The sequence below is a fragment of the Lelliottia jeotgali genome, assembly GCF_016771845.1.
In the GTDB taxonomy this organism is placed as follows: domain Bacteria; phylum Pseudomonadota; class Gammaproteobacteria; order Enterobacterales; family Enterobacteriaceae; genus Enterobacter; species Enterobacter jeotgali.
In genome coordinates this window covers 345,742-403,412 of the sequence record NZ_JAENMQ010000002.1, presented here as the reverse complement: position 1 = coordinate 403,412, position 57,671 = coordinate 345,742, and the positions used below count along the sequence as shown (strand labels likewise).

Here is a 57,671-nt window from a genome sequence, read left to right as displayed (position 1 = left end):
CATATTTAATGGGCGAATGAAAGCGATTACAAACTTGTGATTAACGTTTTATTCACTTTTCCGAAGTGTGATGTAACGCAATCCGTTACATATTCCATTGGCTATAGTTTTTTCGCAGAACATCTTTTGACCAACAATAACCTGGGCTACGAGGGCATCATTATGTGGAAGCGCTTACTTCTTGTCACAGCAGTTTCGGCAGCCATGTCGTCTATGGCGATGGCCGCACCATTAACCGTCGGTTTTTCACAGGTCGGATCGGAATCTGGCTGGCGAGCGGCTGAAACCAACGTCGCGAAAAGCGAGGCCCAAAAGCGCGGCATCACGCTGAAAATCGCCGATGGCCAGCAAAAACAGGAAAACCAAATCAAAGCGGTGCGTTCGTTTATCGCCCAGGGCGTTGACGCCATTTTCATCGCGCCGGTGGTGGCGACAGGCTGGGAACCGGTGCTGAAAGAAGCCAAAGACGCTGAAATTCCGGTGTTCCTGCTCGACCGTTCCATTGATGTGAAAGACAAATCTCTCTATATGACCACCGTCACCGCAAACAACGTGCTCGAAGGGCAGCTGATCGGTGACTGGCTGATTAAGCAGGTCGATGGCAAGCCGTGTAACGTTGTGGAGCTGCAGGGCACCGTCGGCGCGAGCGTGGCAATCGACCGTAAGAAAGGCTTTGCGGAAGCCATCGCCAAAGCGCCAAACATCAAAATCATCCGTTCTCAGTCCGGTGACTTTACCCGCAGCAAAGGTAAAGAGGTTATGGAGAGCTTCATCAAGGCTGAAAACAACGGCAAAAATATCTGCATGGTTTATGCCCATAACGACGACATGGTGATCGGTGCGATTCAGGCGATCAAAGAAGCGGGCCTGAAACCGGGCAAAGATATCCTCACCGGCTCTATCGACGGCGTGCCGGATATCTATAAAGCGATGATCGACGGCGAAGCGAACGCCAGTGTCGAGCTAACGCCAAACATGGCCGGTCCGGCGTTTGATGCTCTTGAGAAATTCAAGAAAGACGGCACCAAACCTGAACAGCTGACTATCACTAAATCCACCCTCTACCTGCCAGACACGGCGAAAGAAGAGTTAGAGAAGAAGAAAAACATGGGCTACTAAGGCCTCTCAGCCAGGAAAAATGCCGGGTGGCGCTGCGCTTACCCGGCCTACAGTACGCATTTTTGTAGGCCGGATAAGCGTAGCGCCATCCGGCGTGATGCAGGGGGAATCATGACTCAAGAACAACACCAGGAAATCCTCCGAACCGAAGGATTAAGCAAATTCTTCCCCGGCGTGAAAGCGCTGGATAACGTCGATTTCAGCTTGCGTCGCGGTGAAATTATGGCGCTGCTCGGTGAAAATGGCGCCGGGAAATCGACGCTGATCAAAGCGTTAACCGGCGTGTACCACGCCGATCGCGGCACCATTTTTCTTGAAGGCAACGCCATCTCCCCGAAAAATACCGCCCACGCCCAACAGTTGGGCATCGGGACGGTTTACCAGGAAGTAAACCTGCTGCCAAACATGTCGGTGGCGGATAATCTGTTTATTGGTCGTGAGCCGCGTCGCTTCGGCCTGCTGCGCCGAAAAGAGATGGAGGTGCGCGCCACCAAACTGATGGAATCCTACGGTTTTTCCCTCGACGTGCGCGAGCCGCTGAACCGCTTTTCGGTGGCGATGCAGCAGATTGTCGCCATTTGCCGGGCGATCGATCTCTCTGCCAAAGTACTGATCCTCGACGAACCCACCGCCAGCCTCGATACCCAGGAAGTGGAAATGCTGTTCACTCTGATGCGCCAGTTGCGCGATCAGGGCGTTAGTCTGATTTTCGTCACCCACTTCCTCGATCAGGTTTATCAGGTCAGCGATCGCATTACGGTTCTGCGCAACGGCAGTTTTGTCGGCTGTCGCGAAACCCGCGAGCTGCCGCAGATCGAGCTGGTCAAAATGATGCTGGGCCGCGAGCTGGACACCCATGCGCTCCAGCGGGCGGGCCGGACGCTGTTGAGCGACAAACCCGTCGCCGCGTTCAAAGATTTTGGCAAAAAAGGCATCATCACCCCGTTCAACCTGGAGGTGCGCCCAGGCGAAATCGTCGGTCTGGCGGGTCTGTTAGGATCGGGACGTACTGAAACCGCCGAGGTGATTTTTGGCATCAAACCAGCCGACAGCGGCAGTGCGATGATCAAAGGTAAACCGCAAACGCTGAGTTCTCCCCATCGGGCCTCCTGTCTGGGAATTGGTTTTTGCCCGGAGGACAGGAAAACCGACGGCATCATTGCCGCCGCCTCGGTGCGCGAAAATATCGTGCTGGCGTTACAGGCCCAGCGCGGCTGGCTGCGGCCAATCCCTAAGCGCGAGCAAGTCGCCATCGCCGAGCGTTTTATTCGCCAGCTCGGCATTCGCACCCCAAGCACCGAGCAGCCGATTGAGTTCCTCTCCGGTGGCAACCAGCAAAAAGTGCTGCTCTCCCGCTGGCTGCTAACCAAACCGCAGTTTCTGATCCTCGATGAGCCGACACGCGGCATCGACGTTGGCGCGCACGCCGAAATTATTCGCCTGATCGAAACGCTGTGCGCTGACGGTCTGGCGCTACTGGTCATCTCCTCCGAGCTTGAAGAGCTGGTGGGATACGCCGATCGCGTGATCATCATGCGCGATCGTAAGCAGGTGGCAGAGATCCCGCTGGATGAACTCTCGGTTCCGGCGATCATGAATGCTATCGCGGCATAAGGAGTCAATCGTGATGCCCCGTTCTCTTCCCCAGCCAGGCGAATCCAGGCGCCGCGTTAACTGGCCCACCGGCACGCCGCAGATCGTGGCACTGCTGCTGGTGCTGGTGGTGGATAGCCTCGTTGCGCCGCATTTCTTCCAGATTATTTTGCAGGATGGCCGCCTGTTCGGTAGCCCTATCGATATTCTAAACCGCGCCGCACCGGTGGCGCTGTTGGCAATTGGCATGACGCTGGTGATTGCTACTGGCGGGATCGATTTGTCCGTCGGCGCGACGATGGCCATCGCGGGCGCGACAGCCGCCTCGATGACGGTTGCCGGACACAGTCTGCCGGTTGTGATTTTAGCGGCACTAGGGACCGGCGTACTGGCGGGCCTGTGGAATGGAATTCTGGTCTCGCTTCTGAAGATCCAGCCGTTCGTCGCCACCTTAATTCTGATGGTGGCCGGACGCGGCGTGGCGCAGTTGATTACCTCCGGGCAGATCGTCACCTTCGACTCTCCGCAGCTAGCGTGGTTCGGTAGCGGCAGGCTGCTGCTGTTTCCGACGCCGGTGATCATTGCCCTGGTGACGCTTGTCGTGTTCTGGCTGTTCACCCGTAAAACGGCGCTGGGGATGTTTATTGAAGCGGTGGGGATCAACATTCGCGCCGCGAAAAATGCGGGGGTCAGCACCCGGATGGTGGTGATGCTGACCTACGTCCTGAGCGGGGTCTGCGCGGCCATTGCCGGGATTATTGTCGCCGCTGATATTCGCGGTGCCGATGCCAATAATGCCGGATTGTGGCTAGAGCTGGACGCGATTCTGGCGGTGGTGATTGGCGGTGGATCGCTGATGGGCGGGCGCTTTAACCTGCTGCTGTCGGTGATTGGCGCGCTGATTATCCAGGGAATGAACACCGGTATTTTGCTCTCTGGCTTCCAGCCGGAGCTGAATCAGGTGGTCAAAGCGGTGGTTGTGCTCTGCGTACTGATTGTCCAGTCGTCGCGCTTTATTAGCATCATCAAGGGGATACGCGGCCATGATAAAACGTAACTTACCGCTCATGATCACCCTGGGCGTCTTTGTGCTGGGCTATCTCTACTGCCTGACGCAATTCCCCGGTTTCGCCTCGACGCGTGTGATTTGCAACATTCTGACTGATAACGCCTTTCTGGGGATTATCGCCGTCGGCATGACCTTCGTGATCCTTTCCGGCGGGATCGATCTCTCCGTCGGGTCGGTGATCGCCTTTACCGGCGTGTTCCTCGCCAAAGCGATTGGATTCTGGGGGATCTCGCCGCTGCTGGCTTTCCCGCTGGTGCTGGTGATGGGCTGCGCGTTTGGTGCGTTTATGGGCCTGCTGATTGATGCTCTGAAAATCCCGGCGTTTATCATTACCCTCGCCGGGATGTTTTTCCTGCGTGGGGTGAGTTATCTGGTATCGGAAGAGTCGATCCCAATCAACCATCCGATCTACGACACCCTCTCCAGCCTGGCGTGGAAAATCCCTGGCGGCGGTCGTCTGAGCGCGATGGGCCTGCTGATGCTCGGCGTGGTGGTGATCGGCATGTTCCTTGCGCACCGCTCCCGTTTTGGCAACCAGGTCTACGCTATCGGCGGCAGCGCGACATCGGCAAATCTGATGGGGATCTCCACCCGCAGCACCACGATCCGCATCTACATGCTATCAACAGGGCTGGCGACCCTGGCGGGAATTGTCTTCTCGATCTACACCCAAGCGGGCTATGCGCTGGCGGGCGTGGGCGTTGAACTGGACGCGATTGCCTCGGTGGTGATTGGCGGTACGCTCTTGAGCGGCGGCGTTGGAACGGTACTCGGCACGCTGTTTGGTGTGGCGATCCAGGGGCTGATTCAGACCTACATTAACTTCGACGGGACGCTCAGCTCCTGGTGGACCAAAATCGCGATTGGCGTTTTGCTGTTCATCTTTATCGCGCTCCAGCGTGGTCTGACGGTACTGTGGGAAAATCGCCTCAGCTCGCCGGTGACGCGGGTGAGCACCACAACGCTCAACAGATAACGTCCTGAATTTGCTTAAAGTGTAAACTTTTTCCGGTAGCGGTCGATAACCTTTATTTCTGTCCAGAAATATCTCGCTACCGGAAATAACATCATGCTGAAAACGCTATCGATTCGTACCGGCTTGCTTTCGTTACTGGCCGTTATGACCCTTCTGCTGCTGATTGTCAGCGGCATTGGCATTTATGCCCTCACACAGAGTTCCTCTTCTTTACAGCGCATTAATCACCTTCAGGGTGAGCAGATGGTGCAGCTCAACGCGGGTTACACCCTGATTTTGCGCGCCCGTAACGAAGCGGGTCAGGCCGTTCGACTCATGGAAATCGGTATGCTAGACGATGCCGCCAAATCCGTGCAGAACATCAATCGCGAAGTCGCTCAGGCGCAAAAAACGCTGAAAGGCGTGATCGACGGCGGCATTGAGAACCCGAAAGGGCAGCAACTGCTGGACAAAGTGGCGGCAAGTTTTGCCACCTATAACGCCGAAGGGATCACTCCGATGGTGGCCGCGCTGAACCAACAGAGCGCCGATACCTATTACGATCTGCTGGAGAATAAGCTGATCCCGGTCGCGCGTCAGTTTGATAACGACATGCAAGCGTTCCAGTCGTGGAGCGAAAAGCGCGGGAAATCGGAAGTGAAAGCGGTGCAGTCGAGCAAAAACCGGGTGATGATGCTGATCGTGATTGCCGCCCTGCTCACCGCCGGGATCATCGTTCTGGCCTGGCTTTCTCTGCGCAATATGCTGCTTAAACCGCTTCTGGCGTCGATTGCTCAGCTGGAACACGTGGCGGCAGGCGATCTGACACACAGCCTGAACGAACCGACCAGCCAGGAATTTAACCGCCTGAATGCGGCGATCGAAGAGATGCGCCAGTCGCTGATGGGCTCGGTCATGCGCGTGCGCGATGCCAGCTCGCAAATTGATACAGGCAGCCGCGAGTTGACCGCCGGAAACATGAATCTGGCCCAGCGCACGGAATCCACGGCGACCTCCCTTGAGCAGACGGCAGCGAGTATGGAAGAGATCACCGCCACCGTGAAGCAGAACGCCGATAACGCCGAACAGGCGCACCAGATGGCGAAAAGCGTCTCGGATACCGCCGATCACGGCAGCGAAATGGTGTGCTACGTAATTGAAAAAATGCGCGATATCTCAGGCAGCTCGGCGCGCATCGCAGACATCCTGAGCGTGATTGACGGCATTGCTTTCCAGACGAACATTCTGGCGCTCAATGCTTCGGTCGAAGCAGCGCGCGCGGGAGAGCAGGGGCGTGGGTTTGCGGTGGTCGCCGGAGAAGTGCGTAACCTCGCCAGTCGCAGCGCCGATGCGGCGAAAGAGATTCGTACGCTAATCAGTGATTCCCAGACTCACGTCAACGAAGGCAGCGAGCTGGCGCAGCAGGCTGGCGAAACGATGGATGAAATCGCCACCGAAGTGCTGCGCATGACCAAACTGATGCGTGAGATCGCCAACGCGTCTCTGGAGCAGAGCCGTGGTATTGAGCAGGTGAATATCGCGGTCAATCAGATGGACGAAACCGCGCAGCAAAATGCTGCGCTGGTACAACAATCTTCCGCCGCGACGCGCTCTCTGGAAGAGCAATCGCGCGAGCTGATTGAAGCCATGTCGTCGTTTAAATTATCGGCCCAAACGGCCTGACTAAAATAAGCCCTGACGCATAATGCGTCGGGGTTTATACTTCCGCAGTATTCACCGCACCAATATTTTGATGAATATCCGCCATTAAATTTTCCAGCGAATTTGTCAGCTGTAATGCTTTTTGCGTGGGCTCAAGATATAAACCTTTACGAATAAATAACGGCTCATCAAAAAGTTGATTAAAACGTTTTAACGCCAGGCTCACCGCCGGGCGCGACATGTCCAGACGCACGGAGGCTTTCGCCATGCTACCGCAGCGGACAATCTCAATAAAAACAGGAATAAGATTTAAATCGATACCGGTGTTTGCACGAGAATAATTTTGCATCGTGACGGTCACTCCTCTGAATAAAATTTAACTGTTCAGAATAATGCGTGAGTGGCCGGGAAGATTAAAGCGCCATTTTTATATTCATTTATACGGTAAAATATATAAATGAAAAGAGGGAGCGATGCTCCCTCAGAGTAAAAGCGTTACGCGTCCGGGTATTCGCGGATCAAACGTTCAACGTCTTCGACCATGTGATTGTTGCCAACAAAGAACGAACGGCGCTGGTGCAGGCTGTTCGGGATAATATCCAGAATACGTTCTTTACCATCGCTGGCCTTGCCGCCAGCCTGTTCAGCCAGGAACGCCATCGGGTTGCATTCATACAGCAGGCGCAGTTTCCCTTCCGGGTGGCTGGCGGTGCTTGGATAAAGATAAATGCCGCCTTTCAGCAGGTTACGGTGGAAATCCGCGACCAGAGAACCGATGTAGCGCGAGGTATAAGGGCGCTGGGTCAACTTATCTTCTTCCTGGCAGAATTTGATGTATTTCTTCACGCCGTTCGGGAATTTGATGTAGTTGCCTTCGTTGATGGAGTAAGTGGTGCCTTTTTCCGGGAAGCGCATGCGCTCCTGGCTCAGGCAGAATACGCCCAGCGAAGGATCGTAGGTAAAGGCATGAACGCCGCAGCCGGTGGTGTACACCAGCATGGTGGATGACCCGTAAACCACATATCCGGCAGCCACTTGCTTGCTGCCCGGCTGCAGGAAATCTTCTTCAGTGACCGGGGTACCGACGGGCGTAACGCGGCGATAAATGGAGAAAATCGTGCCGACAGAAACGTTCACGTCGATATTGGAGGAACCGTCCAGCGGGTCCATCAGAACGACGTATTTGGCGTGCTCGCAGCCTTCGAAAACAACGATTTCATCTTCTTCTTCGGACGCAATTCCCGCGACGATATCGCGTGCGCGCAGTGCGGCTTTCAATTTCTCATTGGCGAACAGATCGAGTTTTTGCTGCACCTCGCCCTGCACGTTTTCGGCACCGCTGGCACCCAGGATATCGACCAAACCGGCCTTGTTGATATCGCGGTGGATGATCTTCGCGCCGAGCTTTATTGCCGACAGCAAAGCAGTGAGCTCACCAGTAGCATGAGAGAACTCGTGCTGCTTTTCGACAATAAATTCACCTAACGTTTTCATAACACTTTCCCTGCATCGTATGTGAGTAAAGCGATCGTATGTTGCGTATAAAGCCTGAAGCCCAACAATCTTAACAAACATTCAAATATTAGCGCAGAGGTGAATCGCGCCAGCAAAATACGGATTTACCTGAAATGCGTTTCTCTGACGCTGACATGTGAGTAAAATGTGCGCCACACAGAAGAGGGATAGTGACGTATGCGCATTCATATATTGGGGATTTGTGGCACTTTCATGGGCGGACTGGCGATGCTGGCGCGCTCTTTAGGCCATGAGGTGACGGGTTCGGACGCCAATGTGTATCCGCCAATGAGCACATTGCTCGAGAAACAGGGCATCGATCTGATTTCGGGATATGACGCCAGCCAACTGGACGATGAGCCGGATTTAGTGATTATCGGCAACGCCATGACCCGTGGTAATCCGTGTGTGGAAGCGGTGCTGGAACGCAACATTCCGTTCATGTCTGGCCCACAGTGGCTGCATGATTTCGTGCTGCGCGATCGCTGGGTGCTGGCCGTGGCCGGTACGCACGGCAAAACCACCACCGCCGGAATGGCGACCTGGATTTTAGAGGCTTGCGGCTACAAGCCGGGCTTTGTGGTCGGCGGCGTACCGGGGAATTTTGATGTTTCCGCGCGTTTGGGCGACAGCCCGTTCTTCGTGATTGAAGCGGATGAATATGACTGCGCGTTCTTCGACAAGCGTTCCAAATTCGTGCATTACTGCCCGCGCACGCTGATCCTCAATAACCTTGAGTTTGATCACGCAGACATTTTTGACGATCTGAAAGCGATTCAGAAACAGTTCCACCACCTGGTGCGCATTGTGCCGGGCCAGGGGCGCATCATCTACCCGGAAAACGACATCAATCTGAAACAGACGATGGCGATGGGCTGCTGGAGCGAACAGGAACTGGTGGGCGAGCAGGGCCACTGGCAGGCGAAGAAACTGACCACCGACGCCTCCGAATGGGAAGTGTGGCTGGACGGTGAGAAAGTCGGCGAAGTGAAGTGGGCGCTGGTCGGCGAACACAACATGCATAACGGTCTGATGGCGATTGCTGCCGCGCGTCACGTGGGCGTCCTGCCTGCCGATGCGGCGAATGCGCTTAACACGTTCATCAACGCCCGTCGTCGTCTCGAACTGCGCGGTGAAGCCAACGGCGTGACCGTGTACGACGATTTCGCCCATCACCCAACGGCGATCCTCGCGACGCTGGCTGCCCTGCGTGGCAAAGTGGGCGGCACGGCGCGGATTCTGGCAGTGCTGGAACCGCGCTCGAATACCATGAAAATGGGGCTCAGTAAGGACGATCTCGCACCGTCGTTAGGCCGTGCGGATGAAGTCTTCCTCCTGCAACCGCAGCATATCCCGTGGCAGGTAGCGGAAGTGGCGGAAGCGTGCATTCAGCCTGCGCACTGGCATGCGGACGTAGACACATTAGCGGATATGATCGTCAAAACGGCGCAGCCGGGCGATCACATTCTGGTGATGAGTAACGGCGGTTTTGGTGGGATTCATCAGAAACTGCTGGACGGTCTGGCGAAGAAAGCACAAGCGGTAGAGTAGCTGTTGTGCCCGGTGGCGCTTTGCTTACCGGGCCTACAGAATCGTTGGGCGGATAACCATCCGGGCCGACAACATCGTAGGCCGGATAAGCGCAGCGCCATCCGGCAAAAATCTTAACCTTCGTTCTCAGCCAGCTCGCGCAGATACTGGAAAATCAGGCGCGCAGATTTCGGCGGCTTATTCCCTTCTTTCTCTTTCTTCGCGTTACGGATAAGCGAACGTAACTGCTGGCGGTCAGCGTCCGGCCACAGGTTCAATACTTCTGCGACGGCATCGTCACCGTTATCGACCAGACGGTCGCGGATCTGCTCAAGCTTATGGAACAGCGCAACCTGCTGGTTGTGACGATTCTTCAGCTTATCCAGCGCCTGGCGGATCGGTTCTACGTCACGCTGGCGCAGCATTTTACCAATCAGCTGAAGCTGACGGCGACGGCCTTCTTTTTTGATTCGTTGGGCCAGTTCAATGGCACCGCGCAGATCCGGGTCGAGCGGGAGTTTATCCAGCGCGTTTTTACCCAGTTCTACCATTTCCGCACCAAGTTGTTTTAACTCTTCGGCGTCGCGTTTAATTTCACTTTTACTGACCCAGATGATTTCATCATCTTCGTCTTCGATGTCATCACCGGGAACGTCGTCGAGCCAGTCTTCGGGCTGCTTAGTCATGTCAGGCTCCTTAAAAAAGAGGCTAATGTTACCAGTTAAGACGCGCACTGAAAAACGGTTCTCTGTTAGACTTCAGATAACTCCCTCTTACAGTATGGCATTTGCGATGAAAGTAACCTCACAAGTTGAAGCGCAGCGTAAGATTCTTGAAGAAGCGGTATCCACAGCACTGATGCTGGCCTCAGGCCAATCCGACGGCGCAGAAGTGGCGGTCAGCAAGACCACGGGCATTAGCGTCAGCACCCGCTTTGGCGAAGTGGAAAACGTTGAATTTAACAGTGACGGCGCGCTGGGGATTACGGTTTATCACCAGAATCGCAAAGGCAGCGCCTCTTCGACCGATCTCAGCCCGGATGCCATTGCCCGTACCGTGCAGGCCGCGCTGGATATTGCGCGCTACACCTCGCCAGACCCGTACGCGGGCGTGGCAGACAAAGAGCTGCTGGCGTTTGACGCCCCGGATCTGGACCTGTTCCACCCGGCTGAAGTCACACCGGACGAAGCCATCGAGCTGGCGGCGCGCGCAGAACAGGCGTCGCTTAAAGCCGATAAACGCATCACCAATACCGAGGGCGGCAGCTTCAACAGCCACTACGGAATCAAGGTATTCGGCAACAGCCACGGCATGTTGCAGGGCTATTGCTCAACACGTCACTCTCTCTCCAGCTGCGTTATCGCCGAAGAAAACGGCGATATGGAACGTGATTACGCCTACACCATTGGCCGCGCGATGGGCGATTTGCAGTCTCCTGAGTGGGTCGGTGAAGATTGTGCAAGACGCACTCTTTCGCGTCTGTCTCCGCGCAAACTGTCGACCATGAAAGCGCCAGTTATTTTTGCCAATGAAGTGGCAACCGGTCTGTTTGGCCATCTGGTCGGCGCGATTGCGGGTGGGGCGGTGTATCGTAAATCCACCTTCCTGCTCGACGCGCTGGGCACCCAAATTCTGCCAGAATGGCTGACCATCGAAGAACATCCGCACCTGCTGAAAGGGCTGGCGTCCACGCCGTTCGACAGCGAAGGCGTGCGCACCGAACGTCGTGACATTATCAAAGACGGCGTGCTGACCCAGTGGCTGCTGACTAACTATTCTGCGCGCAAACTGGGGCTGAAAAGTACCGGTCACGCGGGCGGCATTCACAACTGGCGCATCGAAGGCCAGGGCCTGAACTTTGAACAGATGCTCAAGCAGATGGGTACCGGCCTGGTGGTCACCGAGCTGATGGGCCAGGGCGTGAGCGGCATCACCGGCGATTACTCGCGCGGTGCGGCGGGCTTCTGGGTCGAAAACGGTGAAATTCAGTACCCGGTGAGCGAAATTACCATCGCCGGTAACTTAAAAGATATGTGGCGCAATATTGTTACGGTCGGTAACGATATTGAAACGCGCAGCAATATACAGTGTGGTTCAGTGCTGTTACCGGAGATGAAAATCGCCGGCCAGTAATACCCGTCATACTTCGAGCTGCAGGTGCGTTGGCTGCGCGTGCTCACCCCAGTCACTTACTTTAGTAAGCTCCTGAGGACTCGCGCACTTGCCGCGTGACTCGGCCAGTGGCCTCGCCCTTCGGGGCCAGCGCATGCGCTGTTCAAAACGCTGTGCGTTTTGTCCTGCAACTCGAATTATTTGGGTATTCTTTTCATAATAAAAAAGGAAGTGAGCAATGTATAAAAGCCTGTTAGCCGTCGTCGTCGCTTCAACCCTGGTCATGAGTTCGGCTGCGTTTTCCGCCGATCTTGAAGACAATATGGATACCCTCAGCGCCAATCTGAAAGTGGTGCAAAAAACCGATAATGCGACGGAAATGAAAGACGCATTAACCAAAATGCGTGCCGCCGCGCTCGATGCGCAAAAAGCGACGCCGCCGAAGCTGGAAAACGCGGCGCCAGACAGCGCGGAGATGAAAGATTTCCGTCACGGTTTTGACGTGCTGGTCGGGCAGATCGACGGTGCGCTGAAGCTCGCCAACGAAGGCAAGGTCAAAGAAGCGCAGGCCGCTGCTGACGGCTTCGTCACCACGCGCAACGAGTATCACAAAAAGTATCGTTAAATGGGTGCCTGAGCTGTACGCCTGGTCTCGTGATGCGGAGGCATACTCCCTGCCTCCGCGTGTTAGCTCCTTACTTCCCGGAGCGGCAGTCCATCCGCGCAACTAACTCCAGCGAACCCTGACGAAAACGGAGCTCGCAAAGCGTTTTGCGGTTTACCAGAGATAAGATGATTAGTGTCAAAGCAATAATCATCAGAGCCCTGATAATCGGTTTCTGCTGCTTCATGGATGCCTCCTTGGCAGCGGGTAAGGCATTACTTCACGTGTCTAGACGTGTTGTTTCAGCCCCGACCCTGATTTAAATTCAGGTAGGGGCTTTCCACTTTCCGTCCCATGCATGAGACAGTTAGTCTCAAGCACCCACGCGCACTCTATCGAATCCCCATAAGAAAACCTTATCCACGTCACATTTCTACGAGCCCACTCGTAAACTTTTTCGTTCTCGTTCCCGCCGTTTGACCCTCGAATAGCGTGATATTCATCACGTGAATCCAGCTGATAATTCATATTTACCGCAATTATGTGGCACAGATCACTGGTGCCGCTTTCCTTTCCACTTCGAAGTGGAAAACAACTCGCTACAAACATTTCACAGCCAGCGTTAGTTTGAACCCAGAGCCATTAACGGGGTAAGACGAGTGATTAACGGAGCGGTAATGAACGACGTTGGGGAACAGGCAGCGCAAACGCAAAAGCTCGCCGACACCATGCTGGAGCAGGTTTTCACCCTGCTTGCCCATAACAACATCATTCCCAATGACGTCCAGGTGCAAATGCTGACTTCACACGTTCGTGCGATGGCGCACCGGTCTGTGACCGGCGAGCCGCTGCCGGAGGTAGAAGCCGACCTGTTTGACGAAATTTCTGCAGATTCAATGCGACTTGCCCGCGAAGTGGTGGCGCAGTTCGGCAATCTTCCTGATGAAGAAGCCTGGCTGCTCTCCGTTCACTTCGAAGTCGCGAAAGACAACCTTTAAGGAGCAATACCATGGAACAAATTACTGTAGTCATCGGCGATCGTCTGGGCAAAGGCCAGAAAGTGGCCCTCGGCGTTGAAAAAGCGGGCGGTCGTGCGGTTGTCGTGCCGGGTGTCGCGGCGGATATGAAACTGGGCGACGTGATGAAAGCGGAAAACGCTACTTTCGGCATCTCTTTCTGCGGGAGCGGCGGCGCTGGCGCTATCACCGCGCAGACCAAATATGGCTACAAAGCCAAATACGGCATGCGTTCAGTGGAAGAGGGTGTTACCGCCATCAACGAAGGCTGCAACGTGCTGGGCTTTGGCTTTATGGATAAAGAAGAGCTGGGCGAACGTCTGGTGCAGGCGTGGCAGAAGAAGCACGGCGCATAAGCATGAAAGAACAATTCACCACCACGGTGAGAGTGAAAGGCAAAGGCGAGATGAAATCCCGCGCCTTTGCCGACGCACTAAACCATGTACAGGCGACGGTGATGAAAGCCTCGCCGCATATCTTACTGCGTATTGAGCCACAGGATGTGCAGGTTGTTCAGGCGCAAGAAGCGGTGCGTAAGGAAGCTTTTCTGTACTTCTTTTTGCGCCGGGAAAGACGCACTTACAGCGTGGAGCTGGATGTGACCGTCAACGTGACTGCCATCAATCTCGACAAGGTGGACTTTGTCACGCAACGCTGATTCTTACTAATAGGGCAGACTAATGTTCCTGATAATTTTAATAAAATCGCTCATCATCGGCGGCCTGGTTGGCGTCGGCGTGGGCGCCGGAGCGGCACGCATGTTTCATGCGCCTACCACACAAGGTATGGGCGCGTTTCGTACGTTGGGGGAACTGAACTCCTGTGAAGGGGACCCGGCGTCTCACTTCTCCTTTGGTCTGGGGTTCTTCTTTAACGCCTGGGCATCGTCAGTGGCTGCGGGGGCATTCACTCAGGACGTTGACCATCGCATCATCCCTAACTGGGGTGCGGCGGCGCTGATGCTGAAAAACCGCAACGTCGGTGAAACCCTGCACGACCCGCGCAAAATGGCGATTGCCTGCGGCATCATCGGCATGTTCGTGGTCACCTTCCTTAACCTCACCGCCTCGTCCGTTCCGGCAGCCCTTCAGGTTACTGCTGTGAAGGTGCTGGTTCCGGCAGCCAACCTGCTGGTCAATACCGTAATGCCGGTAATTTTCTGGCTGGCGGCCATTGATGCGGGCAAAAAATCGGGTTTCTGGGCAACCGTGTTTGGCGGCGCAGCGCAGCTGATCATGGGTAACGCCGTACCGGGTCTGGTGCTGGGTATTCTGATCGGTAAAGGCGTCGAAGAGAGCGGCTGGAACCACGTCACCAAAGTGATGATGGTGGCTATCGTTCTGCTGTTCGTCCTGAGCGGATTCTTCCGTGGCTTCGACATGAAGATGATCGAATCCTTCCATCTGACCGTGCCGAACTGGCTCGATCTGATCCACAGCTCGCTCAGCGGCAAATAACAGGAGCCTCTAAATGGAACAGAATAAAGGTTTTTGGTATGCCGACTGGTCGTTCCCGATCTTCGTTGGCCTGCTCTCCTCCGGCGTCTTCGCCGGGACGCACATGTACTACCTGTACGGCATCGGCGCGTTTAACGAAGTGGCCTTCGTGGCGATGTTGAAAGCAGGCATCGACACCGGCGTGTACGGCGCGGTGGCGGCGTTCGGCGCAAGCTTCCTGTTCGCCCGTATCATCGAAGGTTCCCTGGTGGGGATTCTGGATATCGGCGGCGCGATTCAGACCGGCGTCGGCCTCGGCGTTCCGGCGCTGCTGCTGGGCGCGGGGATCATGTTCCCGGTGACCAACTTCATCGCCTCGCTGGCGACCGGCCTGGTGATTGGTCTGGCGATTGGTTACGTCATCATTCTGGCGCGTAAATTCACCATCAATCAGAGCAACTCCACCTACGGGGCTGACGTGATGATGGGCGCGGGTAACGCCTCTGGCCGCTTCCTCGGGCCGTTGATTATCCTCAGCGCCATGACCGCCTCCATTCCGATTGGTATCGGCTCCCTGGTCGGCGCGCTGCTGTTCTACCTCTGGCAGAAGCCGATTACCGGCGGCGCGATCCTCGGCGCCATGATTTTAGGCTCGCTGTTCCCGGTAGCCCTTTAACACCCACGGGCGCTCAGGCGCCCGTCCTTTCAGGAGATACGCATGTTTGATTTACTCCTGCGCCGTGCGCGCCTCACCGACGATACCCTGACCGATATCGCCATCCAGGACGGTAAAATCGCAGCGCTGGGCGAGATTTCCACTCCCGCACACAAAACCATCGAGCTGAACGGCGAAGTGTTCGTCAGCGCCGGCTGGATTGATTCCCACGTTCATTGCTACCCGAATTCCCCGATCTACCACGATGAGCCCGACAGCGTCGGCATCGCCACGGGCGTGACCTCGGTGGTGGATGCAGGCAGCACCGGTGCGGATGACGTGGACGACTTCTACGACATCACCCGCAAAGCGTCTACGGACGTTTTTGCCCTGCTGAACATCTCCCGCGTCGGGCTGATCGCCCAGAACGAACTGGCGAACATGGCTAATATCGACGCTGATGCGGTGAAACAGGCCGTTGCACGCCACCCGGATTTCATCGTTGGCCTGAAAGCGCGCATGAGCAGCAGCGTGGTGGGCGAAAACGGCATCACGCCGCTGGAACGCGCGAAAGCGATTCAGAAAGAGAACGGCGATCTGCCGCTGATGGTCCACATCGGCAATAACCCGCCGAATCTCGATGAGATCGCTGATTTGCTCAGCTCCGGCGACATCATCACCCACTGCTACAACGGCAAACCGAACCGTATTCTGACGCCAGAAGGCGAGCTGCGCGCTTCCGTCACCCGTGCGCTGAAGCGCGGCGTGCGTCTGGACGTCGGCCACGGTACCGCGAGCTTTAGCTTTGAAGTGGCGAAACGCGCCATCGCGATGGGCATTCTGCCGCACACCATCAGCTCGGACATCTACTGCCGCAACCGCATCAACGGTCCGGTGGGCAGTCTGGCCAGCGTGATGTCGAAATTCCTCGCCATTGGCATGTCGCTCCCGCAGGTGATCGAGTGTGTCACCGCCAACGCCGCCGATGGCCTGCGTCTGGCCCATAAAGGCCGCCTTCAGCCGGGTCTGGACGCCGACCTGACGCTGTTCACCGTCAAACGCCAGCCAACGCTGCTGGTGGATGCGGAAAACGACAGCCTGCAGGCTGAACATATTCTGGTGCCGCTTGCCGCGATCCGCGCGGGCAAGGGCTATATGACCGAACAAGGGAGTACGGAAAATGCCTTCGATTTATGAGAAATACGGTTTAAAACAAGTGATCAACACGTCTGGCCGCATGACCGCGCTGGGCGTATCCACGCCGCGCCCGGAAGTGGTGCAGGCGGCGATGGACGGCATGAACCAGTACTTCGAGATGAAAGATCTGGTGAATAAAACCGGGGAATACATCGCGAAGCTGCTGGACGTGGAAGGGGCGACGGTCGTCTCCTGTGCGTCGGCGGGGATTGCCCAGTCCGTCGCGGCGGTGCTGGTGAAAGACAGCGACTGGCTGCTGGAAAACCTGCACGTCACGCCGATCGAGAACAACGAAATTGTGCTGCCGAAAGGCCACAACGTTAACTTTGGTGCACCGGTCGGTACGATGGTGGCGCTCGGCGGCGGTAAACTGGTGGAAGCCGGGTACGCCAACGAATGCTCTGCCGATCAGCTGGCAGCGGCGATCACCCCACGCACGGCGGCGATCCTCTACATCAAATCGCACCACTGCGTGCAGAAAAGTATGCTCAGCGTTGAGCAGGCGGCAGTGGTGGCGCGTAAACACGATCTGCCGCTGATCGTCGATGCGGCCGCCGAAGAAGATCTTCACACCTATTATCGCTCTGGCGCGGATCTGGTGATCTACAGCGGCGCGAAGGCGATTGAAGGGCCAACCAGCGGGCTGGTGATCGGCAAAACGCAGTACGTCGAGTGGGTGAAACGCCAGACGGCGGGCATTGGTCGCGCAATGAAAGTGGGCAAAGAGGGGATTCTCGGCCTGACCTGCGCCATCGAACATTATCTGACGGCAACCAAAGAGAGCGGGGCAGAGATGGTGGCGAAGATGACGCCATTTATTGATTCCCTGAATACGCTTAACGGCGTCTCTGCCCGCGTGGTGTGGGACAGTGCCGGTCGCGATATCGCGCGCACCGAAATTAAATTCGACGAAGCCACCACCGGCGTCGGCACCGGCGATCTGGTATCGCAGCTTAAACAGGGTGAATACGCGATCTATTTCCGTGGCTACAAGGCCAACGAAGGGATTATCGAAGCGGACGTGCGCAGCGTCAGCGCCGATCAGCTGAACATTGTTTATCGCCGCATCCGCGAAGTCTTAAGCCAGGAGAAACAAGCATGAAACTGACCCCCAATTTTTACCGTGACCGCGTGTGTCTGAACGTGCTGGCCGGTTCCAAAGCTAACGCCAGTGCGATCTATGAAGCCGCAGAAGGTCATGTCCTGGTGGGCGTGCTCTCCAAAAACTATCCAGATGTGGCGAGCGCCGTTGCGGATATGCGTGAATACGCTGCGCTTATCGACAACGCGCTCTCCGTTGGGCTGGGCGCGGGCGACCCGAACCAGTCGGCGATGGTGAGCGAGATTTCTCGCCAAGTGCAGCCGCAGCACATCAACCAGGTGTTTACTGGCGTGGCGACCAGCCGCGCGCTGCTCGGGCAGAACGAGTCCGTGGTCAACGGTCTGGTGTCACCAACGGGTACCGTTGGGATGGTCAAAATCTCCACCGGCCCGCTGAGCAGCAAAGCGCCGGACGGTATCGTCCCGGTGGAAACGGCGATTGCCCTGCTGAAAGATTTCGGCGGCAGCTCGATCAAATACTTCCCGATGGGCGGCCTTGAATGCCGTGAAGAATACAAAGCCGTCGCCGAAGCCTGCGCCCGTCACGATTTCTGGCTGGAGCCGACCGGCGGTATTGATCTGGGTAACTTCGAGGAGATCCTGCAGATCGCCCTCGATGCAGGCGTGAGCAAAATCATTCCGCATATCTACAGTTCAATCATCGACAAAGCCAGCGGTGACACCCGTCCTGACGACGTGCGCACGCTGCTGGAGATGACGAAGAAGTTGGTTAAGTAGTTTCAGCCTGACCCCTCACCCTAACCCTCTCCCAAAGGAAGAGGGGACTAAACCTCCTTCTCCCTGTGGGAAAGGGGACTAAAACATCCTTCTTCCTGTGGGAAAGGGAACGCTTATCCCCCTCTCCCTGTGGGAGAGGGCCGGGGTGAGGGCACCAAACCGCACAAAGCCAGGAGCCACCATGCACACCCATCACCTGCTCGTTGCTTCACTCTCTATGCTCGCCACCGCCGCCATCGCCCAGCCCCAGTACGCCTGGGTCGGCACCTACAACCCGAACGGCGAGGGGCTGTACCGTTTTACTCTCGATCCGCAAACCGGCGCGCTCGGTAATAAAAAATTGGTCAGCCAACTGCCCAACGCCGCGCAGCTCACCGTCTCGCACGATGGCAAAACCCTCTATCTGGCGAGCGAAGCCGAGAAAGGGGTGATTCAGGCGCTGCGCATCGGTGCAGAGGGTGAACTGACCGAGCTCAATCAGGTGGCGTCCGGTGGAGCGGGGCCAGTGTATGTTTCGCTTACGCCGGAAGGGCGACATCTGCTGGTGGCGAACTACGTCAGCGGTTCGATTGCGGTGCTGCCGGTGAAAGCAGACGGCAGTCTGGCTGAGGCAACGGACACACATCAGGATCAGGGCGAACCCGGCGCAGCGAAACCGGAAGCAGCAGTGGAAGGGAGTTTCGCCGCCAGCGATCATAACGGCCCACACGCCCATATGATCGCCGCCGATCCGAGCGGGAAATTTGTCTTTTCGACGGATCTCGGCCTGGATCGCATTTATCAGTACCGCTTTGACGGTCAAAGCGGAAAACTCACCCCGAACGATCCGCCATTTATCAGCGCTTCGTCGAAAGGCGCGGGGCCCCGGCATTTCGTCTTTACCCCGAAAGGTGACGGCCTGTGGCTGATCAACGAGGAGTCCTCAACCCTGACCTGGTATGCACTGGATAAGACTTCCGGCACTCTGAAAGCAGGCAAAACGATTTCGTCACTGCCGAAGGAGTACAAAGGCACCAGTTTTGCCGCCGGGCTGGCGTTGAGCGCCGACGGCCAGCAGCTTTACGTCGCGAACCGTTTGCATAACAGCATCGCGCACTTTAGGGTAACGGCGGACGGCACGCTGGTGCATCAGGATGATGTCTGGACGCGCGGGGATTATCCGCGCTCGCTGACCCTGGATCAGCAGGGTCGCTGGCTGTACGTTATGAATCAACGCAGCGATAACATCACCCGTTTTCGCGTAGCGCCCGATGGCACACTAAGCTTTGAACCGGACTACACGCCGGTCGGCAGTCCATCACAGATGGTCATTTCAACCGGGCCATGAGCCGTAAGAGGACAAAGACGTGCGATTTCCGAACCAACGTTTAGCGCAACTGTTTGATCTGTTGCAAAACGAGACGCTGCCGCAGGATGAACTGGCGCAGCGGTTGTCGGTATCCACGCGTACCGTACGGGCGGATATCACCGCCCTCAACGCGCTGCTGGCTGGCCACGGCGCGCAGTTTATTCTCAGCCGCGGCAACGGCTATCAGCTTAAAATTGACGATGCCTCGCGCTATCAGTCGTTGCAGGATTCCCGTCCGCGTGCGCTGCGTATTCCGCGCACCGGTCAGGAGCGTGTGCATTATCTGGTGGTGCGTTTTCTCACCTCCGCCTTTTCCTTAAAACTGGAAGATTTGGCTGATGAATGGTTTGTCAGCCGCGCCACGTTACAAAGTGACATGGCAGAAGTGCGAGAGTGGTTCCAGCGTTATTCTTTGACCCTGGAAACGCGCCCGCGCCACGGCATGAAACTGTTCGGCAGTGAGATGTCGATTCGCGCCTGCCTGACGGATTTGCTGTGGGAACTGGCGCAGCAGGACAGCCTCAATCCGCTGGTGACGGAAGTCGCCCTCAATGCGGGTGTGCCGGAGCAACTGGTGGTGGTGCTGCACGACACCCTTACGCGCCATCACATTCGTCTCACGGATGAAGGCGAGCTGTTTGTCCGTCTGTATTGCGCCGTGTCGGTGCGGCGTATCAGCGAAGGCTATCCGCTGCCGGAATTCCACGCCGAAGATGTGGAAGAGAATGTACGCAATGCCGCGCGTGATATCGCCGTCGCCATTGCGCACCTTGCCGACAAAGTACTCGCCCCGTCGGAGGAAAACTGGCTCTGCGTCCACATCGCCGCGCGTCAAATTCAGGAGATCGCCCCGAGTGCGATTAACGCCGACGACGACGAAGCGTTGGTGAATTACATTCTGCACTACATCAACAGCCACTATAACTACAACCTGCTGAACGACGCCCAGCTGCATGCGGATTTGCTGACGCATATCAAAACCATGATCACCCGCGTGCGCTACCAAATCATGATCCCCAACCCGCTGCTGGATAACATCAAGCAGCACTACCCGATGGCGTGGGACATGACCCTGGCGGCGGTCTCTGGCTGGGGGAAATACACCCCGTATGTGATCAGCGAAAACGAAATTGGTTTTCTGGTGCTGCACATCGGTGTCGGTCTGGAGCGGCACTACAACGTCGGGTATCAGCGCCAGCCGCGCGTCCTGCTGGTGTGCGACGCCGGAAACGCGATGGCACGTATGATTGAGGCGGTGCTGCAACGTAAATACCCGCAGGTGGAAGTGACGCGCACCGTCACGTTGCGTGAGTACGAACTGGCGGAAAGTATTAGCGAGGATTTCGTTATCTCCACTGCGCGTATCAGCGAAAAAGCCAAACCGGTGGTACAAATCGCCCCGTTCCCAACCGACTATCAGCTGGAGCAGATCGGCAAGCTGGTGCTGGTGGACCGCACCCGTCCGTGGATGCTGGAAAAATACTTCGACGCCGAGCATTTCCGGGTGATTGATTCAAGTATCGATCAGCAAACTTTGTTCCAGGAACTGTGCGGGCAATTGCGTCAGGAAGGGTTTGTCGACGCGGAGTTTCTTGATTCGGTGGTGGAACGTGAAGCCATCGTCAGCACCATGCTCGGTGACGGCATCGCGCTCCCGCACTCCCTCGGTCTGCTGGCGCAAAAAACCGTGGTCTACACTGTGCTGGCCCCCCAGGGCATCAAATGGGGCGACGAAACGGCGCACGTGATTTTCCTGCTGGCGATCAGCAAAAGCGAGTACGAAGAGGCGATGGCTATCTACGATATTTTCGTCACCTTCCTGCGTGAACGGGCCATGACGCGCCTGTGCGGCTGCCGCGATTTTGCGGAGTTCAAAACAGTGGCGATGGAGAGTTTGAGTCGATTTTAAGACGATGGGCGGAGAAGGTATCCGCCCATCGATTAACGTAAATGATGCACAACCTGGTTGCTGCTACCGCGCCAGATAAGCGCCGGGTCTTTCAAATCCTGCACAAACTTGCCGTCGACCAGGACGTTAATCAGGTCGACGATTTCCATTTGCGCATCGTTCAGCTCATCCAGCTTGTAGCCGGTCCACACCCAAATGTCTTTCCCCGCGCACTCTTTGTGAATGCGCTTCACCAGTTTCAGAATGTGCGGCACGTTCTGTGGGTGAAGCGGGTCGCCACCGGAGAGTGAAATCCCCTGGCGTGGAATGCGCGTGTCGTTCAGATCGCTGATGATCCGGTTTTCCATTTCGTCGTCAAACGGCAGGCCCGAGTTCAGCCGCCAGGTGCTTTTGTTGTAGCAGCCGGGGCATTCGTGAACGCACCCTGAAACAAACAGGGTGCAGCGGGTGCCGGGGCCATTGACGATGTCGACGGGGTAATATTGGTGGTAATTCATTTCTGTTTCCCAATGAGCACGCTGATGCCCTCACCCCGGCCCTCTCCCACAGGGAGAGGGAGTTCAAGTCCCCTCTCCCTTGAGGGAGAGGGCTAGGGTGAGGGGGAAAATTCCGCGACGAATTACCCGATCTGCCCATTCCCTAAATGCTTCACGCGGCGTTTCACTTCTTCCTGCTTGCCGGCGTTGAACGGACGCGCGTCCGGGCTGCCGAGATAACCGCACACGCGGCGGGTCACGGAGACACGGGCCGCGTCGTGGTTACCGCATTTCGGACAGGTAAAGCCCTTGCTGGTACATTCAAACTCACCGGTAAAGCCACACTCGTAGCATTCGTCGATCGGCGTGTTGGTCCCGTAATACGGCACGTGCTGATAGCTGTAATCCCACACGTCTTCCAGCGCTTTCAGGTTGTGCTGAATGTTCGGGTACTCGCCGTAACAGATGAAACCGCCGTTGGCGACTGGCGGATAGGCCGCTTCAAAGTCGATCTTGTCGTACGGATTGACCTTTTTCTCGACGTCGAGGTGGAAGCTGTTGGTGTAGTAGCCTTTGTCGGTCACGCCGTTCACCACGCCAAACTCGGCGGTGTCGAGGCGGCAGAAACGGTCGCAGAGGTTCTCGCTCGGTGTGCTGTAGAGGCTAAAGCCGTAGCCGGTTTCGTCTTTCCACAGATCCACCGCATCGCGCAGACGCTGGACGATAGCCACGCCTTTCTCACGCAGGGCCTCGCTGTCATACATATGCTGATTGCCGAACAGCGCGTTGATGGTTTCGTGAATGCCGATATAACCCAGAGAAATCGACGCGCGACCGTTCTTGAAGATTTCAGACACGTCGTCGTCTGCTTTCAGACGGACACCGCAGGCGCCTTCCATATACAGGATCGGTGCCACGCGGGCTTTAACCCCTTCCAGACGGGCGATGCGGGTCATCAGCGCTTTACGTGCCAGCTGCAGACGCTCGTCAAGCAGCGTCCAGAACGCGGCTTCATCCCCCTTCGCTTCCAGCGCGATGCGCGGCAGGTTGAGGCTGATCACGCCGATATTGTTACGGCCTTCATGGATCTGCTCGCCGTGTTCATTTTCATACACGCCGAGGAAGCTGCGGCAGCCCATCGGGGTTTTGAACGAACCGGTGACTTTCACCACCTGGTCGTAGTTCAGAATATCCGGGTACATGCGCTTGCTCGCGCATTCCAGCGCCAGCTGTTTGATGTCGTAGTTCGCATCGCCAAACTTATGGTTCAGGCCATCGCGAATGGCGAAGACCAGTTTCGGGAACACCGCGGTTTTGCGGTTTTTGCCGAGGCCAGAGATACGGTTGCGCAGAATCGACTGCTGAATCAGACGCGATTCCCAGCTGGTTCCCAGACCAAAACCGAAGGTAACAAACGGCGTCTGGCCGTTGGCGGTGTGCAGGGTGTTCACTTCATATTCGAGAGACTGGAACGCGTCGTAGCACTCTTTCTCGGTACGAGAATGCGCATAACCGTCGGCATCAGGAATATTCCACTCCTGCGCCACTTTACGATGCTTGTTGAAGCTCTCGGTGACGAACGGGGCCAGCACTTCGTCGATGCGGTTGATGGTGGTGCCGCCGTAGATGTGGCTGGCGACCTGGGCGATGATCTGCGCCGTCACCGCCGTGGCGGTAGAGATGGATTTTGGTGGCTCAATCTCGGCGTTACCCATTTTAAAGCCGTGGGTCAGCATGCCTTTCAGGTCGATCAGCATGCAGTTGAACATCGGGAAGAACGGCGAGTAGTCGAGATCGTGGTAGTGGATCTCACCGCGCTCATGCGCCTGCACCACGTCGCGCGGCAGCAGGTGCTGACGGGCATAGTGCTTGGCGACGATACCGGCCAGCAGGTCGCGCTGGGTCGGGATCACCTTGCTGTCTTTATTGGCGTTTTCATTGAGCAGCGCCGAGTTGGTCTGCTCGACCAGTCCGCGAATCTCCTGATTCAGGCGACCGCGCTTTTCACGCTGGATGTCACGGTCGTGACGATACTCAATGTAGGCGCGCGCCAGCTGCTTGTACGGACCGGACATCAGCTGGTTTTCTACCGCAGTCTGGATCTCATTGATATCCACCTGACTGCGTTCATTCATCTGGCTACAGACGATTTCTGCGACGGTGGCGCAGTAATCTGCGTCATCGACTCCCGCTGCTTTAGCTGCACGCAGAATGGCTTCTTTGATGCGCTCTGACTTAAACGGCACTTTACAGCCATCACGTTTCATCACATGCGGTGTCATGATCACTCCATTAAAAACAGGTTATCCACAGAGGTGGGGAAGTATGCTCTGGACGCAAGTCCCGATGTCTCAGTCACTTCCCTCGTTCCCGACGCTTGTTATCCACAATTCCGGCCAGCGTTGACGCCGTTGTCTTGTTGGAATAGTAGACGATAAATACAATATGTTGGGTCGGCGTGCATTTTAAGTTCTATATGTAGTGATTTGCATCAAACATGTTTGCGATTTTTTTGATTCAGAACAAAGTAAAAAGACGAGAGTACAAATGGCGGGCACTGTAGCGTTTGTAAAGGCCAGGCAGGAAAATTCTGATTAATTATTCAACAAAAACAGTAAGGTATTGCCGGGAAAACGTAGCGCTGCCCAGACAACTTTGCCCGGCGGCACTTCGTTTGCGCGGGCCTACAACACCATAAAGATTGTGGGTTTGTAGGCCGGGTAAGCGAAGCGCCACCCGGCAAACACGTTCATCTACTCCTGCATCCACCACACCGCTTCAAACGGGCGCAGCGTCATCGCCGTCGGTTTCGCGGCCACTTCGGCGTAGTTGCTGATGACCACGCGCCAGTCGCCACTCACAGCATCCGGCTGCCATTCCTGGCATTCGCGACTCAGGTTCGCGACCACCATCAACGTCTGCCCTTGCCACTGGCGACGATAGCACCACAGGGAAGGGTGCAACGGCAGCAGATCCTGATAGTCACCCCAGGTCAGCAGCGGAAGTGATTTACGCAGCGCAATCAGCGACTGGTAGGTATAAAACACCGAATCGGGATCGTTGAGCGCCGCGTCCACATTGATGGTTTCGACGTTATCGCACAGATCGATCCACGGCTCACCGGTGGTAAATCCGCCGTTCGGCGTGGCATCCCACTGCATCGGTGTGCGGCCGTTGTCGCGGGATTTACTCGCCAGAATTGCCAGAAGTTCGTCAGCATCGCGGCCTGTTGCCCGCAGTTCAGCGAACATGTTGTGGCTTTCCACATCGCGGTAATCGGTGATGCGCGCGAAATGCGGGTTGGTCATCCCGATCTCTTCGCCCTGATAGATGTACGGCGTGCCCTGCATCCCGTGCAGCACCATCGCCAGCATTTTGGCGGAGGTGGCGCGGTACTCGCCCTCGTCGCCAAAACGTGAAACGATGCGCGGCTGGTCGTGGTTACACCAGAACAGGGCGTTCCAGGCAACACCATGCATCCCCTGCTGCCAGTGGCTGAACAGCGTTTTCAGCGCCACGTAATCGGGCTTCGCGAGCGTCCATTTTTCGCCGTTCGGATAATCGACTTTCAGGTGGTGGAAGTTAAAGGTCATCGACAGTTCGCGCCCGTCGAGAGCGGCGTATTGCTGGCAGTTTTCCAGCGACGTCGAGGACATCTCGCCCACGGTCATCAGGTTGCGCGGGGTGAAGACGTCCCGGCTCATCTCCTGGAGATATTCATGGGCGCGCGGGCCGTCGGTGTAGAAACGGCGGCCATCGCCCAGCGGATCGTTCGGGAAATCCTGGTCCTTGGAGATCAGGTTAATTACGTCGAGACGCAGGCCGTCCAAGCCGCGATCGGCCCAGAACTCGCACACTTTTTTCAGCTCGCTGCGCACGTCCGGGTTTTCCCAGTTCAGATCCGCCTGCTCCGGGGCGAACAGGTGCAGATAATACTGCTCGCTCTCAGCATGCCAGCGCCAGGCGTTGCCGCCAAATTTGGAGCGCCAGTTGTTCGGAAGCTGGTCCGGCGTGCTATCGCGCCAGATATAGAACTCACGGTACGGACTTTCTTTATTCAGCGATTCGCGGAACCACGCGTGCTGCGTGGAGGTGTGGTTGAGCACCATGTCGAGCACCAGACGGATGCCGCGCGCGTGGGCCTGCGCCACCAGCTCATCAAAATCATCCAGCGTGCCGTAGGCCGGATCGATGGCGGTATAGTTCGCCACATCGTAGCCGTTGTCCACCTGCGGGGAAATGTAGAAAGGGGTCAGCCAGATGGCGTCCACGCCAAGGGTTTTTAGGTAGTCCAGACGCTGCGTTACACCGCGTAAATCACCGGTGCCACGACCGGTCGTGTCCTGAAAACTCTTTGGGTAAATCTGATAGATGACGCCGTTTTGCCACCAGTGCGGAAGGGTATTCATAATGCGTTCCTGCAAATGCGAAGGGGCGCAATTGCGCCCCGAAAGAAGAAGTTAAACAATCTGCAGCGTGCCCTGACGGAACTTGCGCTGATAGATAACGGTCGTCAGCGCCATCGGGACGATAATCGCCACCGCCATCGCCAGAGCAAACACCTGCCAGTAGGTCGGCTGAATCGAGAGGATGCCCGGCAGGCCACCCACGCCGATGCCGTTCGCCATCACGCCGTTCAGACCACACAGCAGCCCTGCCAGCCCCGAACCGATCATCGCGCACAGCATCGGGAAGCGGTATTTCAGGTTGATGCCGTACATCGCCGGTTCGGTGACGCCGAGGTAGGCGGAGATCGCCGCCGGAACGGAAATTTCACGCTCGTTGTGTTTGCGGCTGACCAAAATAATGCCGGTGACAGCAGAGGCCTGCGCAATGTTCGACAGGGCGATAATCGGCCAGACCGGCGTGCCGCCGAGGCTCTGAATCATCTGCATGTCGATAGCCAGCGTGGTCTGATGCACGCCGGTAATCACCAGCGGCGCATAGAGGAAGCCAAACAGCGCGGCGCCAATCGGAGCGAAGCTGCCGGTCATCAGGTGACGGACCGCGAAGGCCACGCCGTCGCCAATCATGCGGCCAAACGGGCCGATAAAGGCGTGGGCGAGGAACACAGCCAGAATCAACGAACAGACCGGAACCACCACCAGATAGAGGTAATCCGGCACGATGCGTTTCAGGCGCGTCTCAATAAAGCCCAGCGCCAGACCGGCCAGCAGAGCGGGGATAACCTGCGCCTGATAACCCACTTTAGCGATAGTAAACAGGCCGAAGTTCCACACTTCTGGCACCTGCTGCCCAAGTAAGTAAGCGTTCATTAACTGCGGAGAGACCAGCGTCACGCCGAGCACGATACCGAGGATCGGCGTTCCGCCCATTTTACGCACCGCCGACCAGCAGATCCCGACAGGCAGATAGAAGAAGATCGCCTCGCCAATCAGCCACAGGAAGTCATAGATGCTTTGCAGCGCCGGATACATCTGCGCCAGGGTTTTGCCGTCGCTCATCGGCACGTCGCCGATCACGTTGCGGAAGCCGAGGATTAAGCCTCCGCTTATCAGCGCCGGCAGCAGCGGGAAGAAGATCTCCGCGAAGTGGGAGATCAGCTGCTCGTGCCATTTCATATTCTGGCGCGCCGCTTTCTTGGCCTGCTCTTTGTCCGCCGTCGAATGCCCGGTTGTCGACAGCAGGGCCTGATAGTAATCGCCCACTTCGGTACCAATCACTACCTGGAACTGCCCGGCGTTGGTGAAGCAACCTTTGACCATCGACAGTTCCTCGATGGCCTTCGGATTGGCTTTGGCCGGATCGTTCAGCACAAAACGCAGACGGGTAATGCAGTGGCTGACGGTGGCGATATTTTCGCGGCCCCCAACCAGAACGATCAGCTGGTCGATATCAGTTTGTTTAACTTTGCTCATCATGAAGCCTCATGACAGATGTGGAGGGTAATGACCTGGACGCAAGCCTACTCTTTGAGCGACACGGTGAAAATGGGAACGTTCCCGAAATCGGGCGAGGATCACAATAATCCGTTTTAAAGGGTTAAGAGAGGTGGGCTGGAATGACGATCTGACGGGGTTCGCTGCGCCCGTTTATCTGCTCAATAAGCTGCACAGCCGCCTGGCGGCCCGCTTCAGCGTAGCCCGGATCGACGGTGACAATCTCAGGATGGAGGAACTTCATCAGCGGTGTGCTGCCCACGCTGGCGAGCTGGACGGTGTCGATGCGCTGCTCCTGCAAATATTTGCTGGCTCCCAGCGCGAGGGTATCGGTCGCGCAAATCAGCGCGGTGGTTTGCGGGGTCAACACGCTTGCCACCTGATCGTAGCCCTGTTTCATTGCCAGACCGGGCAGCGAGGCAACCGCCGGAAGATTGTGCTGTTTGCAAAATGCGAGATAGGCTTCGTGGCGACGCTTACCGGTGGTGACGTCACTGTGCGGCACGCCGAGGAAGCTAATATGGCGATGGCCCTGCTCGTACAGACGCTGCATCAGGGTGAGGATCGCGCCTTCGTCGTCGTAACAAACAGAGGCAAACCCGCTGGCGTCGCGCGCCAGCAGCACCAGCGAGGACTGCCAGGGTTTCAGCGTTTCATCCTTAATGCCGGTAAAACCAAACAGCACCACGCCGTCGATATTACGTCGTTGCAGCATCCCAAGATGCTCCTCCACCAGCAGAGGCGAGAACTGGCTCTCCATCATGATCGGATCGTAGCCTTGTTCGTAAAACGCAGGCAGCATGGTTTGCACCGCCAGATTTTCAGACAGGGAATCGAGACGCGAGACGATAATAGCGACCACTTTGTCGCTCTGCCCGCGCATGGCACGCGCGGAGCGGGAAGGGGAAAAACCGTGCTGATTCATGACCGCCTCGACGCGTTCGCGCGTGCGTTCGCTGACGCCACTTTCGTTGTTCAGTACGCGCGACACGGTGGATTTCCCTACGCCGCTTAAACGGGCGATGTCTTTAATGGTCAGGCGGTTCTGCATCCTTTATTCCCTGTAACGGCGGCAAGTCGTCAATTGAGACTAATGCTTACGATTTAATTAGCAATGAGCAAAGTCTGGTATATGTACGGTTTAAATCTGCGGGCGTATCATACCGCCCGAATCGCTACTAAAGGTATGGTTAAAACACGATACTGCGCCGCGATTAACCCTTTTTTTCACTTACCGGAGGCCGTATGGATCCCGATCCCACACCTCTCCAGCAATGGAGTTTAAGTACTTTCCGGTAAGCCAGTCGTCTTCTAACTGTCTCGCCGGTGATGTGAGGCAGTGACATCTCAATGTTCCTGCTATAAAAATTTAAGTGCCATTCAGGTACCGCATTGTTGCGCCTGAAGGTAACACTGCGTCCGCCTTTGCGGATGTGGGGGACTTTTTATGCTGAAAAATATCACCCAGCAGCTGCTCGCTCAGCTGAACCGCCACCTGCCGCGCCGTCTTGTCCAGCGCGATCCGCTGCCGAACGCCAAAAATCTGGCTGGGGCCGCTATTCCGCCCACGCTGACGGAACATTGCCTCAAAGCCGCCGCGATGGACGAAAACGAAGTCTGGCGCGCCTTCGGCGGTCACCCGGAAGGGTTGAACGCGGCGGAAGTGGAAAAAACACGCGCCGAGCACGGCGACAACCAAATCCCGGCGCAAAAACCGGCTCCGTGGTTTGTCCATCTCTGGCTTTGCTACCGCAACCCGTTCAACCTGCTGTTGACCGTTCTGGCGATTATTTCCTACGCCACCGAAGATCTGTTTGCCGCAGGCGTGATAGCCCTGATGGTAGCGATCTCCACCATGCTCAACTTCATTCAGGAAGCGCGTTCCACCCGTGCGGCGGACGCCCTGAAAGCGATGGTCAGCAATACTGCCACCGTCCAGCGCGTGATCAATGAGAAGGGCGAAAGCGCCTGGCTGGAACTGCCGATCGATCAGCTGGTGGTGGGCGACATCATTAAGCTGGCGGCGGGGGACATGATCCCGGCGGACCTGCGCGTGGTGCAGGCCCGCGATCTGTTCGTCGCCCAGGCGTCCCTGACCGGTGAATCCCTGCCGGTCGAGAAAGTGGCGCGTAGCCGCAACCCGCAGCAAACCAACCCGCTCGAAAGCGATACTCTGTGCTTCATGGGCACTACCGTGGTGAGCGGCACCGCGCAGGCGATCGTCATTGCCACCGGCGGCAACACCTGGTTTGGACAGCTGGCCGGGCGCGTCAGCGAGCAGGAAAGCGAGCCGAATGCGTTCCAGAAAGGCATCGGTCGCGTCAGCATGTTGCTGATCCGCTTCATGATGGTGATGACGCCTATCGTGCTGCTCATCAACGGCTACACCAAAGGCGACTGGTGGGAAGCGGCGCTGTTTGCCCTGTCCGTGGCGGTCGGTTTAACGCCGGAAATGCTGCCGATGATTGTCACCTCCACGCTGGCGCGCGGGGCGGTGAAGCTCTCTAAACAGAAAGTGATTGTGAAACACCTCGACGCCATTCAGAACTTTGGCGCGATGGATATTCTTTGCACCGATAAAACCGGCACCCTGACGCAGGATAAAATTGTGCTGGAGAATCATACGGATGTCTCTGGCAAAGTCAGCGAACGCGTGCTGCAAACCGCGTGGCTGAACAGCCACTACCAGACCGGGCTGAAAAACCTGCTGGACGTTGCGGTGCTGGAAGGGGTGGACGAAGATTCTGCGCGCACGCTCTCAACGCGCTGGCAAAAAGTGGATGAGATCCCATTCGACTTCGAGCGTCGCCGTATGTCGGTGGTGGTCAGCGAGCAAGCGGATGTCCATCAGCTGATCTGCAAAGGGGCGCTGCAGGAGATCCTCAATGTCTCTACCCAGGTGCGTCATAACGGTGAAATCGTGCCGCTCGACGACACCATGCTGCGTCGCATTAAACGCGTGACCGACAGCCTGAACCGTCAGGGGCTGCGCGTGGTGGCGGTCGCCAGCAAATTCTTGCCGGGCCGCGAAGGGGATTATCATCGTGTCGATGAGTCGGATCTGATCCTCGAAGGTTACATCGCCTTCCTCGATCCACCGAAAGAGACCACAGCACCGGCGCTGAAGGCGCTGAAAGCCTCCGGTATCACCGTAAAAATCCTTACCGGCGACAGCGAGCTGGTAGCAGCGAAAGTGTGTCACGAAGTGGGGCTGGATGCGGGCGAGGTGGTGACGGGGAGCGATATCGAAACGCTTTCCGATGACGAACTGGCTGCGCTTGCCAAAACTACTACCCTGTTCGCACGCCTGACGCCAATGCATAAAGAACGCATCGTCACCCTGCTGCGCCGCGAAGGGCACGTGGTCGGCTTTATGGGCGACGGCATCAACGATGCCCCGGCGCTGCGCGCGGCGGATATCGGGATTTCCGTTGACGGGGCGGTCGATATTGCCCGTGAAGCGGCCGATATCATCCTGCTGGAAAAGAGCCTGATGGTGCTGGAGCAGGGCGTGATCGAAGGACGTCGTACCTTCGCCAACATGCTGAAATACATCAAAATGACCGCCAGCTCTAACTTCGGTAACGTCTTCAGCGTACTGGTGGCGAGCGCCTTCCTGCCGTTCCTGCCGATGCTGCCGCTGCACCTGCTGATTCAGAACCTGATGTACGATGTCTCTCAGGTGGCGATCCCGTTTGATAACGTTGATGACGAGCAGATCCAAAAACCGCAGCGCTGGAACCCGTCGGATCTCGGTCGCTTCATGCTGTTCTTTGGCCCAATCAGCTCTATCTTCGACATTCTTACCTTCTGCCTGATGTGGTTCGTGTTCCACGCTAACACGCCAGAACATCAAACCCTGTTCCAGTCCGGCTGGTTCGTGGTCGGGCTGCTGTCGCAAACGCTGATTGTGCATATGATCCGTACGCGCCGCATTCCGTTCATCCAGAGCCGCGCCGCCTGGCCGCTGATTATTATGACCGGCGTCGTCATGGTACTGGGTATCGCGCTGCCGTTCTCACCGCTGGCGAGCTACCTGAACCTGCAGGCGCTGCCGCTGAGCTACTTCCCTTGGCTGGTGGCGATTCTGGCGGGCTACATGGTTCTGACCCAGATGGTGAAAGGGTTCTACAGCCGTCGGTACGGTTGGCAGTAAGTTTTTCCCCTCACCCTAACCCTCTCCCAAAGGGAGAGGGGACTTGGACTCCCTCTCCCTGTGGGAGAGGGCCGGGGTGAGGGGACTTTGACACCCTCTCCCGTGGGAGAGGGTCGGGGTGAGGGCATCAGGCCGCACAACCCTAAACCGCCACCCAACAAAATAGCCTTTCTCCCAAATTCCCCAACCTGTGATCCCCGTCATGCGCTGTGCTTGACGACAATTTGTACGCATGTTAACAAAATGTTTTGTCTGTTTTTGGCCCGTCAAATTCTGATAAGGAACATTATGTTACGTCTTAGCCTCATCACCGCCGGGCTGTTGCTCGGCACCTCTGCGCTGGCGGCTCCCGCAGGCGATCTGCCGTTAATGCCGTGGCCCGCGCACGTTGAACGTCCCGCAAAGCAGGGCGCACTGATCCTCAGCGATAACATCTCCGTCAGCGTTAGCGGTGACGATCTGGGTGATGCCGCAAACCGTTTGCGCCAGCGAATCGCGCAGCAAACCGGCTGGACGTTACAACCCCAGGCCGACAAACCCGAAAAGCCGACCATTACGATTTCTATCGCCAAAAAAGTGAAGCCGCAGCCATTGCCGGACAGCGATGAAAGCTACACACTCACCGTGGATGCCAACGGCGTGAACATCACCGCCAACACGCGCTTCGGTGCGCTGCGCGGGATGGAAACCCTGCTCCAGCTGATTCAAAACGGTGCTGAAAACACCTCGATTCCGTGGGTGTCGATTGACGACTCACCGCGCTTCCCGTGGCGCGGGCTACTGCTCGATTCGGCGCGCCATTTCGTCCCGCTGGAGGATATCAAACGCCAGATCGATGGCATGGCGGCGGCGAAGCTCAACGTCCTGCACTGGCATCTGACGGACGATCAGGGCTGGCGGTTTACCTCGAAGCGCTACCCTAAACTGACGCAGCTCGCCAGCGACGGGCTATTCTACACGCCAGAGCAGATGCGCGACGTGGTGCGCTACGCCACCGCGCGTGGTATTCGCGTGGTGCCGGAGATCGACATGCCGGGTCACGCGTCGGCGATTGCCGTGGCCTATCCGGAGCTGATGAGCGCGCCGGGACCCTATGAGATGGAGCGCCACTGGGGCGTGTTAAAACCGGTTCTTGATCCGACCAAAGACGCGACCTACACCTTCGCCGACGCGATGGTCAGCGAACTGGCGGCGATCTTCCCTGATCCTTACCTGCACATCGGCGGGGATGAAGTTGACGATACCCAGTGGAAAAGCAACTCCGCCATCCAGCAGTTTATGCGCGACAACAAACTCGCCGACAGCCATGCGCTGCAGGCGTATTTCAACCGCAAACTGGAAACCATTCTTGAGAAACACCACCGGCAGATGGTCGGCTGGGACGAGATCTATCATCCGGACCTGCCGAAAAGCATTCTGATTCAGTCCTGGCAAGGGCAGGACGCCCTCGGTGAAGTGGCGAAGCACGGTTACAAAGGCATTCTCTCCACCGGATTTTACCTCGACCAGCCGCAGTCCACGGCCTATCACTACCGCAACGAGATCGTGCCTCAGGGTTTAAACGGCTTGGACATCATTGCCGATTCCGACAGCGCCCAGAGCTGGACTTTCACCATGCCGCGCCTGAAAGGCAAACCGGTGGAGGGCAGTTTCACCCTGGTGAAAGGGGTTTCCGGCTGGCGTGGATTTATCGATTTCAGCGGCAAATCCCGTCGCGCGGTGGACAACATCGAATGGCGTGACGACAACCAGGTGAGCTTCACCGTCGACACCTGGATGGGCGAAACGCGCCCGGTGGTGAATGTGTCGGACGACAAACTCACCGGCTATTTCCTGGTGGGCAACGCCCGCTACCCGATTACTGGCGCGCGTCTCAATGAGGTGCCGGAAGGTATACCGCCGACGGTGCCGGATGCCGATCAGCAGGCTAATCTGCTCGGCGGCGAAGCGGCGCTGTGGGCGGAAAACGTGATTGCCCCGGTTCTGGATATCAAACTCTGGCCGCGTGCGTTTGCGGTGGCGGAGTGTCTGTGGTCGGCGCAGGATGTGAACGATATCGACAACATGTACACCCGTTTGCAGGCGATGGACAGCTGGACGACGGTGTCGGTCGGGCTTCAACAGCACAGCCAGCAGCAGGCGCAGTTCACCCGTCTGGCGAATAACGCCGATACGGTGCCGCTGCAGATCCTCGCTCAGGCCGTGGAGCCCGCGCAGTACTACACCCGTCAGCACCTGAAATTCCAGGCCGGGAATTATCATCAGTTTGAGCCGCTAAACCGCTACGCCGACGCACTGACCGCCGAGAGCGCCACGGTCCGTCAGATGGATAAGTGGGTCGAGCGGCTAATCAGCGACGCAGAAGATACGGAAAGCGCGGAAGCGCTGCGCCATGTCTTTACCCGCTGGCAGAACAACACCAGCGATGCGCTGGCGCTGAGTGAGAGCAACTATCAGCTGAAAGCCATCAAACCGGTGATCCAGGAGGTGGACAAACTGGCGTCGATTGGCCTGCGTCTGACGGATCTGGTGGCGCGTCAGGGGACGCTGGATGATAAGGAGATCGCCTCGATTCAGAGCGAGCTGGATAACGCGGCGAAGATTCAGGATGAGGTGGTGATTGCGGCGGTTTATCCGCTGGAGAAGTTGCTTAGGGCGACGCGGAATCAATAGGGAGCTGTGAGTGATTTGCCGGGTGGCGCTACGCTTACCAGGCCTACAAAGAATGAGTAATATCAATGGTTTTGTAGGCATGTGCAAACGAAGTGCCGCCAGGCGATTATCAAGGACAACATTTTCCCAGCGGTATGGGCTTGTCCTGTAGATGTACTTTGTGACAGGACTTGCACTGAGGGAGGTTCTTTATATCACTACCGATTTTTAAAAGGCTGTCGCATTTATGGACATATCCACATTCCCACCAAATCCTATGCGGTAAGTTTTTTTATCATTTTCTTTAAGAGTTATGCCGACTTCTTTTAGACCTGCGACACAAATGCTTGTCTGTTTTGCACTTAAAACATGTTCCCCGGGTCGAGCATAGAATATCACTTTCTCCCGTGTGTCTAATTCCGCTATCGCTTTACCGTCAAGATAAACAACAATGTTGCATCCGCTGCCAGTAAAGCCAGAGTCACGCTTCACGATCAGGGTTGCATCGCCTGGATTTTTAGTTTGTGCAAATTTTGAAATGATACGCTCAGCAGGTACATTTTTAGCATCATCAGTGCTGACCGCAGTTGTAGCACAGCCGTTTAACAGAAGGATGCTGACCAAAAGGTAGGCTTCCCAACTGAACATGTTAAAGCGCATACAATACCCCATTAATAATAGTTAAACGCAGAAGCTGTACTTCAAAAATATGTTTGAGAACAAGGTGCATATATTCCCGTCCATTACGTACGGCCAATCATACTCTTGTGGATAAAAAAACAGTGCTTTGAAGATGGGGTAAATTGGGGAAATGCGAAGGCGCTTCAGAGAAAAATGCAGGGGAATGAAAACGTTGCAGGGAAGGGGAAACACCAGAAACAGCCCCCTCCGCAGCGGAGAGGGCAAACAGATTAGCGACGAACCGCAATCGCCTCAATCTCAATCTTCACGTCTTTCGGCAGACGCGCTACTTCCACACAAGAACGCGCCGGGAAGGTCGCTTCGTGCTCGTTGAAGAACGCTTCGTAAGTGGCGTTAACGGTCGCGAAATCATTCAGATCTTTCACGAACACGGTCGTTTTCACGATATCGCCCACTTTCAGGCCCGCAGATTCAACGATCGCTTTCACGTTTTCCAGTGACTGACGCGCCTGCGCCGCCACATCGTCTGGCACTTCGCCGGTTTTCGGGTTCACCGGGATCTGGCCAGAAGTTATAATCATGCTGCCCAGGTCAACGCCCTGAACGTAAGGACCGATAGCCGCTGGTGCATTTTCCGTCGCAAGTACTTTGCTCATGTTTTCTCCAGGATAACAGCGTTAAAAAGTTCCCGGCCATTATACACATCATCCTTCACGCCGCCTCTTCGTTGGCTGCGTCCTCATACCCCGGTCACATAGTTTCCTATGCTCCCGGGGATATTCGGACTTGCCGCCTCGATGCGACGCGAATGATTTCGTGTAACCGGAGTCCAGGAATTCATTACCAACCTCAATTAGTTGGCCAGCACCACATAATGAGAAAACTCTTTTTCGCAGTATTTGCATTTGAGTGCGATGTCATTCGCCCGTTTTTTCACTGCAAAACTGGACGAAACCGGCTCAGCATGACTGATGCAGTTGCTGTTCGGGCAGACCAGTACGTGCTCAATGCGTTCCGGTAAGTTCGGGCGCGATTTGCCCACCACTTCGTAATCGTCGATGCGATTCACCGTCGCGTCCGGGGCGTACAGGGACAGCTGGTTAACCTGCTCGTCGGTCAGGAAGGTGTTCTCGATTTTGATCAGGTCTTTGCGGCCCATCTCGCCGGACGGCAGGTTCAGGCCGATGGTGATGCGCTGGTCGGTTTCGGTCAGCTTGAACAGCGTCAGCAGCTTAAAGCCCACCATCGCCGGGATATGGTCAATCACGGTGCCACGTTTGATGGCTTCAACCTGGAGTTTATTATCATGTGTCATTGTCATTTCCCCTTACAGAGCGAATTCGCGATTCAGAACCAGTGCCAGTAACGCCTGGCGAGCGAAGATGCCGTTCCCGGCCTGCTGGAAGTACCAGGCGTGCGGCGTTTTGTCGACGTCGGTGGCGATTTCGTCGATGCGCGGCAGCGGGTGCAGCACTTTCATGTTCGTACGCGCACCTTCAAGGTCACTGGCGCGCAGGATGAACTGGGCTTTGACGTTGGCGTACTCGGACGGGTCCAGACGCTCTTTCTGCACGCGGGTCATGTACAGAATATCCACTTCACCCATCACCTCTTCGATGCTGGCGTGCTGGCTCCACTGGATGCCTTTTTCGTCGAGCATATCGAGAATGTACTGCGGCATCGCCAGCGCGGCCGGGGCGATAAAGTAGAAGCGGTTGCCGTTAAATTTCGCCAGCGCCTGGGCCAGTGAGTGGACGGTGCGGCCATATTTCAGGTCCCCGACCATCGCGATGTGCAGGTTTTCCAGGCGGCCCTGAGTCTCCTGGATGGTGAACAGATCCAGCAGGGTTTGCGTCGGATGCTGGTTCGCACCATCACCGGCGTTCAGCACTGGAATGCCGCCGGAGAACTCGGTCGCCAGACGCGCGGCGCCTTCCTGCGGGTGGCGCATTACAATCGCGTCCACGTAGGTGCTGATGACGGAGATAGTGTCCGCCAGCGTCTCGCCTTTTTTGCCGAGCGATGTGTTGCTGCCGTCGGAGAAACCGACCACGCTCGCGCCGAGGCGGTGCATGGACGTCTCGAACGACAGACGGGTGCGGGTGGAGGCTTCAAAGAAGCAGCTCGCGATCACTTTGTGCTTGAGCAGCTCGGGCTGCGGGTTGGCCTTCAGTTTTGCCGCGGTATCGAGAACCAGTTCCAGCTCTTCGCGGCTGAGGTCATTGATGGAAATGATGTGTTTTTGATAAAGCGGATTCATGTTTATCTCCTGACGCCGGGCAAAAAAAAGCCCCTCAAATGAGGGGCTCTGGGAATAGGGTTATCAACGGGAAGAAAAAAGGCAGGCCAGCGTCTGTTTTCAGACGCGGTATGACTGTATGTCGTACACGCTTGACCATGACTTCCTCCCGGCAAATTGTCGGGCATTATACTCAGCTCGATGTTCTGATCAAGCGATTAATGCACACTTTACTCAGTGCAAACGGTTCTATTTGAATATTAATGCGTTCTGAGTAAATAATTAATTTGCTTGTGAACCAGCGCCGTGCGCTTCACCACGCGGGGCGCGACCCAGACAATACTGCTTCCGGCCACCACACCTAAAATCTCCGGTAACTGGTGATAATCCAGAATTCGCGCCACGGCGCGGCCATATCCGGCGACGGTATGGATAAGGATAAATTCGCTGTTGTGCTCCACGCTGACCACCATTTCGGAGATCGAACGGGCCGCGTCGGGGGCGGGGCGTAACTGCGGATTCATCGAATAAATCTTTTGTCCTTTGGCATTTCGAATTTTTATGACACCCAGCAATTTCAGCAGCCGGGAGACGCTTGACTGGCTGATGCTATCAAACCCGCGTTCCTGCAGGTCTCGGCGGATCTCTTCCTGGGAAAGGTAGCTGTTCTCGCTAATCAGGCTCTGGCATACCGCGAGCTGAAGTTGTTCTTTTGGGGAGTATTCTCCATATTCCATCATCTGGTTCCCATCTCTGTTGCCAACAAAAAATTCCCGGTGGCGCTGCGCTTACCGGGCCTACAAAAAGATTACCGTAGGCCGGATAAGCGCAGCGCCATCCGGCAAATCAGATAAGCGCACCCAGGCTTAACGTCGCCATAATCAGCACCGTCAAAATCCCCAGCAGCGGGGCGACCCACTTGAGATAACGCACGTACGGCACGCGCGCGATCGCCAGTCCCCCCATCACCACGGCGGACGTCGGGGTGACCAGATTGACAATTCCGGAAGCTGACTGGTACGCCGTCACGACCAGGTCGCGGTTGACGTTAGCGAAATCGGCGAGCGGTGCCATGATCGGCATCGTCAGAACGGCAAGCCCGGAGGAAGAAGGCACCAGAAATGACAGCACCACTTCGAGCCAGTACATCACGTTAATGAACGCCACCGTCGACAATCCTGTGACCATGTCTTCCGCACTGTGCAAAATCGTGTGCGTAATCATGCCCTTATCCATGATGACTACGATACCGCGCGCAATCCCAATAATCAGCGCGACGCCCAGCAAATCCCGCGCCCCGTTGATAAATGTTGAGGTCAGCTCTTCTTCGCTCATGCGGGCAATCAGCCCGACGATTATCGCGCTGGCGAGAAACACCGCAGAAATCTCCGCCATCCACCAGCCGAGCACTGCCACGCCGTAGATCATCACCGCGAAGGCGAGGGCGAAAATCACCAGAATCACTTTGCGCACCGGGGTAAATTCCAGCGACTGTTCGCCCTTATCACCGAGGAAATGCGCGCGGTTCTCTGCCTCTTTGTCGGCGACGATCGACAGAGACGGATCCTGGCGCACCTTGCGGGCGTAGCGCATGACCCACCACACGCAGATCACCCAGCCGATCGCCAGCAGCGCCACGCGGAGCATGATTCCGTTGGTGAACGGGATCCCGGCGGCGTTGGCGGCGATCACCGTGGCGAACGGGTTAATGGTCGATCCGAGCGTGCCGATCCCCGCCCCGAGCAGCACGGTAGACGCGGCGACCACCGGATCAAAACGGGCGGCGAGCATCACCGGGACGAGCAGCGTGTAGAACGGCAGCGACTCTTCGGCCATACCGTAGATGGTCCCGCCCGCGGCGAACAGTGCCATCAGGATCGGGATCATCCACTCTTCGCGGCCCCGCAGGCGGGTGGTGACGCGTTCGATCCCGGCGTCAATCGCCCCGGTTTTGGTGACGATCCCCAGAAAGCCACCGATGATCAGAATAAACAGCGCGACGTCGATCGCGCCCGCCTGCCCCGATTCCGGATCGTACAGTCCGGCAATAGGGGCCATCAGCACCGAGACGATCCCCTGCGGATGCGCGGCGACGTGTGCGTAAGTTCCGGCAATGGGCACTTCTTTGCCGAGCGTGGCGTTCATCGCCATCTGGTATTGCCCGGCTGGAACAATCCAGCTCAGGGCGGCGACCACGGCGATCAGGAAAAAGAGAATGGTGTAAGCGGAAGGAAATTTGAACTTGCCCATGATGTTCTCCATGCCCCGGCGCAGCCTGTGGCCGCGCCGGGCGGTGATTAGTCGCCGAGTGTCGCCACCATGACCGCTTTAATGGTGTGCATGCGGTTTTCTGCTTCGTCGAAGACGATAGAGTTCGGGGATTCGAAGACCTCTTCCGTCACTTCCAGCCCTTTCAGGCCGTATGCCATTTCGATTTCGCGGCCCACTTTGGTGTGTTCGTTGTGGAACGCCGGCAGGCAGTGCATGAATTTCACGTTCGGATTGCCGGTGGCTTTCATGACGTCGCAGTTGATTTGGTACGGTTTCATCAGGCTGACGCGCTCGGCCCAGGCTTCTTTCGGTTCGCCCATCGACACCCAGACGTCGGTGTAGAGGAAATCAGTGCCGTGGACGCCTTCATTCACGTCGTCAGTCAGAGTGATGCGCGCCCCGGTCTCTTTGGCGATGGCGCGGCACTGCTCGACCAGTCCGGCTTCTGGCCAGAAGGACTTCGGGGCCACCAGGCGGATATCCATGCCCATTTTCGCCGCGCCGACCATCAGCGAGTTGCCCATGTTGTTTCGCGCGTCGCCCAGATAGGCGAAGCTCAGCTCCGGCAGGGTTTTGCCCGGCGCGTGTTCGAGCATGGTCATCAGGTCGGCGAGGATTTGCGTTGGGTGGAATTCGTTGGTCAGGCCGTTCCAGACCGGCACGCCCGCGAACTCACCCAGCTCTTCGACGATCTCCTGGCCGTAGCCGCGATACTCGATGCCGTCGTACATGCGGCCCAGCACGCGGGCGGTGTCTTTCATTGACTCTTTATGGCCAATCTGCGATCCGCTTGGGCCGAGGTACGTCACCTGCGCGCCCTGGTCGAACGCGCCTACTTCAAAAGCGCAGCGCGTGCGGGTGGAGGTTTTTTCGAAGATCAGGGCGATGTTTTTGCCGACTAAAGTTTGTTTTTCGCGCCCGGCTTTTTTGGCGGCTTTCAGGTCGATGGCGAGATCGATCAGGTACTGGATTTCTGCCGGGGTGTAGTCCAGCAGTTTGAGGAAGTTGCGGTTTTTCAGGTTGATGGTCATGTGGTGATCCTTTTTAAATTTGAGCTGTCTGGTGCCCTCACCCCGGCCCTCTCCCACAGGGAGAGGGGGTATAAGTTCCCTCTCCCCTTGGGAGAGGGTTAGGGTGAGGGGAAAAATACGAATCAATTGCGAATCAACGTCCCTTTATCCCCGGCCAGAATCGCGGCACCGTCGGCCAGTGCGCCAATCCCGGCGATGCCGTTGCACGCCTCGACAAATTCACGGCAGGCGCTCACTTTCGGGCCCATCGAACCGGCGTCAAAGTGCATGGTTTTGAGCACATCCGGCGAAACTTGCGCCAGCGGGCGTTGGGTCGGCGTGCCCCAGTCGAGATACACCGCGTCGGCGTCAGTGAGGATCAGCAGCGCATCGGCTTCAATCTGGCGGGCCAGCAGGGCGGCGGAGAGATCTTTGTCGATCACCGCTTCAATGCCGTGGTAGCCACTGGCGTTTTCCACCACCGGGACACCGCCGCCGCCGTTGCAAATCACCAGATGATCGCGGGCGATAAGGGCGGTGATGGCGTCGCTCTCGACGATGCGTTTCGGCTGTGGCGAAGGCACCACGCGGCGGAAGTAGCTGCCGTCGGCTTTAAACACCCAGCCTTTTTCTGTCTGCAGGGTTTTGGCTTGTTCCTCGCTATAAACCGGGCCGATGTATTTGGTCGGGTTGCGAAACGCGGGGTCAGCGGCGTCCACTTCGACCTGGGTCAACAGGACGCTCACCTCGCGCTGCGGCAGGTTGTTTTTCAGCGCTTGCTGGAGCATGTAGCCGATCATCCCCTGGCTTTCGGCGCCGAGAATGTCCAGCGGGTAGGGCGTGACTTTGTCGTAGGCACTGTTTTGCAACGCCAGCAGCCCGACCTGCGGGCCGTTGCCGTGGACCAGCACCACGCGCCACTGGGCGGTGAGTCCGGCGATCGTGCGGGCGGCCAGCTCAATGTTCTGCCGCTGAATATCCGCTTCCAGCGGCTCGCCGCGTTTGAGCAGCGCATTGCCGCCTAGCGCCACGACCAGAGTGGGTTTTCTTTCCATGATGGCTCCTTTAAATTCCGTCTCGTTCGAGCGGGCAGCTCATGCAGCGTGCGCCGCCGCGACCGCGTCCCAGCTCATCGCCCGGAATCGGCAGCACGGTGATCCCGGCCTTGTCGTATTTCTCGTTGGTCCAGATGTTGCGCTCGTAGCCGATGACCACGCCGGGGCGGATAGTCAGCACGTTGTTGGCGTCATTCCACTGTTCGCGCTCGGCTTCGAAGGCGTCACCGCCGGTGGTGATAAGCCGTACCTGATTAATGCCCAACGCTTTTTCAATCGCATGGAGCAGATCGGTTTCCTGGGTGCGCAGCAGACCGCCGCGTCCGTCCGGGGTGAGCGTCCAGCACTGGGCGTCTTTACGCACCACTTCCGGGTAGACGGAGAAGGTGTCGACGTCGATGTGGGTCATGACGGTATCGAGGTGCATACAGGAGCGGTGTTTCGGCAGTTCAACGGCGATCACACGTTCAGCCTGGCGATGCTGGAACAGGCTTTGCGCGAGGAATTCAACGCCCTGCGGCGTGGTGCGTTCGGACATGCCAATTAATACCGCGCCGCGACCAATGACTAATACATCACCGCCTTCTAAGGTGGCGTGGTCGTAATTAATATTCTCGTCGCCGAAGTATTTAATAAAATCGCCGTCGGCAAAGGCCGGATGCCATCGATATATTGCCCGCAGATTATTGGTTTCGCGCTGACGCGCTGGTTTCGCCATCGGATTAATGGATACGCCGTTATAGATCCAGCATGACGTGTCGCGGGTAAATAAATGGTTTGGCAGCGGCTTCATAATAAAATCATTCGCCGTATGGGTATCGACCACCATATTTTTAATAAATGCGGGAATTTCCCCGTAGGTCAAACCGCCGCTCAGACGGCGTGCCAGTTCGCGGTGCGGCATATCCGCCAGCCAGCCGCGTACGTCGTTGGCAAAGGTTGGGCCGAGGCGATAATCAGAGATTTGTGTTTCCAGAAGCCAGGCTTTAGCGTCTGCAATATCAAGCGTTTGGGTAATCAAATCGGTTAACAGCAGGACTTCCACACCCTGCTCACGCAGCGTGTTTGCGAAGATGTCATGCTCTTCACCTGCCCGCTCAACCGATAACACGTCATCGAATAACAGCTCCTGGCAGTTAGACGGCGTTAAACGTTTCAGACTTAAATTCGGGCGATGCAGCATAACGCTACGCAATTGACCAATTTCAGAACCGACGTAATGCTTTTCCATAATTATTCCTTTAACTGTTTTTTCAGAATAAAGAGGGCTGTGCTATGAATAGTTATTAATTCATAGCCCTTTAAGCTCAATTGATTTCACGGCCAATAGTAGGCGGTTGGAAATTGTATTTTGTGATATTGCTCACGCGGGATTGGATATTATCAGGTTTGTTTTCTATTGCATGACTCGCATCAGATAAACCTTATTTAGTCATTATTGAGTAATGAATGGCTAAGCATTTATTACTGAGGTTATTTGGGGTTGTTATTGTTTTGTAGATTTTCACAATTAGACATAAATAACTAACTATATGATTTATAGCTATAAATATTTTTATCTGGAATGAATATGCATAAATCTGCGTTAACTATTTTTTCCATAAGGTAAATTAATAAATAACTATCCAGAAAATTTGAAATTAAACGGATTGATAAAGTGTGACCCGGCAAGGCGTTTTTTACTTACGTCAGGGTATTCAGAAGGTTATCTTCTTTGGAAATCACGAACTGACCGATGTTATGCATAATCACTGCATAGTTGCCTGGCATGACTTAACAGGCGATTAACACATTTTCCGATAAACATGCGCTGGAGCAAAGAGGGTGCAGAAAGGTCTGGTATGGCAGTCAAAATTCTCGTATAAAAGTTGAAATTGAAACATTGTTTTATATTGAGGGTTTACTCATGATCGTTGGCAATATTCATCACTTACAGTCCTGGCTGCCGGAAGAGTTGCGCCTGGCTATCGAACACGTCAAAGCGCACGTTACCGACGCAACTCCGCTCGGCAAGCATGATATCGACGGTAACAACCTGTTTTTTCTGGTCTCAGAAGACATGACCCAGCCATTCGCTGAGCGCCGCGCGGAGTATCACGCCCGCTATCTGGACATCCAGATCGTGATGAAAGGCCAGGAAGGGATGACATTCAGCACCCTGCCGCACGGCACGCCGGACACCGACTGGCTCGCGGATAAAGACATCGCGTTCCTGCCAGAAGGCGAGCAGGAAAAAACCGTGGTGTTAAGTGAAGGGGATTTTGTGGTGTTCTATCCTGGCGAAGTGCATAAACCGTTGTGTGCGGTGGGCAGCCCGGCGCAGGTGCGTAAAGTGGTTGTGAAGATGCTGGTGGGCTAATGTCTCTCGCCCGGTAACGCCTCGCGTACCGGGCTACAACTTTTCTGCTTCGTTTCATCATTTCGTGATCCAGTCTAAAAAATCGCCCCTTACTGATTTTTCCCGGTTTACCTCTCCGCGCGTCGCGGCATAGTATGAGAGTTAAATTAATGAACGCTGTTCTATAATGTAGAACAAAGTGTATCAGTAAGGAGATCTCATGCAGCAGACCGTGCAGTTCTCGGGGATTATTCCGCCTGTCTCAACTATTTTCACCGCCGACGGACAACTTGATAAACAGGGTACCGCTGCGCTTATCGACGACATGATTAACGCGGGCGTCGACGGACTTTTCTTTTTAGGCAGCGGAGGCGAGTTCTCCCAGCTCAGCGCCGAAGAGCGCAAAGCGATCGCCGAATTTGCTATTGATCATGTGGATCGTCGGGTGCCGGTTTTGATTGGCACCGGCGGTACTAACGCCAGGGAAACCATTGATCTAAGCCAGCACGCACAGCACGCCGGTGCAGATGGCATCGTCGTCATTAATCCTTATTACTGGAAAGTGTCTGAGCAAAACCTGATCCGCTATTTCCAGCAGGTGGCGGACAGCGTCACGCTCCCGGTGATCCTCTATAACTTCCCGGCGCTGACCGGCCAGGATTTGACGCCCGCACTGGTCAAAACGCTGGCCGATTCACGCGGTAATATCGTGGGTATCAAAGACACGATCGACTCCGTTGCCCATCTGCGCAGCATGATCCTGACCGTGAAAGCGGCGCATCCGCACTTTACCGTGCTGTGTGGGTATGACGATCATCTGTTTAACACGTTGCTGTTAGGCGGGGACGGGGCGATCTCCGCCAGCGGCAACTTTGCGCCGCAAGTTTCGGTGAAGCTGTTGCAGGCTTTCCGCGATGGCGATCTGGCGCAGGCCGCCAACTATCACCAGACGATGTTGCAAATCCCGCAGATGTATCAGCTCGATACGCCGTTTGTGAACGTGATTAAAGAGGCGATTGTGTTGTGTGGACGGCCAGTTTCGACCCATGTGTTGCCGCCAGCAAGCCCACTGGATGATGCGCGAAAGGCGCAGTTAAAATCACTGCTGCAACAGCTTAAGCTCTGCTGAACCGGACGGATAAGATGGCGATAGAGACGATTTTTACCCCGCAAGATGACGCGTTTTATTCGGTCATTACCCACGCCGCCGGGCCGCAGGGCGCGCTGCCGCTGACACCGCAAATGCTGATGGAGTCGCCGAGCGGCAACCTGTTCGGCATGACGCAGAACGCCGGTATGGGCTGGGACGCCAATAAACTCACCGGTAAAGAGGTGCTGATTATTGGTACGCAGGGGGGAATCCGCGCGGGCGATGGTCGCCCGATTGCGCTGGGATATCATACCGGACACTGGGAAATCGGCCTGCAAATGCAGGCGGCGGCAAAAGAGATCACCCGCAACGGCGGCATTCCGTTCGCGGCGTTTGTCAGCGATCCTTGTGACGGCCGCTCGCAGGGCACACACGGGATGTTCGATTCTTTGCCGTATCGCAACGATGCCGCCATTGTCTTCCGTCGGCTTATCCGTTCGCTGCCCACGCGGCGCGCGGTAATTGGCGTCGCCACCTGTGACAAAGGGTTGCCTGCGACCATGATTGCGCTGGCTGCCATGCACCATCTGCCGACCATTCTGGTGCCTGGCGGTGCGACATTGCCGCCAACCTTTGGCGAAGATGCTGGCAAGGTACAAACCATTGGCGCGCGTTACGCCAACCATGAACTTTCACTGCAGGAAGCTGCTGAACTGGGCTGTCGCGCCTGCGCTTCGCCGGGCGGCGGCTGTCAATTTTTAGGCACCGCCGGAACCTCTCAGGTGGTGGCCGAAGCACTCGGAATGGCGCTGCCGCACTCGGCGCTGGCACCTTCCGGACAAGATGTATGGCTGGAGATTTCCCGCCAGTCGGCGCGTGCGGTCGCACAGCTGGACGATCGCGGTATTACCACGCGCGATATTCTGACTGACAAAGCCATTGAAAACGCAATGGTTATCCACGCAGCGTTTGGTGGCTCAACGAATTTGTTGCTGCACATTCCCGCTATTGCCCATGCGGCAGGTTGTACTATTCCGGATGTCGATCACTGGACGCGTATCAACCGCAAAGTCCCGCGACTGGTGAGCGTATTGCCGAACGGGCCGGATTATCATCCGACGGTGCGCGCGTTCCTCGCGGGCGGCGTGCCGGAAGTGATGCTCCATTTGCGCGATCTTGGCCTGTTGCATCTGGATGCCATGACGGTGACGGGCCAGACGGTGGGGGAAAACCTCGACTGGTGGCAGGCGTCGGAGCGGCGAGAACGTTTCCGCCAGTGTTTGCGCGAGCAGGATGGCGTCGATCCTGATGACGTGATCCTCCCGCCAGAACGTGCCAAAGCCCGTGGGCTGACCTCAACGGTGGCCTTCCCGGTGGGAAATATTGCGCCGGAAGGATCGGTTATCAAAGCGACGGCTATCGATCCGTCGGTGGTGGGCGAGGACGGTGTGTATCGGCACACGGGCCGGGCGCGCGTGTTTGTCTCCGAAGCGCGGGCGATCAAAGCCATCAAAAACGGCGAAATTGAACGCGGCGATATTATGGTGGTCATCGGCGGTGGCCCGTCTGGCACCGGGATGGAAGAGACCTATCAGCTGACTTCAGCGTTAAAGCATGTCTCCTGGGGAAAGACGGTGTCACTCATCACCGACGCGCGTTTTTCCGGCGTGTCGACCGGTGCCTGTTTTGGTCACGTGGCGCCAGAAGCTCTGGCCGGTGGGCCGATTGGCAAACTGCGCGATAACGACATTATCGAGATCGAGGTGGACCGGCTTTCCTTAACGGGTAGGGTGAATTTCATCGGCACCGCGCAACAGCCGCTCACGCCGGAAGAAGGCGCTGTGGAACTGGCACGCCGTTCACCACACCCGGAACTGCATGCGCATGATTTCCTGCCGGACGATACACGGCTGTGGGCCGCTTTACAGTCTGTTAGCGGCGGTACCTGGAAAGGCTGTATTTATGATACCGATAAAATTATTGAGGTTATTAACGCCGGTAAAAAAGCGCTCGGTATTTAAATAAATAATAAACAACACTGTCTGCGATATTATTTCGTGGGCAGTGTTGTTGTGCTTGTTATATTAATAGTGATAACTTCGTAACTCATTAAAAATAAAAGCCAAAACTATTTTTCAAAATCCCAATATATAACGATGCTTATCACAAAAGCGAAATATCATAATTCACAAATAAGATATGACCATTGCCGGTTATTCGATCGTTTCCTTACACTCTATTAACACCAAATAGTCAAATCAGCACACGAAAAAAGGGTGTATTCCTGACGATGCACCAGGTATTGCTTTTGCCTGGTACAGGACCCTGACGTTTGCACTTTTTCACTTCTGCGTTGGGGGTAATAATGCAATTAACCATGAAAGATAAAATTGGCTACGGGCTGGGTGATACCGCCTGCGGCTTCGTCTGGCAGGCCACCATGTTCCTGCTGGCCTATTTTTATACCGATGTGTTTGGCTTATCGGCGGGCATTATGGGGACGCTGTTTTTAGTGTCTCGTATTCTTGATGCCGTGACCGATCCGCTGATGGGGCTGCTGGTCGACCGCACCCGTACCCGCCACGGTCAGTTCCGCCCGTTCCTGCTGTGGGGCGCGATCCCGTTTGGTATCGTCTGCATGCTGACGTTCTACACGCCAGATTTTTCCGCCAACGGTAAAATCATCTACGCCTGCGTGACTTACATTTTGCTGACGCTGGTCTACACCTTCGTCAATGTGCCTTATTGCGCGATGCCTGGCGTCATCACCGCCGATCCGAAAGAGCGTCATGCGCTCCAGTCGTGGCGCTTTTTCCTGGCTGCCGCGGGATCGCTGGCAATCAGTGGGATTGCCCTGCCGCTGGTGGGGATCATCGGCAAAGGGAATGAGCAGCTGGGCTATTTTGGCGCGATGTGCGTGCTGGGGCTGAGCGGCGTGGTGCTGCTGTATGTTTGCTTCTTTACCACCAAAGAACGCTACACCTTTGAGGTGCAGCCGGGTTCATCAGTATCGAAAGATCTGAAGCTGCTGTGGGGTAACAGCCAGTGGCGGATCATGTGTGCGTTCAAAATGATGGCGACCTGTTCCAACGTGGTGCGCGGCGGGGCAACGCTCTATTTTGTGAAATACGTTATGGACCATCCGGAGATGGCGACGCAGTTCTTACTCTACGGCAGCATCGCCACTATGTTTGGTTCGCTCTGTTCGTCCAGACTGTTGGGCCGCTTTGACCGCGTGAAGTCGTTCAAGTGGATTATCGTGGCGTACTCCCTGATCAGCCTGCTGATTTTCATCACCCCGGTGGCGTATATCGGCCTGATCTTCGCCCTGAATATCCTGTTCCTGTTTGTCTTTAACACCACCACGCCGCTGCAATGGCTGATGGCGTCTGACGTTGTCGATTACGAAGAAAGCCGCAGCGGCCGTCGTCTGGACGGACTGGTGTTCTCTACCTATCTGTTCAGCCTGAAAATCGGCCTGGCCATTGGTGGCGCGGTGGTCGGCTGGATCCTTGCGTACGTCAATTACTCCGCCAGCAGCAGCGTGCAGCCGATCGAAGTGCTAACCACCATCAAAATCCTGTTCTGCGTGGTGCCGGTGGTGCTCTACATCGGCATGTTCACCATGCTCTCGCTTTACAAACTCAGCGATGACCGCGTTCAGGCCATCAGCCAGCAACTGCTGAAACACCGTGCGGCGCAGGGCGAGGATCTTCCCGCGGCGGCGACGGCGGCATCCCATTAAGAAGGAGGCTTTATGTACACCATTACTAACCCGATTCTGAGCGGATTCAATCCGGACCCGTCACTGTGTCGCCAGGGCGAGGATTACTACATCGCCACGTCTACCTTTGAGTGGTTCCCCGGCGTGAGGATTTATCACTCCCGCGATTTGAAAAACTGGTCGCTGGTCAGCACGCCGTTGGATCGCGTGTCGATGCTGGATATGAAAGGTAATCCTGATTCCGGCGGCATCTGGGCGCCGTGTCTGAGCTATGCCGACGGGCAGTTCTGGCTGCTGTATACGGACGTGAAAATCGTCGATTCGCCGTGGAAAAATGGTAAGAATTTCCTGGTGACTGCGCCCTCCATCGAAGGGCCGTGGAGCGAGCCGATCCCGATGGGCAACGGTGGGTTTGATCCATCGATGTTCCACGATGACGATGGGCGCAAATACTACATTTATCGTCCGTGGGGCCCACGCCATCACAGCAATCCGCACAATACCATCGTGATGCAGGAGTATTTCCCGCAGACGCAGCAATTATCGCCAGAGCGCAAAACCCTCTTTACCGGTACACCGCTGTGTTACACGGAAGGCGCGCACATTTATCGCAAAGACGGCTGGTATTACCTGATGGTGGCGGAGGGGGGCACCAGCTATGAGCATGCGGTAGTGGTACTGCGGGCGAAAACGCTCGACGGCCCGTATGAACTGCACCCGGACGTGACGATGATGACCAGCTGGCATCTGCCGGAAAATCCGCTGCAAAAGAGCGGGCACGGCTCGCTGCTGGAGACGCACACCGGTGAATGGTACATGGCGTATCTCACCAGCCGACCGCAGCGTTTGTCGGGCGTGCCGTTGCTGGCGTCTGGCGGACGAGGCTATTGCTCACTGGGACGTGAAACGGGGATTGCGCGTATCACCTGGCGCGACGGCTGGCCGTACGTGGAAGGCGGCAAACACGCGCAGGTCAGCGTGCCTGGACCGAAGATGACAGAGAGCCAGACCGTGCCGGCTGCGAACTGGCGCGATGATTTTGATACCTCAACGCTTAACCCGGAACTGCAAACCCTGCGCATTCCGTTTGATGATTCTCTCGGATCGCTAACCGCACGTACGGGCTTTTTACGTCTGTACGGCAATGATTCCTTAAACTCGACCTTTACCCAGTCCACCGTGGCACGGCGCTGGCAGCACTTTGCGTTTCGCGCCGAGACGCGCATGGAGTTTGCCCCGCGACATTTCCAGCAGAGCGCGGGCCTGACCTGCTACTACAACAGCAAAAACTGGAGCTACGTTTTTGTTGATTACGAGGAAGGGAAGGGCAGAACGATCAAAGTGTTGCAGCTTGATCACAACGTCCCGTCGTGGCCGTTGCACGAGCAGCCGATCCCGGTGCCGGACGACGCGCAGAGCGTGTGGCTGCGTGTTGACGTCGAGCATTTAGTGTATCGCTACAGCTATTCGTTTGACGGCGAGCAGTGGCATACCGTGCCTGTCACCTATGAGGCGTGGAAACTGTCGGATGATTATATCGGCGGTCGCGGGTTCTTTACGGGGGCATTTGTCGGGCTGCACTGCGAAGACATCAGTGGCGACGGCTGCTACGCAGATTTTGACTACTTCAGCTATACGCCCGCCACGGCGTAACCCCTCAGGCCGGGTAGCCCAGCGCTCTTGAGAGCTGCAGCCCGGCTTCTTCCAGCATCCCCCGGAAACGGGCGAACTCGTCGTCGTCCACGCGTGAGGTTAAGGTCGACAGGCTGAGGGCCGCAATCACACGGGATTCGTGATTCCACACCGGGACCGATACGCAACGCACGCCCTGTTCGTTCTCTTCGCTGTCCAGGGCGTAACCCTGCGCACGCGTTTGCGCCAGCGCGGCCAGCAGCGCCTCGCGTGAGGTTATCGTTGCGGGCGTGAAAGAGGTGTACTGATAATCTTCAAGCAGAGCGTTGAGGTCAGCATCGCTAAGCCAGGCGATCAACACTTTGCCGATCGCGGTCGCATGGACGGGCAACCGACGGCCAATCCGTGAATAGGCAATCGCTGCCAGCTTGCCTTCAATCTTCTCGATATACACGCCTTCGCGCCCATCGAGAATACCCAGATGCGTGGTCTGCCCGGTGCGCTGCGACAGATCCGTCAGCCAGCCCTTCGCCTTCTGGCGAATATCCATCGAGCTCACCACAAAATGGCCGCGCTCGACGAGCTTCATGCCGAGGCGATATTTACCGTTTTCCGGGTTCTGATCGATATAACCGTGGAGCTGGAGCGTTTTGAGCAGCGAGTGGAGCGTGCTTTTGCTCAGACCCATCTGTTTACTGATGTCAGTGATCTTCAGCTCCGTCGCCTGTTCGTTAAACAGATCGAGGATATGCAGGGCACGTTCAACAGACTGAATAATAGGCATAATTAAGGACCGTCCACGCTGGGGTTCAGGTGAAAAAGTACCTTTTTTTCGCTGAAAAATCAATCGAATGAAGGTAAAAGCAAAACGACAACCAGAGTTGTCTTTTTTGATGTTTATTCCCTCTCCCCGTGGGAGAGGGTCAGGGTGAGGTCGAGGTAAAAGCAAAACGACAACCAGAGTTGTCGTTTTTGATGTTTATTCCCTCTCCCCGTGGGAGAGGGTCTGGGTGAGGTCGAGGTAAAAGCAAAACGATAACCAGAGTTGTCGTTTTTGATGTTTGTTCCCTCTCCCCGTGGGAGAGGGTCAGGGTGAGGGCACCAGACCGCAGAGGACTAAGGCTGCCCCAGCGTTGCCACCATCACCGCCTTAATCGTATGCATCCGGTTTTCCGCCTGGTCAAACACGATGCTCGCGTCTGACTCGAACACTTTGTCAGTCACTTCCATCCCGCCGTGCAAATCAAATTCTTTCGCCATCTGCTTGCCGAGCGTGGTGTGATCGTCGTGGAACGCGGGCAGACAATGCAGGAACTTCACGTTCGGGTTGCCGGTCTGCGCCATCATTTCACAATTCACCTGATAGCTGCGCAGCAGCTCAATCCGCTCCGCCCACTTCTCTTTCGGCTCGCCCATCGACACCCAGACGTCGGTATAGATGAAGTCCGCGCCTTTCACACCGGCGATCACGTCTTCCGTCAGGGTAATCTTACCGCCATTCTGCAACGCCAGCGCGCTGCACTCTGCGACCAGGCTCTCTTCCGGCCAGCAGGCTTTTGGCGCGACCAGACGCAAATCAAGGCCGACCAGCGCCGCCGCTTCGAGCATCGAGTTACCCATGTTGTTGCGCGCATCGCCCGCATACACCAGCGTCATCTGATTAAAGGCTTTCCCCGGCAGATGCTCCTGCATGGTCAGAAGATCTGCCAGCAGCTGGGTCGGGTGGAATTCGTTGGTCAGCCCGTTCCACACCGGCACGCCCGCATATTCCGCCAGGGTTTCGACCACTTCCTGACCGTGGCCGCGATACTGAATTCCGTCGTACATCCGCCCGAGCACGCGGGCGGTATCCTTAATTGACTCTTTATGCCCAATCTGACTGCCGCTTGGCCCGAGATAAGTGACGCGTGCGCCCTGGTCAAATGCGGCAACTTCGAAAGAGCATCGTGTACGAGTTGAGTCTTTTTCGAAGATGAGCGCGATGTTTTTGCCAGTAAGCTTCTGTACTTCTTTGTTATTTTTTTTATCAGCTTTCAGCTGCGCGGCAAGCGACAGCAGAGAATGCAGTTGTGCAGGGCTAAAATCGAGCAATTTCAGGAAGTGCTTTTTATACAGTTCAGACATTTTATCCTCACATGGCAAAGGCCACTTATTGAATTAAAATTCACTTTATATGTATGAATATTCATTTGCAACCCTGTTTCACAAATCTTTCTTACATTAGGTGGAGGCAAACACGTCCGTGTGTGAAAATAGAAGTATCTGCCGAACTTAAAGAGGAACGAGCCATGGCAAACCCAGAACTGCTGGAAGAGCAACGCGAAGAGACGCGCCTGATCATTGAAGAGCTGCTGGAAGACGGCAGCGATCCGGACGCGCTGTACACCATCGAGCACCATTTCTCTGCAGATGACTTTGCGTCGCTGGAGAAACTGGCGGTAGAAGCGTTCAAAATGGGTTACGAAGTGACCGAGCCGGAAGAGCTGGAAGTGGAAGAGGGCGAAACCGTCATCTGCTGCGATATCCTGAGCGAAGGCGCGCTGAACGCGGAGCTTATCGACAAGCAGGTTGAGCAGCTGATGGATCTGGCCGAGAAGTTTGAAGTGGAATACGACGGCTGGGGAACCTACTACGAAGATCCAAACGGCGAAGACGGCGATGACGAAGACGATGAAGATTTCGTCGACGAAGATGACGACGGCGTGCGCCACTAAGTGTTATCTGCGGCAGCTCCGGCTGCCGCTTTGCAAGGTTTCATAATGGACTATCCGCAGATACTCAGCCCCGTTCTTAACTTCCTCCACTGCCCGACCCCGCAAGCCTGGATTGATAAAGCCCGCGACCCGGCTAACCTGCCACTGCTGCTCACCGACCACATGGTGTGCGAACTCAAAGCCGCGCAGACCGCGCTGCTGCTAGTGCGTAAATATGTCGCCGACAAAAGCGGGGCCGACGCGCTGCTCGAGTGGCTCAAACCCTACGAAGCCTTCACCTTCCGCGACGGCCCGGAACCGGATTTTATCGCCCTGCACAAGCAGATCGGCAAAAGCGTGATGCCCAAAACCGACGACCCGTGGGGCCAGGCGTTGATCGACAGCATGGTGCTGCTGATTAAAGAGGAGCTGCACCACTTCTGGCAGGTGCGCGAGGCGATGCTGGCGCGGAGCATTCCGTACGTCAAAATCACCGCCAGCCGCTATGCCAAAGGGATGCTGAAGGAAGTGCGCACTCACGAACCGCTGACGCTGATCGACAAATTGATTTGCGGCGCGTACATCGAAGCCCGCTCTTGCGAGCGTTTCGCTGCGCTGGCGCCGTTCCTCGACGACGACCTGCAAAAGTTCTATCTCTCGCTGCTGCGCTCGGAAGCGCGCCACTATCAGGACTATTTGGCGCTGGCTCAACAGGTCAGTGACAAGGATATCTCTTCTCGCGTACAGCAATTTGGCGAAATTGAAGCCACACTTATCTCGACACCGGACAGTGAGTTCCGTTTTCACAGCGGCGTGCCGGTGTAATCCGACAGATCAAAAGGATGCGAGACGATGAAGAGAGCCTGGAAACCGATTGTGATTGTTGCCGTACTGGCCGCCGCCGTGGCGTGCTGGGTCTACTACGATAAGCAACGCCTGCAACACACCCCCGAACAGCAACTCGACACCACGCTCAACAGCATGCCTGCCTGGCAGGTGCTGAAGGAGCAAGACCCCGCATTCCAGCAACGCATCCGCGAACAGATCCTCGCGATGCAGAAAGAGGGCGATTCCGAGCAGCAAATAATCGATGTGATTCAACCGCAGATCCTGCACCTGCAGATGTCGCGCCTGCAGACCGCGCCGGACGCGAGCGTGGTGGATTATATGAAGGCCAATATGGAACAGACCGCCGCCATCCAGAAGGTGAGCGACGACGCCTGTTTCCGTTTCCTCTACCCGGACGTGAAGGGCGGCATCAACCCGCTGCGGGTGCTGGATAAACCGATGATGCAGCGCCGTATGCAGGCCGATGCCGACATGATGCGCGCAGCCTACGGCAAAGACCGCCACACCGTGACGGCGCAGGAGCGCGACACCGCCGTCGCCGACGTGCGCCCGATCATGAAAGAGCTGGCCGCGAAGTACGGCGAGGATATTCAGCTGTTGCAGGCTCCGGACAAGGCGGTGGGCAAAGAGAAGCTGTCGTGCGATATGGTGCAGGAGATGTGGGCCAAAGTGCTGCAACTGCCTGAAAGCCACGCCGCCGGTGTGATCCGCCTGGCGGTTTCTGAGCTGGAGTAGGCCGTTACGCTGGTTTTTTCAACACTTAGCGCAGGATCAGCGCGCTGCTGCTTGCAAGGCAGCGCGTGACAGGTATAATCCACAACGTTTCCGCATACCCCTTCAGTGCCGAAGTGGCGAAATCGGTAGACGCAGTTGATTCAAAATCAACCGTAGAAATACGTGCCGGTTCGAGTCCGGCCTTCGGCACCATCGGAACATCAATAGACGTCAACGGACGTCTTTTTTTGTGCCTGAAATCCAGTATCCGCAAGGCTTTCCGCCAAATTTCATTCAACAGATGTCAACTGCGTCTATCCACATCAAGTCGCTTGTGAGTATAGAACCGAGTATATATGCTGGTTCGATAATGATTATATACTCACAGCGGTACATGGAAGGAAACCGTTATGGCTCTTACAGATATCAAAGTACGTACAGCAAAACCCGATACAAAGGAATACTCGCTAGCTGATGGCGATGGAATGTCGTTGTTGGTACATCCTAATGGGTCCAAGTACTGGCGCTTTCGTTTTCGCTTTGGTGGAAAGCAGCACCTGATGGCATTTGGTGTTTATCCTGAAACTTCTTTAGCCGATGCTCGTCAGAAGAGAGAAGAGGCGAGAAGGTTAGTTGCTGCCGGTATTGATCCCCGTGAACATAAACGCGCAGTGAAAGAAGAGCAGGCAAAAGAAGTTATCACTTTTGAATTTGTTGCCAGAGATTGGCATGCCAGCAATCAAAAGTGGTCAGAGTCCCACAGTGGGCGTGTCCTTAAAAGCCTGGAAGATAATCTGTTCGATGCGATTGGTAAGCGGAATATCGCTGAGTTAAAAACCAGAGATTTACTTATTCCTATCAAAGCCGTAGAGATGTCTGGACGTCTTGAGGTGGCTGCGCGTTTACAGCAACGAACAACAGCAATTATGCGTTTTGCCGTGCAGAGCGGTTTAATTGACTACAATCCTGCACAAGAGATCGCTGGAGCAGTTGCCACAGCTAAACGACAGCATCGTGCTGCGCTAGAACTTAACCGCATTCCTGAACTACTCCATCGTATCGACACATATACTGGCAGACCACTAACACGCTTAGCTGTGGAGCTGACGTTGTTGGTCTTCATTCGCTCTAGTGAATTACGTTTTGCTCGCTGGTCAGAAGTTGATTTTGATACTGCCATGTGGACGATTCCGGGTGAGCGTGAACCGCTGGAAGGTGTAAAGCATTCACATAGAGGTTCAAAGATGCGGACTCCACATCTTGTGCCTTTATCCCGGCAAGCTCTCGACATACTGGAAAAGATCAAAAGCATGAATGGCAATCGTGAGCTGATCTTTGTTGGCGATCATGATCCACGTAAACCGATGAGTGAAAACACGGTGAACAAGGCGCTGCGGGTTATGGGGTTCGATACGAAAGTTGAAGTCTGCGGGCATGGTTTTAGGACGATGGCGTGTAGTTCGCTGATTGAGTCGGGTTTGTGGTCGAAGGATGCAGTAGAGAGACAGATGAGTCACCAGGAACGTAACTCTGTGCGTGCGGCTTATATTCATAAGGCCGAGCATTTGGGAGAGCGCAGGTTGATGCTGCAATGGTGGGCGGATTATCTGGATATGAACCGGGAGAAAGGGGTTAGTCCGTTTGATTTTGCCAAGATTGCGATAGAAAAGTAACATCATTTTTAATGATAGTTTATTAAGTTTAACAGCTTAACTATCATGGGGTTAATGGATTTTAGATGTCTATTCACTCTTCACGTTTTCAGTTTATCATGTTTGTTTTACATTTTTTCAGTGAAGAGATCATCAATAGTATGAAACATGAGAGCTACCTATTATTTTGAGCGATGATTAAATGCACAAATGAACCGGTAGCTCTCAACAAGCAGTTTCGACTTATACCTGCTAATTATGTATTGGCAATGCCATGTGGCTATATTCCCAATAACCTCAGCCAATATTTTTGGTCGTTTTCCACTATCCTTCTGGCAACATTTTTCGAGAATGCTCTATCTCAAAGCCATCCGGAACAGGTTTAAAGGGCTTGCCTGGCGAACGGTAACTACTTTGAAATTGTCGCAATGCATTTACGTCAATCTCACCAATTACACAATAATCTGTAATACCGCCTTTGACTCGCAGTACATCACGCTTCCAGCTATCTTTGAAGGGGCCTCGGATGCGGCTATCGCCATACTGGCGGTCATTGCATTGTATGATGTAAGCATGGATATCCAGCGCAGCAGATTCGACCAAGGCATTGAAAGTTTCAGTATCCTGATTCCACTCTGGCACAAACAGCGCGTCAACGTTGCCACGCAGTGCTGCGCGATAACTAATATTGGTCAGCTCACTACAAATCAACAAGGCAAAACGAAAATCACCGTGTTGAATGATGGGAGGCGTAGTCCATCTCTTTTCTGGTTTCATTTCTAGCCCTGCTAGTCGTTGTAACTCCTGCTCTTCATGCAGTGCTGGGCGTTGTTTGTCCTGACGGTAAATCATTAGTGAAGGAAAACCCAACCCGTCATGAGACAAGGAAGCCCATACCTGATTGCGCACCCTTGCTTTACTGGCATGTAAATATTCAATACCGGTGACAAGTGAAATCCCGCGACCTTGTAACTTACGGGCAATCCTAATAAACCAGTGCGCAGGGAGTGAGAGCTCCG

The 57,671-nt window shown here is 55.8% G+C and carries 53 protein-coding genes and 1 tRNA gene (1 of these 54 running past the window's edge); 31 read left to right on the top strand and 23 right to left on the bottom strand.

Annotation, left to right across the window (positions count from 1 at the left end; translation table 11 throughout):
• Positions 1-162: 162 nt before the first annotated feature.
• The 5 genes from ytfQ to JBO43_RS08285 all read left to right on the top strand — a co-directional run bounded on the left by ytfQ (position 163) and on the right by JBO43_RS08285 (position 6,419).
• Positions 163-1,119, top strand: coding sequence for a galactofuranose ABC transporter substrate-binding protein YtfQ (gene ytfQ / locus JBO43_RS08305; RefSeq protein ID WP_095284160.1), 957 nt, complete (start codon positions 163-165; stop codon positions 1,117-1,119).
• Positions 1,120-1,230: 111 nt separating this feature from the next.
• Positions 1,231-2,733, top strand: coding sequence for a galactofuranose ABC transporter, ATP-binding protein YtfR (gene ytfR / locus JBO43_RS08300; protein WP_103947890.1), 1,503 nt, complete (start codon positions 1,231-1,233; stop codon positions 2,731-2,733).
• A 10-nt stretch (positions 2,734-2,743) separates the two neighbouring features.
• Positions 2,744-3,769, top strand: a complete 1,026-nt coding sequence (gene ytfT, locus JBO43_RS08295; protein WP_095280530.1) for a galactofuranose ABC transporter, ATP-binding protein YtfT — start codon at positions 2,744-2,746, stop codon at positions 3,767-3,769.
• Positions 3,756-4,757: a galactofuranose ABC transporter, permease protein YjfF gene (gene yjfF / locus JBO43_RS08290; protein WP_202674101.1), complete on the top strand. Its 1,002-nt coding sequence runs from the start codon at positions 3,756-3,758 to the stop codon at positions 4,755-4,757. The genes ytfT and yjfF overlap by 14 nt, the downstream gene beginning before the upstream one ends.
• A 93-nt stretch (positions 4,758-4,850) precedes the next feature.
• Complete coding sequence (locus tag JBO43_RS08285; RefSeq protein ID WP_095280532.1) at positions 4,851-6,419, top strand: methyl-accepting chemotaxis protein; 1,569 nt, start codon at positions 4,851-4,853, stop codon at positions 6,417-6,419.
• 34 nt (positions 6,420-6,453) lie between these two features.
• Here the strand turns inward: JBO43_RS08285 and JBO43_RS08280 are convergent, their stop codons facing one another.
• Both JBO43_RS08280 and fbp read right to left on the bottom strand, forming a co-directional pair.
• A complete protein-coding gene (locus tag JBO43_RS08280; RefSeq protein WP_095280533.1) occupies positions 6,454-6,747 on the bottom strand; it encodes a helix-turn-helix domain-containing protein in 294 nt (97 codons plus the stop codon).
• Between the two features lie 146 nt (positions 6,748-6,893).
• Complete coding sequence (gene fbp, locus JBO43_RS08275) at positions 6,894-7,892, bottom strand: class 1 fructose-bisphosphatase (RefSeq protein ID WP_095280534.1); 999 nt, start codon at positions 7,890-7,892, stop codon at positions 6,894-6,896.
• 198 nt (positions 7,893-8,090) lie between these two features.
• Here fbp and mpl point away from each other — a divergent pair, with 198 nt between their 5' ends.
• Complete coding sequence (gene mpl / locus JBO43_RS08270; RefSeq protein ID WP_202674100.1) at positions 8,091-9,464, top strand: UDP-N-acetylmuramate:L-alanyl-gamma-D-glutamyl-meso-diaminopimelate ligase; 1,374 nt, start codon at positions 8,091-8,093, stop codon at positions 9,462-9,464.
• Positions 9,465-9,577: 113 nt separating this feature from the next.
• On the opposite strand, the gene yjgA is transcribed toward mpl, so the two are convergent.
• Positions 9,578-10,129 (bottom strand): ribosome biogenesis factor YjgA, encoded by a 552-nt coding sequence (gene yjgA / locus JBO43_RS08265; RefSeq protein ID WP_095280536.1) that lies wholly within the window; start codon positions 10,127-10,129, stop codon positions 9,578-9,580.
• Positions 10,130-10,223: 94 nt separating this feature from the next.
• Between yjgA and pmbA the strand changes: the two genes are divergently transcribed.
• Complete coding sequence (gene pmbA / locus JBO43_RS08260; RefSeq protein ID WP_095280537.1) at positions 10,224-11,576, top strand: metalloprotease PmbA; 1,353 nt, start codon at positions 10,224-10,226, stop codon at positions 11,574-11,576.
• Between the two features lie 217 nt (positions 11,577-11,793).
• A complete protein-coding gene (cybC, locus tag JBO43_RS08255; protein ID WP_095280538.1) occupies positions 11,794-12,180 on the top strand; it encodes a cytochrome b562 in 387 nt (128 codons plus the stop codon).
• 70 nt (positions 12,181-12,250) lie between these two features.
• Here the strand turns inward: cybC and JBO43_RS08250 are convergent, their stop codons facing one another.
• Positions 12,251-12,406 (bottom strand): Hok/Gef family protein, encoded by a 156-nt coding sequence (locus JBO43_RS08250; protein WP_095280539.1) that lies wholly within the window; start codon positions 12,404-12,406, stop codon positions 12,251-12,253.
• 412 nt (positions 12,407-12,818) lie between these two features.
• On the opposite strand from JBO43_RS08250, the gene JBO43_RS08245 reads away from it, so the two are divergent.
• The 10 genes from JBO43_RS08245 to JBO43_RS08200 all read left to right on the top strand — a co-directional run bounded on the left by JBO43_RS08245 (position 12,819) and on the right by JBO43_RS08200 (position 21,559).
• Positions 12,819-13,157 carry a glycine dehydrogenase gene (locus JBO43_RS08245; protein ID WP_095280540.1) on the top strand — a complete coding sequence of 113 codons (339 nt, stop codon included), beginning with the start codon at positions 12,819-12,821 and terminating at the stop codon, positions 13,155-13,157.
• A gap of 11 nt (positions 13,158-13,168) precedes the next feature.
• Complete coding sequence (locus tag JBO43_RS08240; RefSeq protein ID WP_095280541.1) at positions 13,169-13,531, top strand: SFCGS family glycine-rich protein; 363 nt, start codon at positions 13,169-13,171, stop codon at positions 13,529-13,531.
• Positions 13,532-13,533: 2 nt separating this feature from the next.
• A complete protein-coding gene (locus tag JBO43_RS08235) occupies positions 13,534-13,833 on the top strand; it encodes a DUF4312 family protein (RefSeq protein WP_095280542.1) in 300 nt (99 codons plus the stop codon).
• A gap of 22 nt (positions 13,834-13,855) precedes the next feature.
• Entirely contained in the window at positions 13,856-14,632 is a 777-nt protein-coding gene (locus JBO43_RS08230; RefSeq protein WP_095280543.1) for a DUF4311 domain-containing protein, read from the top strand.
• Positions 14,633-14,645: 13 nt separating this feature from the next.
• Positions 14,646-15,287 carry an EF_0833/AHA_3914 family membrane protein gene (locus JBO43_RS08225; protein WP_095280544.1) on the top strand — a complete coding sequence of 214 codons (642 nt, stop codon included), beginning with the start codon at positions 14,646-14,648 and terminating at the stop codon, positions 15,285-15,287.
• Positions 15,288-15,329: 42 nt separating this feature from the next.
• Positions 15,330-16,463, top strand: coding sequence for an EF_0837/AHA_3915 family putative deacetylase (locus tag JBO43_RS08220; protein WP_202674099.1), 1,134 nt, complete (start codon positions 15,330-15,332; stop codon positions 16,461-16,463).
• Positions 16,447-17,565 (top strand): DgaE family pyridoxal phosphate-dependent ammonia lyase, encoded by a 1,119-nt coding sequence (locus tag JBO43_RS08215; protein ID WP_202674098.1) that lies wholly within the window; start codon positions 16,447-16,449, stop codon positions 17,563-17,565. Before JBO43_RS08220 ends, JBO43_RS08215 begins: the two co-directional genes overlap by 17 nt.
• Complete coding sequence (gene dagF / locus JBO43_RS08210; RefSeq protein WP_202674097.1) at positions 17,562-18,302, top strand: 2-dehydro-3-deoxy-phosphogluconate aldolase; 741 nt, start codon at positions 17,562-17,564, stop codon at positions 18,300-18,302. The genes JBO43_RS08215 and dagF overlap by 4 nt, the downstream gene beginning before the upstream one ends.
• A gap of 181 nt (positions 18,303-18,483) precedes the next feature.
• Entirely contained in the window at positions 18,484-19,629 is a 1,146-nt protein-coding gene (locus JBO43_RS08205) for a lactonase family protein (protein ID WP_202674096.1), read from the top strand.
• Between the two features lie 19 nt (positions 19,630-19,648).
• On the top strand, positions 19,649-21,559 hold the full coding sequence (locus JBO43_RS08200) for a BglG family transcription antiterminator (RefSeq protein ID WP_103947899.1): 1,911 nt from the start codon (positions 19,649-19,651) through the stop codon (positions 21,557-21,559).
• 32 nt (positions 21,560-21,591) lie between these two features.
• Here JBO43_RS08200 and nrdG read toward each other — a convergent pair whose 3' ends face one another.
• The 5 genes from nrdG to treR all read right to left on the bottom strand — a co-directional run bounded on the left by nrdG (position 21,592) and on the right by treR (position 28,986).
• Positions 21,592-22,056 (bottom strand): anaerobic ribonucleoside-triphosphate reductase-activating protein, encoded by a 465-nt coding sequence (gene nrdG, locus JBO43_RS08195; RefSeq protein WP_103949815.1) that lies wholly within the window; start codon positions 22,054-22,056, stop codon positions 21,592-21,594.
• A 122-nt stretch (positions 22,057-22,178) separates the two neighbouring features.
• A complete protein-coding gene (gene nrdD, locus JBO43_RS08190) occupies positions 22,179-24,317 on the bottom strand; it encodes an anaerobic ribonucleoside-triphosphate reductase (RefSeq protein WP_095280551.1) in 2,139 nt (712 codons plus the stop codon).
• A 471-nt stretch (positions 24,318-24,788) separates the two neighbouring features.
• Positions 24,789-26,444: an alpha,alpha-phosphotrehalase gene (gene treC / locus JBO43_RS08185; protein ID WP_202674095.1), complete on the bottom strand. Its 1,656-nt coding sequence runs from the start codon at positions 26,442-26,444 to the stop codon at positions 24,789-24,791.
• Positions 26,445-26,495: 51 nt separating this feature from the next.
• Positions 26,496-27,914, bottom strand: coding sequence for a PTS trehalose transporter subunit IIBC (treB, locus tag JBO43_RS08180; RefSeq protein ID WP_174348700.1), 1,419 nt, complete (start codon positions 27,912-27,914; stop codon positions 26,496-26,498).
• Between the two features lie 124 nt (positions 27,915-28,038).
• Positions 28,039-28,986: a trehalose operon repressor TreR gene (treR, locus tag JBO43_RS08175; protein WP_103947903.1), complete on the bottom strand. Its 948-nt coding sequence runs from the start codon at positions 28,984-28,986 to the stop codon at positions 28,039-28,041.
• 194 nt (positions 28,987-29,180) lie between these two features.
• Here treR and mgtL point away from each other — a divergent pair, with 194 nt between their 5' ends.
• The 3 genes from mgtL (at position 29,181) to JBO43_RS08165 (ending at position 34,764) form a co-directional block, all read left to right on the top strand.
• Entirely contained in the window at positions 29,181-29,234 is a 54-nt protein-coding gene (gene mgtL, locus JBO43_RS23175; RefSeq protein ID WP_350315582.1) for a mgtA regulatory leader peptide MgtL, read from the top strand.
• 148 nt (positions 29,235-29,382) lie between these two features.
• Complete coding sequence (gene mgtA, locus JBO43_RS08170) at positions 29,383-32,091, top strand: magnesium-translocating P-type ATPase (protein ID WP_103949812.1); 2,709 nt, start codon at positions 29,383-29,385, stop codon at positions 32,089-32,091.
• 288 nt (positions 32,092-32,379) lie between these two features.
• On the top strand, positions 32,380-34,764 hold the full coding sequence (locus JBO43_RS08165) for a beta-N-acetylhexosaminidase (protein ID WP_202674094.1): 2,385 nt from the start codon (positions 32,380-32,382) through the stop codon (positions 34,762-34,764).
• Positions 34,765-34,971: 207 nt separating this feature from the next.
• On the opposite strand, the gene JBO43_RS08160 is transcribed toward JBO43_RS08165, so the two are convergent.
• From JBO43_RS08160 to arcA, 10 genes are all read right to left on the bottom strand, one after another.
• A complete protein-coding gene (locus JBO43_RS08160) occupies positions 34,972-35,403 on the bottom strand; it encodes a hypothetical protein (protein WP_202674093.1) in 432 nt (143 codons plus the stop codon).
• Positions 35,404-35,654: 251 nt separating this feature from the next.
• A complete protein-coding gene (gene ridA / locus JBO43_RS08155; protein ID WP_202674092.1) occupies positions 35,655-36,041 on the bottom strand; it encodes a 2-iminobutanoate/2-iminopropanoate deaminase in 387 nt (128 codons plus the stop codon).
• Positions 36,042-36,238: 197 nt separating this feature from the next.
• Positions 36,239-36,700, bottom strand: coding sequence for an aspartate carbamoyltransferase regulatory subunit (gene pyrI / locus JBO43_RS08150; protein ID WP_095280560.1), 462 nt, complete (start codon positions 36,698-36,700; stop codon positions 36,239-36,241).
• Between the two features lie 12 nt (positions 36,701-36,712).
• The gene (gene pyrB / locus JBO43_RS08145; protein WP_095280561.1) at positions 36,713-37,645 is read right to left on the bottom strand and encodes an aspartate carbamoyltransferase; all 933 of its coding nucleotides are present in this window, start codon (positions 37,643-37,645) and stop codon (positions 36,713-36,715) included.
• Positions 37,646-37,679: 34 nt separating this feature from the next.
• The gene (locus tag JBO43_RS08140; protein WP_095280562.1) at positions 37,680-37,784 is read right to left on the bottom strand and encodes a pyrBI operon leader peptide; all 105 of its coding nucleotides are present in this window, start codon (positions 37,782-37,784) and stop codon (positions 37,680-37,682) included.
• Positions 37,785-37,884: 100 nt separating this feature from the next.
• Positions 37,885-38,364 (bottom strand): arginine repressor, encoded by a 480-nt coding sequence (locus JBO43_RS08130; RefSeq protein ID WP_095280563.1) that lies wholly within the window; start codon positions 38,362-38,364, stop codon positions 37,885-37,887.
• Positions 38,365-38,470: 106 nt separating this feature from the next.
• Positions 38,471-39,874 (bottom strand): YfcC family protein, encoded by a 1,404-nt coding sequence (locus tag JBO43_RS08125; RefSeq protein ID WP_095280564.1) that lies wholly within the window; start codon positions 39,872-39,874, stop codon positions 38,471-38,473.
• Between the two features lie 47 nt (positions 39,875-39,921).
• Entirely contained in the window at positions 39,922-40,926 is a 1,005-nt protein-coding gene (gene argF, locus JBO43_RS08120; RefSeq protein ID WP_202674091.1) for an ornithine carbamoyltransferase, read from the bottom strand.
• 122 nt (positions 40,927-41,048) lie between these two features.
• Entirely contained in the window at positions 41,049-41,960 is a 912-nt protein-coding gene (gene arcC, locus JBO43_RS08115; RefSeq protein ID WP_095280566.1) for a carbamate kinase, read from the bottom strand.
• 10 nt (positions 41,961-41,970) lie between these two features.
• Positions 41,971-43,191 carry an arginine deiminase gene (arcA, locus tag JBO43_RS08110; RefSeq protein ID WP_095280567.1) on the bottom strand — a complete coding sequence of 407 codons (1,221 nt, stop codon included), beginning with the start codon at positions 43,189-43,191 and terminating at the stop codon, positions 41,971-41,973.
• Positions 43,192-43,866: 675 nt separating this feature from the next.
• Between arcA and JBO43_RS08105 the strand changes: the two genes are divergently transcribed.
• From JBO43_RS08105 to JBO43_RS08085, 5 genes are all read left to right on the top strand, one after another.
• Positions 43,867-44,319 carry a YhcH/YjgK/YiaL family protein gene (locus JBO43_RS08105; RefSeq protein ID WP_103948334.1) on the top strand — a complete coding sequence of 151 codons (453 nt, stop codon included), beginning with the start codon at positions 43,867-43,869 and terminating at the stop codon, positions 44,317-44,319.
• A gap of 199 nt (positions 44,320-44,518) precedes the next feature.
• Positions 44,519-45,427 carry a dihydrodipicolinate synthase family protein gene (locus JBO43_RS08100; protein ID WP_202674090.1) on the top strand — a complete coding sequence of 303 codons (909 nt, stop codon included), beginning with the start codon at positions 44,519-44,521 and terminating at the stop codon, positions 45,425-45,427.
• A gap of 14 nt (positions 45,428-45,441) precedes the next feature.
• Positions 45,442-47,409 carry a YjhG/YagF family D-xylonate dehydratase gene (locus JBO43_RS08095; RefSeq protein WP_202674089.1) on the top strand — a complete coding sequence of 656 codons (1,968 nt, stop codon included), beginning with the start codon at positions 45,442-45,444 and terminating at the stop codon, positions 47,407-47,409.
• 341 nt (positions 47,410-47,750) lie between these two features.
• Positions 47,751-49,133: a glycoside-pentoside-hexuronide (GPH):cation symporter gene (locus JBO43_RS08090; RefSeq protein WP_202674130.1), complete on the top strand. Its 1,383-nt coding sequence runs from the start codon at positions 47,751-47,753 to the stop codon at positions 49,131-49,133.
• Between the two features lie 12 nt (positions 49,134-49,145).
• Positions 49,146-50,765 (top strand): glycoside hydrolase family 43 protein, encoded by a 1,620-nt coding sequence (locus tag JBO43_RS08085; RefSeq protein WP_202674088.1) that lies wholly within the window; start codon positions 49,146-49,148, stop codon positions 50,763-50,765.
• A 4-nt stretch (positions 50,766-50,769) separates the two neighbouring features.
• On the opposite strand, the gene JBO43_RS08080 is transcribed toward JBO43_RS08085, so the two are convergent.
• The 3 genes from JBO43_RS08080 to argL all read right to left on the bottom strand — a co-directional run bounded on the left by JBO43_RS08080 (position 50,770) and on the right by argL (position 52,933).
• A complete protein-coding gene (locus tag JBO43_RS08080) occupies positions 50,770-51,528 on the bottom strand; it encodes an IclR family transcriptional regulator (RefSeq protein WP_103949924.1) in 759 nt (252 codons plus the stop codon).
• Between the two features lie 332 nt (positions 51,529-51,860).
• Positions 51,861-52,868: an ornithine carbamoyltransferase gene (gene argF / locus JBO43_RS08075; RefSeq protein WP_103948339.1), complete on the bottom strand. Its 1,008-nt coding sequence runs from the start codon at positions 52,866-52,868 to the stop codon at positions 51,861-51,863.
• Positions 52,838-52,933 (bottom strand): putative translational regulatory protein ArgL, encoded by a 96-nt coding sequence (gene argL / locus JBO43_RS22940; protein WP_233210430.1) that lies wholly within the window; start codon positions 52,931-52,933, stop codon positions 52,838-52,840. The genes argF (JBO43_RS08075) and argL overlap by 31 nt, the downstream gene beginning before the upstream one ends.
• A gap of 99 nt (positions 52,934-53,032) precedes the next feature.
• Between argL and rraB the strand changes: the two genes are divergently transcribed.
• The 5 genes from rraB (at position 53,033) to JBO43_RS08050 (ending at position 56,673) form a co-directional block, all read left to right on the top strand.
• On the top strand, positions 53,033-53,458 hold the full coding sequence (gene rraB / locus JBO43_RS08070; protein WP_095280574.1) for a ribonuclease E inhibitor RraB: 426 nt from the start codon (positions 53,033-53,035) through the stop codon (positions 53,456-53,458).
• Positions 53,459-53,503: 45 nt separating this feature from the next.
• Entirely contained in the window at positions 53,504-54,262 is a 759-nt protein-coding gene (miaE, locus tag JBO43_RS08065; protein WP_202674087.1) for a tRNA isopentenyl-2-thiomethyl-A-37 hydroxylase MiaE, read from the top strand.
• Positions 54,263-54,289: 27 nt separating this feature from the next.
• Complete coding sequence (locus JBO43_RS08060; RefSeq protein WP_202674086.1) at positions 54,290-55,021, top strand: topoisomerase II; 732 nt, start codon at positions 54,290-54,292, stop codon at positions 55,019-55,021.
• Between the two features lie 107 nt (positions 55,022-55,128).
• A tRNA-Leu gene (locus JBO43_RS08055) sits at positions 55,129-55,213 on the top strand.
• A gap of 197 nt (positions 55,214-55,410) precedes the next feature.
• On the top strand, positions 55,411-56,673 hold the full coding sequence (locus tag JBO43_RS08050; protein ID WP_202674085.1) for a tyrosine-type recombinase/integrase: 1,263 nt from the start codon (positions 55,411-55,413) through the stop codon (positions 56,671-56,673).
• Positions 56,674-56,976: 303 nt separating this feature from the next.
• Here the strand turns inward: JBO43_RS08050 and JBO43_RS08045 are convergent, their stop codons facing one another.
• A protein-coding gene (locus JBO43_RS08045; protein WP_202674084.1) for a reverse transcriptase domain-containing protein crosses the window boundary here: on the bottom strand, positions 56,977-57,671 show its end. 2,323 nt of this gene lie beyond the right edge of the window; only the last 695 of its 3,018 coding nucleotides appear in the window; the start codon falls outside the window, past its right edge; its stop codon occupies positions 56,977-56,979.

What these genes read in the sequence shown, in the direction of transcription:
- pyrB (WP_095280561.1), bottom strand. Translation starts at nt 37,645, where the DNA reads ATGAATCCGCTTTATCAAAAACACATCATTTCCATCAATGACCTCAGC.
- argF (WP_202674091.1), bottom strand. Translation starts at nt 40,926, where the DNA reads ATGACCATCAACCTGAAAAACCGCAACTTCCTCAAACTGCTGGACTAC.
- JBO43_RS08235 (WP_095280542.1), top strand. Translation starts at nt 13,534, where the DNA reads ATGAAAGAACAATTCACCACCACGGTGAGAGTGAAAGGCAAAGGCGAG.
- JBO43_RS08280 (WP_095280533.1), bottom strand. Translation starts at nt 6,747, where the DNA reads ATGCAAAATTATTCTCGTGCAAACACCGGTATCGATTTAAATCTTATT.
- JBO43_RS08230 (WP_095280543.1), top strand. Translation starts at nt 13,856, where the DNA reads ATGTTCCTGATAATTTTAATAAAATCGCTCATCATCGGCGGCCTGGTT.
- JBO43_RS08095 (WP_202674089.1), top strand. Translation starts at nt 45,442, where the DNA reads ATGGCGATAGAGACGATTTTTACCCCGCAAGATGACGCGTTTTATTCG.
- arcC (WP_095280566.1), bottom strand. Translation starts at nt 41,960, where the DNA reads ATGGAAAGAAAACCCACTCTGGTCGTGGCGCTAGGCGGCAATGCGCTG.
- JBO43_RS08220 (WP_202674099.1), top strand. Translation starts at nt 15,330, where the DNA reads ATGTTTGATTTACTCCTGCGCCGTGCGCGCCTCACCGACGATACCCTG.
- JBO43_RS08225 (WP_095280544.1), top strand. Translation starts at nt 14,646, where the DNA reads ATGGAACAGAATAAAGGTTTTTGGTATGCCGACTGGTCGTTCCCGATC.
- JBO43_RS08165 (WP_202674094.1), top strand. Translation starts at nt 32,380, where the DNA reads ATGTTACGTCTTAGCCTCATCACCGCCGGGCTGTTGCTCGGCACCTCT.
- JBO43_RS08085 (WP_202674088.1), top strand. Translation starts at nt 49,146, where the DNA reads ATGTACACCATTACTAACCCGATTCTGAGCGGATTCAATCCGGACCCG.
- pmbA (WP_095280537.1), top strand. Translation starts at nt 10,224, where the DNA reads ATGGCATTTGCGATGAAAGTAACCTCACAAGTTGAAGCGCAGCGTAAG.
- nrdG (WP_103949815.1), bottom strand. Translation starts at nt 22,056, where the DNA reads ATGAATTACCACCAATATTACCCCGTCGACATCGTCAATGGCCCCGGC.
- rraB (WP_095280574.1), top strand. Translation starts at nt 53,033, where the DNA reads ATGGCAAACCCAGAACTGCTGGAAGAGCAACGCGAAGAGACGCGCCTG.
- ridA (WP_202674092.1), bottom strand. Translation starts at nt 36,041, where the DNA reads ATGAGCAAAGTACTTGCGACGGAAAATGCACCAGCGGCTATCGGTCCT.
- yjfF (WP_202674101.1), top strand. Translation starts at nt 3,756, where the DNA reads ATGATAAAACGTAACTTACCGCTCATGATCACCCTGGGCGTCTTTGTG.
- ytfQ (WP_095284160.1), top strand. Translation starts at nt 163, where the DNA reads ATGTGGAAGCGCTTACTTCTTGTCACAGCAGTTTCGGCAGCCATGTCG.
- JBO43_RS08250 (WP_095280539.1), bottom strand. Translation starts at nt 12,406, where the DNA reads ATGAAGCAGCAGAAACCGATTATCAGGGCTCTGATGATTATTGCTTTG.
- miaE (WP_202674087.1), top strand. Translation starts at nt 53,504, where the DNA reads ATGGACTATCCGCAGATACTCAGCCCCGTTCTTAACTTCCTCCACTGC.
- yjgA (WP_095280536.1), bottom strand. Translation starts at nt 10,129, where the DNA reads ATGACTAAGCAGCCCGAAGACTGGCTCGACGACGTTCCCGGTGATGAC.
- treR (WP_103947903.1), bottom strand. Translation starts at nt 28,986, where the DNA reads ATGCAGAACCGCCTGACCATTAAAGACATCGCCCGTTTAAGCGGCGTA.
- argF (WP_103948339.1), bottom strand. Translation starts at nt 52,868, where the DNA reads ATGTCTGAACTGTATAAAAAGCACTTCCTGAAATTGCTCGATTTTAGC.
- mgtA (WP_103949812.1), top strand. Translation starts at nt 29,383, where the DNA reads ATGCTGAAAAATATCACCCAGCAGCTGCTCGCTCAGCTGAACCGCCAC.
- dagF (WP_202674097.1), top strand. Translation starts at nt 17,562, where the DNA reads ATGAAACTGACCCCCAATTTTTACCGTGACCGCGTGTGTCTGAACGTG.
- treB (WP_174348700.1), bottom strand. Translation starts at nt 27,914, where the DNA reads ATGAGCAAAGTTAAACAAACTGATATCGACCAGCTGATCGTTCTGGTT.
- JBO43_RS08060 (WP_202674086.1), top strand. Translation starts at nt 54,290, where the DNA reads ATGAAGAGAGCCTGGAAACCGATTGTGATTGTTGCCGTACTGGCCGCC.
- arcA (WP_095280567.1), bottom strand. Translation starts at nt 43,191, where the DNA reads ATGGAAAAGCATTACGTCGGTTCTGAAATTGGTCAATTGCGTAGCGTT.
- JBO43_RS08105 (WP_103948334.1), top strand. Translation starts at nt 43,867, where the DNA reads ATGATCGTTGGCAATATTCATCACTTACAGTCCTGGCTGCCGGAAGAG.
- JBO43_RS08080 (WP_103949924.1), bottom strand. Translation starts at nt 51,528, where the DNA reads ATGCCTATTATTCAGTCTGTTGAACGTGCCCTGCATATCCTCGATCTG.
- JBO43_RS08130 (WP_095280563.1), bottom strand. Translation starts at nt 38,364, where the DNA reads ATGATGGAATATGGAGAATACTCCCCAAAAGAACAACTTCAGCTCGCG.
- pyrI (WP_095280560.1), bottom strand. Translation starts at nt 36,700, where the DNA reads ATGACACATGATAATAAACTCCAGGTTGAAGCCATCAAACGTGGCACC.
- treC (WP_202674095.1), bottom strand. Translation starts at nt 26,444, where the DNA reads ATGAATACCCTTCCGCACTGGTGGCAAAACGGCGTCATCTATCAGATT.
- JBO43_RS08215 (WP_202674098.1), top strand. Translation starts at nt 16,447, where the DNA reads ATGCCTTCGATTTATGAGAAATACGGTTTAAAACAAGTGATCAACACG.
- JBO43_RS08160 (WP_202674093.1), bottom strand. Translation starts at nt 35,403, where the DNA reads ATGCGCTTTAACATGTTCAGTTGGGAAGCCTACCTTTTGGTCAGCATC.
- JBO43_RS08050 (WP_202674085.1), top strand. Translation starts at nt 55,411, where the DNA reads ATGGCTCTTACAGATATCAAAGTACGTACAGCAAAACCCGATACAAAG.
- cybC (WP_095280538.1), top strand. Translation starts at nt 11,794, where the DNA reads ATGTATAAAAGCCTGTTAGCCGTCGTCGTCGCTTCAACCCTGGTCATG.
- JBO43_RS08205 (WP_202674096.1), top strand. Translation starts at nt 18,484, where the DNA reads ATGCACACCCATCACCTGCTCGTTGCTTCACTCTCTATGCTCGCCACC.
- JBO43_RS08240 (WP_095280541.1), top strand. Translation starts at nt 13,169, where the DNA reads ATGGAACAAATTACTGTAGTCATCGGCGATCGTCTGGGCAAAGGCCAG.
- ytfR (WP_103947890.1), top strand. Translation starts at nt 1,231, where the DNA reads ATGACTCAAGAACAACACCAGGAAATCCTCCGAACCGAAGGATTAAGC.
- JBO43_RS08125 (WP_095280564.1), bottom strand. Translation starts at nt 39,874, where the DNA reads ATGGGCAAGTTCAAATTTCCTTCCGCTTACACCATTCTCTTTTTCCTG.
- JBO43_RS08285 (WP_095280532.1), top strand. Translation starts at nt 4,851, where the DNA reads ATGCTGAAAACGCTATCGATTCGTACCGGCTTGCTTTCGTTACTGGCC.
- nrdD (WP_095280551.1), bottom strand. Translation starts at nt 24,317, where the DNA reads ATGACACCGCATGTGATGAAACGTGATGGCTGTAAAGTGCCGTTTAAG.
- fbp (WP_095280534.1), bottom strand. Translation starts at nt 7,892, where the DNA reads ATGAAAACGTTAGGTGAATTTATTGTCGAAAAGCAGCACGAGTTCTCT.
- mpl (WP_202674100.1), top strand. Translation starts at nt 8,091, where the DNA reads ATGCGCATTCATATATTGGGGATTTGTGGCACTTTCATGGGCGGACTG.
- JBO43_RS08140 (WP_095280562.1), bottom strand. Translation starts at nt 37,784, where the DNA reads ATGGTCAAGCGTGTACGACATACAGTCATACCGCGTCTGAAAACAGAC.
- argL (WP_233210430.1), bottom strand. Translation starts at nt 52,933, where the DNA reads ATGAATATTCATACATATAAAGTGAATTTTAATTCAATAAGTGGCCTT.
- JBO43_RS08100 (WP_202674090.1), top strand. Translation starts at nt 44,519, where the DNA reads ATGCAGCAGACCGTGCAGTTCTCGGGGATTATTCCGCCTGTCTCAACT.